35 protein-coding genes, 1 tRNA gene and 1 pseudogene are annotated in these 43644 nt (G+C 36.8%); 32 read left to right on the top strand and 5 right to left on the bottom strand.

From position 1 onward, the window contains the following. The 3 genes from J7K93_00740 to J7K93_00730 form a co-directional block, all read left to right on the top strand. On the top strand, window positions 1–285 hold a 285-nt coding region (locus tag J7K93_00740; GenBank protein ID MCD6115515.1), incomplete at its 5' end, for a hypothetical protein. Continuing rightward, window positions 275–874 (top strand): toxin-antitoxin system HicB family antitoxin, encoded by a 600-nt coding sequence (locus J7K93_00735; protein ID MCD6115514.1) that lies wholly within the window; start codon window positions 275–277, stop codon window positions 872–874. The genes J7K93_00740 and J7K93_00735, both read left to right, overlap by 11 nt. Window positions 875–896: 22 nt before the next feature. Next, on the top strand, window positions 897–1322 hold the full coding sequence (locus J7K93_00730; protein MCD6115513.1) for a protein-export chaperone SecB: 426 nt from the start codon (window positions 897–899) through the stop codon (window positions 1320–1322). Between the two features lie 625 nt (window positions 1323–1947). Here J7K93_00730 and J7K93_00725 read toward each other — a convergent pair. Further along, window positions 1948–4092 carry a carbohydrate binding family 9 domain-containing protein gene (locus J7K93_00725; protein MCD6115512.1) on the bottom strand — a complete coding sequence of 715 codons (2145 nt, stop codon included), beginning with the start codon at window positions 4090–4092 and terminating at the stop codon, window positions 1948–1950. A 203-nt stretch (window positions 4093–4295) separates the two neighbouring features. Between J7K93_00725 and J7K93_00720 the strand changes: the two genes are divergently transcribed. The 4 genes from J7K93_00720 (at window position 4296) to J7K93_00705 (ending at window position 9154) form a co-directional block, all read left to right on the top strand. Further along, window positions 4296–5312 (top strand): peptidylprolyl isomerase, encoded by a 1017-nt coding sequence (locus J7K93_00720; protein ID MCD6115511.1) that lies wholly within the window; start codon window positions 4296–4298, stop codon window positions 5310–5312. A 218-nt stretch (window positions 5313–5530) separates the two neighbouring features. Continuing rightward, window positions 5531–6628 carry an efflux RND transporter periplasmic adaptor subunit gene (locus J7K93_00715; GenBank protein ID MCD6115510.1) on the top strand — a complete coding sequence of 366 codons (1098 nt, stop codon included), beginning with the start codon at window positions 5531–5533 and terminating at the stop codon, window positions 6626–6628. Window positions 6629–6650: 22 nt separating this feature from the next. Beyond that, window positions 6651–7889: an ABC transporter permease gene (locus J7K93_00710; protein ID MCD6115509.1), complete on the top strand. Its 1239-nt coding sequence runs from the start codon at window positions 6651–6653 to the stop codon at window positions 7887–7889. 23 nt (window positions 7890–7912) lie between these two features. Further along, the gene (locus J7K93_00705; protein MCD6115508.1) at window positions 7913–9154 is read left to right on the top strand and encodes an ABC transporter permease; all 1242 of its coding nucleotides are present in this window, start codon (window positions 7913–7915) and stop codon (window positions 9152–9154) included. Between the two features lie 1647 nt (window positions 9155–10801). On the opposite strand, the pseudogene J7K93_00700 reads toward J7K93_00705, so the two are convergent. Beyond that, window positions 10802–11386 (bottom strand): annotated as a pseudogene (locus J7K93_00700) (MFS transporter). Window positions 11387–11737: 351 nt separating this feature from the next. Between J7K93_00700 and J7K93_00695 the strand changes: the two are divergent. Then, window positions 11738–12790 (top strand): tetratricopeptide repeat protein, encoded by a 1053-nt coding sequence (locus J7K93_00695; protein MCD6115507.1) that lies wholly within the window; start codon window positions 11738–11740, stop codon window positions 12788–12790. A 95-nt stretch (window positions 12791–12885) separates the two neighbouring features. Here the strand turns inward: J7K93_00695 and J7K93_00690 are convergent, their stop codons facing one another. Continuing rightward, window positions 12886–14571 carry an AMP-binding protein gene (locus J7K93_00690; protein MCD6115506.1) on the bottom strand — a complete coding sequence of 562 codons (1686 nt, stop codon included), beginning with the start codon at window positions 14569–14571 and terminating at the stop codon, window positions 12886–12888. Between the two features lie 140 nt (window positions 14572–14711). Here J7K93_00690 and J7K93_00685 point away from each other — a divergent pair, with 140 nt between their 5' ends. From J7K93_00685 to J7K93_00670, 4 genes are all read left to right on the top strand, one after another. Next, complete coding sequence (locus tag J7K93_00685; GenBank protein ID MCD6115505.1) at window positions 14712–15329, top strand: dephospho-CoA kinase; 618 nt, start codon at window positions 14712–14714, stop codon at window positions 15327–15329. A 198-nt stretch (window positions 15330–15527) separates the two neighbouring features. Continuing rightward, window positions 15528–16604 (top strand): mannose-1-phosphate guanylyltransferase, encoded by a 1077-nt coding sequence (locus J7K93_00680; GenBank protein ID MCD6115504.1) that lies wholly within the window; start codon window positions 15528–15530, stop codon window positions 16602–16604. 20 nt (window positions 16605–16624) lie between these two features. Beyond that, on the top strand, window positions 16625–17083 hold the full coding sequence (locus tag J7K93_00675) for a PTS sugar transporter subunit IIA (protein ID MCD6115503.1): 459 nt from the start codon (window positions 16625–16627) through the stop codon (window positions 17081–17083). A 4-nt stretch (window positions 17084–17087) separates the two neighbouring features. Next, on the top strand, window positions 17088–17426 hold the full coding sequence (locus J7K93_00670; protein MCD6115502.1) for a hypothetical protein: 339 nt from the start codon (window positions 17088–17090) through the stop codon (window positions 17424–17426). 432 nt (window positions 17427–17858) lie between these two features. Here J7K93_00670 and J7K93_00665 read toward each other — a convergent pair whose 3' ends face one another. After that, window positions 17859–20558 carry a carboxypeptidase-like regulatory domain-containing protein gene (locus tag J7K93_00665; GenBank protein ID MCD6115501.1) on the bottom strand — a complete coding sequence of 900 codons (2700 nt, stop codon included), beginning with the start codon at window positions 20556–20558 and terminating at the stop codon, window positions 17859–17861. A 129-nt stretch (window positions 20559–20687) separates the two neighbouring features. Here J7K93_00665 and J7K93_00660 point away from each other — a divergent pair. From J7K93_00660 to J7K93_00595, 14 genes are all read left to right on the top strand, one after another. Then, window positions 20688–20762 (top strand) — tRNA-Pro (locus J7K93_00660). A 180-nt stretch (window positions 20763–20942) separates the two neighbouring features. After that, window positions 20943–21494: a hypothetical protein gene (locus J7K93_00655; protein ID MCD6115500.1), complete on the top strand. Its 552-nt coding sequence runs from the start codon at window positions 20943–20945 to the stop codon at window positions 21492–21494. A gap of 20 nt (window positions 21495–21514) precedes the next feature. Then, entirely contained in the window at window positions 21515–22186 is a 672-nt protein-coding gene (locus J7K93_00650; GenBank protein ID MCD6115499.1) for a DUF374 domain-containing protein, read from the top strand. Between the two features lie 8 nt (window positions 22187–22194). Continuing rightward, entirely contained in the window at window positions 22195–22785 is a 591-nt protein-coding gene (locus J7K93_00645) for an RNA methyltransferase (GenBank protein ID MCD6115498.1), read from the top strand. 458 nt (window positions 22786–23243) lie between these two features. Then, entirely contained in the window at window positions 23244–24917 is a 1674-nt protein-coding gene (locus J7K93_00640) for a right-handed parallel beta-helix repeat-containing protein (GenBank protein ID MCD6115497.1), read from the top strand. A gap of 101 nt (window positions 24918–25018) precedes the next feature. Further along, window positions 25019–27730 carry a hypothetical protein gene (locus tag J7K93_00635; GenBank protein MCD6115496.1) on the top strand — a complete coding sequence of 904 codons (2712 nt, stop codon included), beginning with the start codon at window positions 25019–25021 and terminating at the stop codon, window positions 27728–27730. Window positions 27731–28272: 542 nt separating this feature from the next. Beyond that, window positions 28273–28719, top strand: coding sequence for an exo-alpha-sialidase (locus tag J7K93_00630; protein MCD6115495.1), 447 nt, complete (start codon window positions 28273–28275; stop codon window positions 28717–28719). Window positions 28720–28824: 105 nt separating this feature from the next. Next, complete coding sequence (locus J7K93_00625) at window positions 28825–30342, top strand: L-serine ammonia-lyase, iron-sulfur-dependent, subunit alpha (protein MCD6115494.1); 1518 nt, start codon at window positions 28825–28827, stop codon at window positions 30340–30342. Between the two features lie 122 nt (window positions 30343–30464). Further along, window positions 30465–31622 (top strand): 6-bladed beta-propeller, encoded by a 1158-nt coding sequence (locus J7K93_00620; protein MCD6115493.1) that lies wholly within the window; start codon window positions 30465–30467, stop codon window positions 31620–31622. Next, on the top strand, window positions 31619–32320 hold the full coding sequence (locus J7K93_00615) for an aspartate/glutamate racemase family protein (protein MCD6115492.1): 702 nt from the start codon (window positions 31619–31621) through the stop codon (window positions 32318–32320). Before J7K93_00620 ends, J7K93_00615 begins: the two co-directional genes overlap by 4 nt. 91 nt (window positions 32321–32411) lie before the next feature. Further along, complete coding sequence (locus tag J7K93_00610; GenBank protein ID MCD6115491.1) at window positions 32412–33485, top strand: hypothetical protein; 1074 nt, start codon at window positions 32412–32414, stop codon at window positions 33483–33485. Between the two features lie 51 nt (window positions 33486–33536). Beyond that, on the top strand, window positions 33537–34013 hold the full coding sequence (locus tag J7K93_00605; protein ID MCD6115490.1) for a hypothetical protein: 477 nt from the start codon (window positions 33537–33539) through the stop codon (window positions 34011–34013). 49 nt (window positions 34014–34062) lie between these two features. Next, on the top strand, window positions 34063–34947 hold the full coding sequence (locus J7K93_00600; GenBank protein ID MCD6115489.1) for a hypothetical protein: 885 nt from the start codon (window positions 34063–34065) through the stop codon (window positions 34945–34947). Window positions 34948–34971: 24 nt separating this feature from the next. Beyond that, a complete protein-coding gene (locus tag J7K93_00595) occupies window positions 34972–35145 on the top strand; it encodes a hypothetical protein (protein ID MCD6115488.1) in 174 nt (57 codons plus the stop codon). A gap of 365 nt (window positions 35146–35510) precedes the next feature. Here the strand turns inward: J7K93_00595 and J7K93_00590 are convergent, their stop codons facing one another. After that, window positions 35511–36653 (bottom strand): hypothetical protein, encoded by a 1143-nt coding sequence (locus tag J7K93_00590; GenBank protein ID MCD6115487.1) that lies wholly within the window; start codon window positions 36651–36653, stop codon window positions 35511–35513. Between the two features lie 311 nt (window positions 36654–36964). Here J7K93_00590 and J7K93_00585 point away from each other — a divergent pair, with 311 nt between their 5' ends. From J7K93_00585 to J7K93_00560, 6 genes are all read left to right on the top strand, one after another. Further along, on the top strand, window positions 36965–38500 hold the full coding sequence (locus J7K93_00585) for a TolC family protein (GenBank protein ID MCD6115486.1): 1536 nt from the start codon (window positions 36965–36967) through the stop codon (window positions 38498–38500). A 42-nt stretch (window positions 38501–38542) separates the two neighbouring features. After that, on the top strand, window positions 38543–40039 hold the full coding sequence (locus J7K93_00580; GenBank protein MCD6115485.1) for a hypothetical protein: 1497 nt from the start codon (window positions 38543–38545) through the stop codon (window positions 40037–40039). 33 nt (window positions 40040–40072) lie between these two features. Next, on the top strand, window positions 40073–40408 hold the full coding sequence (locus tag J7K93_00575) for a hypothetical protein (GenBank protein ID MCD6115484.1): 336 nt from the start codon (window positions 40073–40075) through the stop codon (window positions 40406–40408). A 39-nt stretch (window positions 40409–40447) separates the two neighbouring features. Continuing rightward, the gene (locus J7K93_00570) at window positions 40448–41848 is read left to right on the top strand and encodes an ABC transporter permease subunit (GenBank protein ID MCD6115483.1); all 1401 of its coding nucleotides are present in this window, start codon (window positions 40448–40450) and stop codon (window positions 41846–41848) included. A gap of 78 nt (window positions 41849–41926) precedes the next feature. Next, a complete protein-coding gene (locus J7K93_00565) occupies window positions 41927–42643 on the top strand; it encodes an ABC transporter ATP-binding protein (GenBank protein ID MCD6115482.1) in 717 nt (238 codons plus the stop codon). Between the two features lie 54 nt (window positions 42644–42697). Further along, window positions 42698–43644, top strand: a 947-nt coding sequence (locus tag J7K93_00560; protein MCD6115481.1) for an ABC transporter permease subunit, incomplete at its 3' end; no start/stop codon positions are given.

The raw sequence follows: 43644 nt of genomic DNA, 5'->3' as shown, positions 1-43644 counted from the left end.
TTTTCATTTTGGGAAAATCACGGAATACCATCTCAACTTGAATGGAATCAAGTAGTTAAGCTCTGTAGCTATCTGAGTGATAATTACGGATTTACTTTCAGAAAAGCAGGCAAAGGTTCTCACTGGATACTGGCACATGATTTGCTTAAAGATTATTATGAACACCTTAACTGTAATTATGCCGGTGAATATACTGTTTGCATGAAAAACAGAAAATGTAAAAAAATTTATTTAAAACACATATTTGAAGCTTACAATTTTATCAGGGAAATTTATGATGAATAAGAAAGAATTGCTGGATTATTATTTGAATCTTCATTATTCAATTAAGATTGATTATGTTAATGAGGATGAAGATAGCTATTATGTTGCATATATTCCGGAACTTGGAAGCGGTGCGTTTCTCGGAACAGGCAATACAATAAGCGAAGCAGTAGAAGAACTTGAGAATATAAAAAGAAATTATTTTGAGGATCATATAAGAAGGGGTATAAAAATACCTTTGCCAAAGGTTCATGATACTGAGAAAAATATAAATTTCAGCGGAAAATTTCTTTTAAGAATTCCGAAAATTTTGCATGCAAAATTGACTGAACAAGCAGAGGACAACGAAATAAGTTTAAATTCGTATGTCTCAAATCTTTTAAGCGGATATGCTGAAAAATATAATTTTATAAAGATAGCTAATATGTTAAGTAATAAAATGGACATGGTTCTGCTGAATACAAGACAAATAAGAACCGGTATGGAAAGATTAAATATAGAAAAGTTTGATATTAACAACGTGCCGCCTAAATACAGACGATTTACTGAAAATGTATTTACAAATGAGAATTTGCCCGGTAAAGATAGAATGAAAAAATATGCAACATGATAATAAATTATAAGGAGTAATTTTGGCTAAGAAAGTTAAAATGGAAATGGAGCCGGATCAGTATAGAAAACTATTAAAGGAATTAAGTCTTGATAGTATAAGATTAATCAAATCTGATTGCGTGTTAAATAGTACTGAAAACGTTTCAGGAATTGTTAATATCAAACATAGGGTAAAAATTACTGAAACTTTGGAAGATGTTGTTGTAATAAATCATGTATACACTTTAAATGTTAAAAGTTCGGATACTAATGAATTAATTTTTAAAGTGTCAGCTACATTTCAGTTGATGTTCAGTACTAATTTTAATTTTAATGAAGAGTTTTTTGATATTTATAAGAACATCTCTCTACCATTGACAACTTATCCTTTCTTTAGAGAATTTGTCTTTAATACTATGGCTAGAATGAATCTTCCTCCTCTGACATTACCTTTGATTATTAGATAAATTTGATAATATATTTTTAAAGAAGAATTGTTTAGTTTTTTGGTTCTTCCGAGTTTTAGTTGGAAGTATTTGGGTAATTTTCATTCAAAAACTTTTTTTAAAATACCTGCATTATTAACATTTTCGTTTATCAGTCTTATTATATTGCTGCAGGAAAAGGCCTAAACCGCTCCTTTTCTTTATTAATGTCGATCTTTGTGTTTAATATTAGGGAATAGTTTTTGTCTCAAGTTTAACCTTGTGATCTTATTGAAATTACTTGAAGGCACTTTTTTCAAAAAAAGTGCCCAAAAAACGCCGGCTGCTGGAAATTTCCTAAAAATGCTAAAAAACTCTCTGAAGGGCAAAAACTCCCCCGGCTTTACTATTATATTTTTTAATTGAATAGCCGGGCTCAAACAGTTTGCCCTTCCGGGCGTTCGTTTTTTAACATTTTTTTAACGTAAATTTCCAGATGCCGGTTTAAAAACAGATTTTGTATATTATATAACATCTTAAAAGTTTCCAACTCTTCCCCTGAAGAACCAGTTTTTTTAATTTGTTACTATTGATAGAACAAATGGGATTTTAATAGATAGAACGGGGCTGCACAGACAGTTACTCAGGTCAGGCAGCCCCTTTGAAATTACATGTAGTAGAGATATTTTAATTTAAATACAGCAGTGCGGTCCCGGATTTTAAGAATCTCTTCTGGCCTGTACTGCACCTCATTAATTGCCATGTAAATCCAGCTTTTTGGAGAAAAATTATAAGAGAACAGCAACCCTCCGATGATCTGCTCAATTCTATTACTGGAACGCAAAAGAACATTATCGAGATAGGCACGAATATTCATATTGTTCATAGGTGTAAAAGAGAGAAATGGTCTTGAATTATAAGTGACTTCTTCTACATTACCGGCCGGATTTCCCTCGATAAAGACGCTGGCAGTTGTGCCGAGCTGTAGATTTCTGTTGATCCTCCAGCTGAAAAAACCGTTTACCCATGAGTAGAATGCCAGATAATCACGAGAGAAGTTGTATGTTTTTGAATAACCTCCATTAAAATTTGCATGCCAGCGCGGATCAATATTCACCCAGCAGGAAGTATTAACAGAGAATGAATTAAAAATTTTGTCAAGTTCTTTTGATTTGGAGTAATCCGTATTAATTTCAAATCCCCAGTTGTTGCGGAACTGCATATTGAATCCAACAAGTCCGCCGTAATCCGTAAATTCATCAATTTTTTCATAGTTAAGAATCGGGCCGGCATAAAATAGAATTGCTCTGATATATCCTTTTTTAAAATACCAGCGCGGACCACCCAAACCAACAATCTGAGCTGTTCCACGCCATGGTACATAACCAACATCATCAATATCAAAATTATTGCCTATAAAGCGGCCCCGTAAACCAATGATGGCTTTGCTACTAATCATAGTGTAACCAGCAGATCCTGCAAAATCGCCTTGGTCATCCCTGTACGAGCGGGCAACCTGATATGCAAGCTGCCAGTTAGACCCCCTGAAGGCGCCATCAATATCAATAACCCCATTATCTCCAGAAGAGGTGTGTTTACCGACAAAAAGCATACCAATAGAAGAGTTGCCCATTATCTGCTTTTTTAGTCTAGCAGATCCAAAAACGCCGCGTTCTTCTATGTATGTTTCATCATCAACAGTGTATTCTTTTTCACCTGTCACAGCCATAAAACTACCGTATTCCCACTCTTTTATACGGCCGAATGTTTTTACTCCGGCCCAAAGCGGTACTTCACTGCCATCAGGTAGTTTGCGGCCAATGCGGCGTGAGTAGAATAGCTCAAGCGGCCGATAGAATCCCATATTGCGCTGTCTGCCTGAAGCTATAAAGATTTCATTTCCTTCTGTAAAGAAAGGACGCCGTTCACTGTAATAAGTCTCATAGCGGCTTATATTAAATTCAAATGGGTCAGCTTCAATTTGGGCAAAATCCGGATTAATAGTGCCTTGAAAAGTGAGTTTTGGTGAAGGATTATACATTATATCGAATCCAGCGTTAGGTTTGAAATTTTTGGAACCGTCTTCCTGCTGTTCAGCCTTTGCAATCCCTACAGGGTAGAGTTCCAGATGCATACCGCGTACAGCAGGTTTAAAGCCGTTAAAAAATAGTTTTCCGAATTTGGATATTCTAAGCCCTTCACTCTCTTTGTACGAACACCAGTAGAGGTCTTCTTTAGTGCTTGCAATGTAACGATCAAAGTCCAGCCCCCATGTTAAAAGCTGATCATTATACTGTAAAGATTTATACGGAATTTCCATTTCAACTACATAACCCCAATCATAAATGCGTGTGTCAGCAAACCAGATGCCGTCCCATGAATAGTCTCTGTTTCGGGCGTCATCAATCAAGCGGCAGTCGCTGCGTACTCCTGATGCAGATACTGCAAATTTATACCCTGTACGGCCGTTTCCGAATGTATCAAGCATCAGAGATACAATATCACCGCTGATATTATCCAGACTGCCTTTAAAAGCCTGAATATTTTTTTTGTTTTCATAACAAATCATTAAACAGTATAGACTCTCTTTTGTTGTCAGCAATTTGGCTACAGTTCTGTGACTGGGTTTTTTACCATAATATGGGCTAAGCTGAAAGAAATTTGTTGCAGAGTCTGCTTTGTCCCAACAAGCGTCAATAATACCGTCAACTACAGGTACTGTTTCAGTTTTTTGGATGTTTATAATTTTGTCATGATTTTGTGCAAGGAGTAATACAGGAAGAACTGTTAAGAATATCCAAAATATTTTCATAGAGGGCCTCCGTTTTAAATTATGCCAGCTTCTTAATTAAAGACGGATTAATGGATAAATAGTTGCATAGCAAGTACAATCAATATTTATTTCATTAAAAGTAAATTTTTATTTTGTTGCATGGGAATAAAATTTCCTTATTTTTAAATACAATTAAAGCAATTGAGAAATTTTGGACATAAATATCTATAGGGGAAAGTGCTATGAAACGATTTTTAATTTTTGCATTGATTATTTCTATGTTCACATTGTGCAGCAAAAAACCGGAACAGGTAAAACTGAAGAAAGGTACCAGAGCCTATAATCTTGCAGCAGATCTTTCGGCAATTACCCCTCAATTAAATCCCGAAGAAAATAATGTTATTATCTCAACGAATATTTTCAATATAACAACAGGAGAAATTGTCCAGGTAATAAATTACAGCCCTGATGAATTTATTAAAAAGCTGCTGAGATTCCACCGTAACAAAGTAAAAAATATTGTTGAAGGAATGGCAAAGAACCTTGCTGAGAAAAAACTTCTTGTATATTCTGCAAAAAAGAGCGGAATAGAAATTTCGGATTCTGAGGTTGATACTGCTATGTCTGAAATTTTTAAAAATTATGGCGGAGAAACAAAGTTCAATATGACGCTGAGAGAAAACGGTATGGATAAGGAATACATTGCAGAAGATGTTAAGAACAGCCTGTTTGCAGATAAATATCTGAAAAAAATTATAAATCCAAAGATTGCTGTTACTGAGAATGATATTAAAAATTATTACAACCAGGATACTACTGTTACTTTGCGCCAGATTATGGCTGCTACAGGAAACAGAGAAAAACATAGTATTGATTTGAAAAGGAGAATCATCGGAACTGTATTAAAAATGGCTAAAAAGGGTGTTGATTTTGCAGTTCTTGCAAAAAGATATTCGGAAGATGCAAACACGAGAGAGAATGGCGGCTTAATGGAAAATATCAGAAAAGGCAGTACTGAAGCATCATTTGATTCTGCAGCTTTTGCAACGCCTGTAGGTAAAATCAGCGGAGTATTTCGCACATCTTATGGATTCCATATTTTAAAGGTACTTAAGAAAAAAGCCGGATTGCAGTCTTATGATAAAGTAAAGGATACAATAAAAAGAGAAATTTATCTGAAAAGATGGCAAAAAGAAAAAGAAGCTGTTGTAGATAGCCTGAAGAAGGAATACCATTATAGATTTATTCCTCTTTATTAAAAAAACATATACTTATATAATTTTAAAAAAGTTGTATTAAAAGTCTGCTTTAGTCATTGTGTGTATTCAGCGTGATGACATAATGGCTACTTATAATGCAGCTTTTTTGATTTATTTCCTGAAAAAATAAATTTATTATAATTGTAACTATTTGTACCCTCCTGCGTATTTTAATATGAGTTCTCTTCCAACTGAAGAAAATATTGAAGGAGATAGAGATGAAATTGAGGAAAAAGAACCTTGTGGTTCTTGGTATAATTGTCATCATTATAATGATATTTGTAATTGTATTTGTATCAGGAAAAAATAAAAATAATTCTGACCGAAAAGTAGTAAAGGCTGAAATAAATACAATTACAGAAAAGGCTCTTGCAGTAGGCTCAATAGAGCCTGTGAACGAGGTGGCGGTTAAATCAAAAATGTCCGGTGTAGTAGGAAAATTGTATGTTAAAGTCGGGGATTTTGTAAAGAGCGGTTCTCCGCTTCTTGAGATAAAACCGAATCCGACACCATTGGAACTTGTCCAGGCCAAACGTAATGTTGAAATGAAAAATATTGCTCTCGGTGCATTAAAGCATGAGCTGGATCGTAATAAAGAGCTGAAAAAAGATAATTTGATTTCAGATTACGATATGGAAACCCTGCAGAAAGATTACAATGAAGCACTTTTGGATTATAAAATAGCATCTGAACAGCTGGAGCTTCTGGAAAAAGGCAAAGTTACTCTTGCAAATAAAATTATTGATTCGGTAATTAAATCTCCTATAACAGGTTTCATTCTTGAAAAAAAAGTAAATGTGGGAGACCCTGTAGTGCCTTTGACATCATATCAGGCAGGAACCGAACTTCTCAGAATGGCTGATATGACAAAACTTCTTTTCAAGGGGACTGTTGATGAAATTGATGTCGGAAAAATAAAAGAAGGGCTGAATGCCGAACTTCAAATTGGAGCACTTCCCGGAAAGAATGTAGCAGGTCATGTATCTCTTATTTCTCTAAAAGCTCACAAAGACGGCAATTCTACTGTTTTTCCGGTAGAGATTGTTATTGACAGTACTAGGGGTGCAATGTTAAGAGCAGGTTTTTCCGCAAATGCGACAATAATTATTACAAAAAAACAGAACATTCTCACACTTCCCGAGAGAGTGGTCTATTTCAGAAATGATTCAGCCTTCGTAAGAATTCCAAAAGATACAGATGGTTTTGAAGAGAGATACATTGAAACAGGTTTGAGTGATGCAATTTTAATAGAGATTAAGTCAGGTCTAATCAAGGATCAGGAAGTACTGGAAAAAGAGACAAAAGAGATTATATAAATACAAGGTAAACTGCTTAGATATGGAAAGCTTGTTAAACAATATCAAAGAGATTTTTTTCTACTTAAGACAGTACAAATCCCGAACCTTTATGACAATGTTCGGCATTATCTGGGGTACGATTACAATAATAGTTCTGTTATCTTTTGGTGTAGGTGTTAAGAAATCCATGAGCAAAAACATGCACGGAATCGGTGAAAGCATAGTACTTGTATGGCCCGGAAGAACAGCTCTGCCATACAAGGGATATGGGATAGGCCGTTCCATTCCTGTTACAGCCGACGATGTTCTTATTTTAAAAAATGTTATTTCTGAGATATCTCTTGCAAGCCCTGAATTCAGCAGGTGGGGCACATATATCAGATTTAAAGATAAAAAACAATCGGTAAACCTGACGGGGATTATACCGGAATACGGAGAAATGAGAAATGTTTTCCCCGAACCGGGAGGGAGATGGATTAATGACCCGGATTTTGAGAATAGGAGAAGGGTTGTTTTTCTTGGCAACAAACTAAAAGATTTTATTTTAGGAAAAGATGAAAATGCGGTTGGTAAATATGTATTCATCGGGAATACGCCTTTCAGAGTTATTGGGGTTCTAAAAAAGAAGACACAAAATTCATCTTACAATTCCAGAGATGAAAACAGGGCATTTATTCCCTCTTCAACATTTACGGCAATGTACGGTGAAAAAAATGTTGATGATTTTGTGTTTAAAGTAGGAACCCCGAAAGATTCGGAAAAAGCGCAGAAGAGAATTTATCAAGTTCTCGGCAAAAAGTATAAATTTAATCCTGACGATAAAGAGGCTCTTTCGATTTGGGATACAACAGAAATGGATAAATTTGTAGGATCTTTCTCCCTCGGGATGAATATTTTCCTTGGGATTATCGGAGTAATTACCCTGATTGTCGGAGGAATCGGCCTTGCAAATATTATGTATGTTGTGGTTGAAGAGAGAACAAGAGAGATTGGAATTAAAAGATCAATTGGTGCACGTAAAGTTATTATTTTAAGGCAGTTTATTCTTGAATCATTTGTAATCATTGGCGTAGGAGCTTTAATCGGGCTTGTTATTTCTCTTATAATTATCAGATTAGTGGGATTGCTGCCAATCCAGGAGTATGTCGGCACACCGGAATTCTCTCCTGCAGTGGCAATTATTTCAATAACCGTACTTGCAGCCATAGGCTTTTCAGCAGGATATTTCCCTGCACGAAGAGCTGCCAATCTTAATGTCGTTGACTGTATAAGATATTAGGGAAAAATTCTTTTGGAGTATAGATGAATTTTATCATTTTAATAAGAGAGTTTTTAATAGATGTAAAAAAACAGAAAGTCAGAGCATTCCTTACAACAATTGCCATAACATGGGGAACTCTTGCTGTTGTTCTATTAATGGCTTTCGGCAAGGGCCTGGATTTCAGGATGAGTGAAAGCCTGCTTAATGCCGGTGAGCGTACAATTAAGATTTACGGAGGCCAGACATCAAAAAAATTTAACGGGCTCCCGATTGGAAGGCCCGTAAGAATGGTAATGACCGATAAAGATTTAATTTTAAAAACTCCGGGAGTAAAATTTATAAGTGCCGATTTCGGAAAGTACATACATTTGAAATATCAAGATAAAATTGTCAGAACTTATATGGAGGGTGTTGAACCATCATTTGGAATAATGCGCAGAATGTATCCGGGCCTCGGAGGCAGATTTATTGATGCAAAAGATGTCGCAGAGAGGAGAAGAGTTGTTTTTCTGGGAAGTGTGATTGCCAAAGAAGTGCTCGGTAATAAAGAACCTCTTGGAAGAAAAATTAATATTGACGGACTGCCTTTTACAATTATAGGAATTATGCCGAAGAAATTACAATCTTCCATGAGTAATGGCCCTGATGATAGAAGAGCAATTATTCCAAATACTACATTTCAAAGCATTTATGGTAATAAATACTTAAGGAATATTTTGGTTGTAGCTAAAAATCCAAATAAATCAAAATCACTTGTAAAAGAAATCAGAAATTCTTTTGCAAGAAAATACAATTTTGACCCTGAAGACGAAAAAGCTTTGGATATATGGGACATGAATGAAGCTCTTGAAATAACTGATAAAATATTTTTGGGTTTTAATTTATTCCTTACTATTGTTGGTACCATGACTCTGATTATTGCAGGCGTAGGAGTTGCCAATATTATGCATGTTGTTGTAAGGGAGAGAACAAAAGAGATTGGGATCAAACGGGCAATAGGTGCAAAAAAAATCCATATTATGTTTCAGTTTATATTCGAATCTCTGCTGATTTCTATAACAGGGGGTACAACGGGTATATTTCTTGCAAAAGGGATTATATTTCTTATATGGAAGATACCTGCACAGGATGAGGTATCTCAGCTTCTTTTCCGGCCAATCTTATCAAATAATGTTGTTTTTGTTACTGTTATTATTCTGACTTTAATCGGGCTTCTCGCAGGTTTAAGGCCTGCGAGGCAAGCTGCAAACTTAGATCCTGTAGATGCGCTGCGTTACGAATGATGTTTTGACAGCTGTTGTGAATTTATAAAAGGGCTGTTTTATTGAGATAAAAATTTCAGTTACAGCCCTTTTAATATGTTTCCTATTTTATCTTATATTTCAATCACTCTTCGGTGCAAGAAATTTATTGTAAAGAGCGAGAGCAATAATTGTAAAAACACCGATACTGCTGAAAATAAGCCATAAAGTTCTGGGCTGGTTCAGATTATCCACAAAATGTACGTAGAGTTTTGCTCCGAGAACGCCTCCGATTGAGCTCCCGAAAACTCCGTATAGAAAAAGATATCCCATATACATAGCTTTTTTATCTTTAGGAGCAATAAGCCCTACGTAGCTGAAGAATTTAGGATGTGCTGTCATCTCTCCGATTGAAAATATGGAAATACCGGCGAGAAATATCCATATATTGGTATTTGCAGCAAGAATAAGCATCCCAATTGTTCCAAGCCCGATGCCGAACATCATTGTCGGAAGTGCTTTTGTTTTCTTGACAATGGAAGAAATGAAGAGTTGAAGAAGAATAATTGTTCCGGCATTCATAACTGTAACATGTTCAACATCAAAAAACCAGTTAATGTGAATTCCAAGCTTACCAAGAAAACCGTTTATTGCACCATTCAACGAAGATGCATCAACATAAGCCTGAACATACCAGAGTACAGAATCAAACATCTGGAAATAGACAACCCAGAAACCCGAATAAAGGAAGATCATAAGCAGAAATTTTGCATGATTTCCGAATTCTGCAGGATTGGATTTATCAATGATGAAAAGGGATGTTACAGAGGCGTAGATAACAAAAGAGATGATCCTGCTTAAAACCGACAGCCCTGGAATGAGCCATAAAAGAACGCCAATTATAAAAAACATAATAGGCGTAATTGCAGCTGATTTTTTTGATTTTCCTTTTCCGTTAAAATGTGTAACAGAAATAGCAAGAGCTGATAATATGAGAACTATTACAAAGAGAAGAAAAAACGGCCTTCTCTGTGTAGCCTGAAAAAATGAATCACAATTTTTTATTGTTAATCCTGCAAGGATAGGATATTTTAAAAGAGATGAAAATAAATCCTCACGATATTCAGCATAATTATTTTTATTATTAATTGAAACGCGAAAGTAATTGTCATTTATTTTATCAATTTGAAAATTTGCATTAATCTCATTATTGTGTGTAAAAATCAGATTAATTTTTTCATCCGACCTTGCTATCCAAGAATTCAGGTTTTTGATTGAGGTTGACTCAAATCCGTTTATTGCATGGATTTTCTGTATAATTTCGTTTCCGAACTTGTCAATGTAAGCAGGTTTGAATATTGTCAGATATGTTTTTGTTGAATCTGAAGTATCGATGGAATAGTTTTCCCGGCCAAGCATATTTCTGTCAACCTGGAAGATTAATATACTATCCTGATGTTTAATACCGATCTTATTGAGCTTAATATCAACCTGAGGCCGGTTAATATAGCTGTGTATTGAATAAGCTGCCAGGATTCCAAGGACTATGGACCAGATGACTCTTTTAATTACAGAATGCCTCATTTGATGGAATAATAGCACGATCGGAGAATATATAATTTCAAACGCATGTGCGAGCGTTTGAATTAATGACATCTGTTCCCGTTTTTCCACACGCTCTTTTAAAGTAGGGTCTTTAAAAAAGAAGATTGTGGGAATCAGCATTGAAGCAGTACAGATTGCCGATGCTATAATTACATAAGCAGGATTCAGTGCCTTAAGGTATGGTACCAGAACCAGAGGAAAGAGAAATGCGCCGATATTTATGGACCAGTAGTAGATGCCGAATCCGACAGTGCTGTTTTCTTTGTCAGTAACTTTTGCAATTACGCCGGATATCAATGGTTTGAATGTACCTGCGCCGAATCCCATTACAACAAGTGCAGTAAACACAGCGCCGTAGCTTGTTGCCTGGCTTGTAAAGAAATATCCTATTCCCAGAAGGCTGAATGCAGTCATGAAAAGTTTTCGGTAGCCAAAACGGTCTGCGAGTGCACCTGAAATAATAGGAAGAAAATATAAAAGAGGCTGAATAACTCCTTTTATAACACCCACACTCTCCTTTGGAAAGTGAAGTACATTTACAAAATAGACTGAAAGAAAACTCATTATTCCGTAGTAGGAACCACGCTCGAAGAATTCAAACATGATAACCAGCCAGAACATTGGAGAGAAAGATTTACCACCCTTCTTCTTGATTTGTTCATTTTTCATAAATTTCTCCATATTTTTTTAAGTTTTTTAAAGATAAAATAGACGGAGCAAAATATCCAGAACTATTTTTTATTTACAAATTTTGAAGCTGTTTGAAAATATGATTTGTATTATGAATCTCGCTTGATTGACGTCTGTTTTTATTGAAGTTATCATTCTTCATTCGGAGTCTATCCTGAACTTCTCGCCGAATCTGCCGAGGGGGCACGGAAGAGACAGGGATGAAGTGTTTTTAACATTTCTACAACGGGTTTCCCATTTTCCATTAATGATTAAAAAATTTTATACTTGCAAATTTTCCAAGTTTGTTTATATTTAATGTTTACAAATATATGAAAGGGAGGAGACTAAATGAAGACAACGTTAAAAGGGGCTGCTATACTTTTGTTGGTTTTGCTTTTTATGTCATGCGCTTCTACATCCAGCATTTCAATAAAAGTTTTAAAACCAGCAGCTATAAGTATGCCTGGAGTTCACAAGATTGGTGTCGTGGATTTCCATGGTGTCGGACATTCCGGGAGCCAGATTGCAACTCTAATGCAGTCAATGCTTCTTGAAACCGGGTATTATGAAATTTTAGAAAGAGAAAAAATCAGCAGAATTCTTGAAGAACAAAATATGGCAATGTCAGGTATAGTTGATGATCAGAGTGCAATCCAGGCAGGTGCTCTTTTAGGAGTGGATGCTCTTGTTTTCGGTGATGTAACTACCTATGAGATTGAACCTGATAAAAAGATTACGCGGAAAGTTAAAGAAAAGAAACATACAGGTAAATACCAGTGGGTTGAGGAAAAAGATAAAAAATCCGGCACTGTTAAAAGAGTAAAGAAAGAGATTGTCGAGGACGTATGGGTAGACAAATCTTACTGGGTACGTCGGGGTACTGTTGCTATTAATTACAGAGTTGTGAATGTGAAAACTGGACGGCTTTTAGCAGCTTACAGCGATTCCAGGAGTTATGACAGCAGTAAAGAGAAAAGATCGATCTTTTCCTCTTTTAGTAATAATAATACTTTGAAGCCGAAAGGGGAGATTTTAAACAATCTTTCCAAAGAAATTTGCAGTATTTTTGCCCATAAAATTGCACCTTATTATGTATCTGAGCGGAGGGTTATTGAATCAGGTGAAGGCAATATTGATGTTGGACGTAAATATGCTGAATCCGGTTTATGGCCTGAAGCAAAAGAAGCATGGATACAGGCAGTGAAGGATATGCCTGAAGAACCGGCTGCTTTTTATGATCTTGGTCTTGCTTTTGAAGTGGAAGGCGATCTTACAAGAGCTGAAAAAGCATTTAAAGCTGCTGTTAAACTTGAGTCTAAAAAATTGTACATGCAGGCTCTGACAAGAATTAGAAATTCGATAAAAGAGAAGGAAAAATTGAATTCCCAGCTGGGTAATTAATATTTTCGATTATTAAAAGATAAAGGCAGGGATAAATATTTTTGTTTAAACCCTGCCTTAATTTTTTACACTAAAAAATAATTGTTTGAAATAGATTAGCTTGAAATATACAAATACCGCTTTATCTTATTTGTAGGTGTCATTTTAAATGGTTCCTGGTGCTCTTTTATTTTATTGATTTTTGAGAATGAAGGTAATTGTTCATTAATATCAAGCCGGACTTGTTCCAAAATTGATTCTTTTATGGATTCTGAACTGTTTTCATTTTCTTCGGTAATTGCATTGTCAACAGCATCATAATCAGGATATACAAGTGCGTGTATTAAACCTTCTGATTCATAAACAACAGCTTGTTGTATAAATTGATTTTGAGAAAGTAATAATTCAATATTTTCAGGATAAATATTTTCTCCTGAAGGGCCTACTATAACGTTTTTTGATCTCCCCTTAATAAAAAGATAGCCATGTTTGTCAAAATAACCGATATCTCCGGTTTTCATCCAACCGTCTTCAATAAAAACTTTTTCAGTGGCTTCTTTGTTTTTATAATATCCCTTCATAACAATCGGGCTTCTTACTATAATTTCACCAATGCCTGTCTTGGGATCCGGCTTATGAATTTTCATTTCAACACCCGGTATAACCTGACCGCATGAACCCATTTTAACCTTTCCAAAGGGGTTTATAGTCATTATTGGTGATGTTTCAGTCATTCCGTATCCGGTTGAATAGCTGATATCTGCATCTCTAAGGAAAATTTCAACATCAGAATTAAGAGCAGCACCTCCGAACATAAAAAATCTTAAAGCGCCTCCAAAAGAGGTGATAAGCTGCGCCCCTGCTTTTTTGTTAATAAGTTTTCTTGTAACAGGTATTTTGTAAGCGATCCTGAGAAGAGAGCTGGATTCAATTTTGGGAAGTATTTTTTTCCTATAAATTTTATCAATTACAAGAGGTACTGTTAAAACGCCTGTAGGTTTCACAGCTTTCATTGAATCAAGCAGTTTTTGTGGAGTAGGAAGCCCTCTCATGTAATAGATTGATACTCCCATGGTAAGAGGGCAAAGCATTCCGCCGGTTGCTTCGAATGTATGAGACAGAGGGAGTATTGATAAAAATCTGTCGTTTGAAGTAAGTGGAAATTTTTTAAGGCTGTTTAAAACATCGCTAACTATGTTTTTATGGGTAAGCATAACGCCTTTTGAATTGCCAGTTGTTCCTGATGTATATATTATTGCAGCGAGATTTTCAGCATTCGGTTTTTCAGAAGCATTTACAATTTCTGCAGCAGAAGCATCTTTCCCAAGTTTTTTTGAAAGAGATTTTACAAAATCATGATAATTTGATTTGATGGGTTTATGCAGCTCGGAAACTGAAAAATCTTCAAGAGAGATTTGCGTAAATAAATTTGGAATATTTATATCCTCAATTTTGTTTGCATGCTTTTGAGAAACAAAGACAGCAACAGAATCGGAATTCCTTAGAACATGGTGAGTATCCGTATCTGTAAATCCCGGCAGAATAGGAACAGCAACAGCTCCTGTAAAAACTATTGATAAATATGAAATAACCCAATTGGGGCTGTTGTCCCCGAGTATGGCTATTTTATCTCCCTTTTTTATGCCATTTTTTAAGAGCAGGTGAGATATCTCCATAATTTTGTCCTGCAGTTCTTTATATAAAAGCGGCTCCTCTCCTGCAAATGATATTGAAGGCAGATTTTTATAAATACTAAAGCTGTTCGATAGCAGCTCCGGAATAGTATTTGCTTGATTTGTCATTTTCTATCCTCAATGTTAAGTATTTAAGTATTATTGGGAATAAAATGTCGAAAAATTTTATTAATTTCAAGGGAAATATTGATATTTTAATGTTAATTGTTTATTTTTAGTTAAATTATCGAATAAAAGGCCCGACTTAAATGTCAGATAAAAATACAATTATTGCAGGAATAACAGGCGGTACAGGTACAGGGAAAAGTCTGTTTTGTAAATTTTTACAAGATTTGGGAGCTGCTGTAATTGATGTGGATAATTTTGCAAAGCAGTTAATGAATAAATCTGATTCCATAAGAAATTCTCTGCGATCAGAATTCGGAGATAAGATATTTGATTTGTCGGGGAAAATTAACAGTAAACATCTTTCTGAAATTGTTTTAAAAGGCAATGAAAATTTTAAAAAATTAAATAAAATTGTATGGCCGGAATTAATCTGTAATTTAAAAACTTCAGTTGAAAATTTTCGGGAAAACGGGAAGGGCTTGCTTGTTGTAGATATGGCTGTTCTTTTTGAAGCAAAAGCTGCTGATTTATTTGATTTAATTATTGTGATAGACTCTCCAATCAGAACCAGGATTCATAGATTGCGAAAATACAAGGGCTGGCCAGAGGATCGTATTTCAGCAATTATTTCTGCACAGACAGAACAAACAGCAAAATTAGAGGCTGCAGATTATTCAGTCACAAATAATGGATCTTCTGATGCTTTAAAGAAGCAGGCAAATGAAATTTTTATTAAATTAATGAACGATATTAAATAATATTTATACCTTTATTGTTTATTTGTGTTTTTATTTTCAAATAATTTTAAACAACTTGATTTTGAATTAAATATTGCTTATTTTTGTGACATGAAAAGTATGGAAATTCAATTTTGCATTGTAGAATAAATGCCCTGTAAATTGCTTAAAGCAATGGAACACAGGGCTTTTTTTTGTTTTCAAACATAGAAAAAGGTAGTGCCTATGTATGGTGTAATTATGGCAGGCGGTTCAGGAACACGTTTTTGGCCGAGAAGTAGATCCAAGAAATCAAAACAATTTTTAACTATTATCGGGAAGAAGTCACTTATAAAGCAAACAATAGACCGTATTGAGCAAGTAATACCTCCTGAAAATATTTTCATTATTTCAAGAGAGGATCAACAAGAAAATTTTGCTGAAATTTGCACAAAAATTCCAGGGGAAAATAAGATTTATGAACCTGCTGGAAAAAACACTGCGCCATGTATAGGCCTTGCTGCACAATTTATAAAAAAAGAAAATCCTGATGGTGTTATGGTTGTTTCTCCTGCTGATCATCTTGTAGTAAATACTGAAAAATTTGGAAAAGTCATAAAAAAGGGAATTGAAATAGCAAGAGAAAAAGAAGGGCTTGTAACTCTGGGAATTAAACCTGATATGCCTGCAACCGGATACGGATATATCCAAATTGGCGAGGATCTGGACAATAAGGGTGTAATAAAAGCATATAATGTTAAAACTTTTGCTGAGAAACCAAATCTTGCTACTGCAAAACGTTTTTTGAAAAGCGGTGATTTTTATTGGAATAGCGGTGTTTTTATTTTCAAGGTTCAAACGATTCTGCAAGCTTTTAAGGAATTTCTTCCTGAGGTTTATGACGGACTTGAGGAGATAGGAAAATATATTGGTACTAATAAATATGATGATGTATTAAAAAGAGTTTACAAGCAAATAAAGAGTATTTCAATAGATTATGGAATCATGGAAAAAGCTGCAAATGTGTATCTTGTGGAGGGAGATTTCGGCTGGAGTGATCTTGGCAGCTGGGAGCAGGTTTATCGTTTAAGCCAAAAAGATTCCGAAGGTAATGTACGTAATGGTGATGTAGTAATTCATGATTCAAAGGATTCATATGTGTACTCATCAGATGGTGTTACTGCTGTCCTTGGTGTAGATAACTTAATTGTTGTTCGCAGTGGAGATGCTGTTCTTGTTTGCAAGAGAGATAGATCAGAAGATGTTAAGAAATTAGTCGATATTATGAAACAAAAGCGGTTTAAAAAATATGTATAGATTTTAATCATGGAGCAGATATGAATGGAGAAGAACTCTTGGAATTTTTCCGTCCTGAATGTTTTATTTTTGACCTTCAGGGGGAGACGAAAAAAGATATTTTGGAAGAACTTGTAAAGCCTCTTATTGATACCGGTAAGATCAGGAATAAGCATGTTCTTCTTGAAACACTGTTAAAAAGAGAAACACTTGGCAGTACAGGCATTGGCAAGAATGTTGCACTTCCTCACTGCAGAACGCTGGCAATATCACAAATATGCGTTGTTGTAGGTATTTCACAAAAAGGTATTGATTATAATGCTATTGATAAGAAAAAAGTAAAACTTTTCTTCTTAATAGTTGCACCGCCTCAGGAAAAGATTAATCAATATTTACCATTACTTGGCAAGATTGTTGAAATAGTAAAAGATAATAAAAACAGGAAAAACCTGCTTAAGACGGAAAATTATACTGATTTTATGGAGATTATTCAGGGGTAGCGAAATGGAGAAGAGTCAGCTTGAGCTTTTAGTATTATACCAGGACATGAATATTATGCTCAAAGAAGCAGAAGAAGAGAAAGAAAGTCTTGGATTTTCTACAAAAGGTATGCAGGAACTGAAGGATGCTTTGGAAGACCTTGCAAAAAAAATAGATAATAGATATTTGAGAGCATACGACAGATTAAGTATGAGATATAAACATTCAATTGCACCGGTTAAAAATAATACCTGTCTTGGCTGTTTTGCAAAACTGCCCACATCTTATTTAGGCCCCGGGAGAAGTGATGAGAAAATTATAACGTGTGAGCACTGTGGAAGAATTCTCTACTGGATTGATTGAAATGGTTGATAAATCTATATAATTATAGTATCATTGTAAATTACATTAAATTTAATTTCGCAATTTTATTTTCATAATAAAAAACGGTAAAGAACTGAGAGGGGGCTCGAGTTCTTTACCGCAAAAGAAAGGGGAGAGGCTGGGCAAGTTGCTTTGCTTCACATCCCGTCTGAACTTATATGTATACAATAAATATGCCAGCGAATTGTAAGATTAAATAATTTAGCTAACCTACTGTAAAACAAAGAGATACACCAAATAAAGAAAAAACAAAAAAAATCCTTTTTCGTGGATTTGTCTCAAAAAAGATACACTATTTTTTACTAAAGTACCTAATATGTTGTTAATACTGTACTTAGCGTTTATAGAAAAGTATACACATAAAAAAATACTATCATAGTAGATTTATTTTATAAAGATATTTTAGTGGAATTAACGAACAATTTGGATTTGTAGCATGGATTTTTGAATACTATTGCTATTAATATCCTGTAGGGTAACGCATAAATTATAGAATCCGGGCACAATTTTAGAAATATCAATACTGATAATTCTGTTTCCATTACTACTATAGGTTTTAAAACTTTTTTCCCCGTTTATTTTGTACTGTTTGCTGAAAAAGTTTACATTATTCTTACTCAATTCCCATGATAAATTATAATTATATAAACCGTTAAGATTTTTTTTAAGGTTTTGAAACCATACCATAAAGCGAATACCGGATAATTTAGAAATCCTTGTTGAGGGATAGATTAAGAAATGCTTTTTTGAATCAGCAAAAACAGGTTCAATATCGCTTAAAAATAGTTTGTCGTTATTCGGGATAGTAGTCAATTGTATTTTGTTATGCCATATTCTTTTTGTCGAAGTATCTTCAATCTGAATAGCAATTTTGAATTTACCATACGGCAAGGTGTCTGAAACAGAGGAGATTGCAATAGAATTAACAGGAATTAAATGATTCGAATATTTAATAGTACCATTAAATTCCTTCCTGTATAAAATATCATTATTTTCATGAAAAACTGTGTAGAAAATTTGTAAGTACGATACTTTTTCAGAGTCATCGGGTAAGATTCCAAGTTGATAACAGGGAATTCCCATGGATAGATTAATTAATGATTTATTTCCAATTGGCATTGTAAATAAATTAGAAACCACAATCAATGGTTCCGAAATGCTTTTAAACGGGGAAAATGGTAAACCTGCTTGTTTGGTAGTGACCAAACGATAAAAAGTCGAAAAATTATTAAATATTTTATGGGCTAAGTATTTGTAAATGTTTTTTTCTGTTTCCTGGTGGATTTTTGAATCATTAATATTTTTATAAATTGAAACAATGAAATTATGATAAAGTTTGCTTATACTTAATCTTGATTGGATAAAATCCATCAGGTTTTCAACACTGTTTTCATCGAAACCCGGGATTAAAGAATTTACGTTTTTAAGTAAAACATAAGTCGAACCGGATTTAATAAAATCAAATACTATTTCAGTTGTATCACGTTTGTAAACCCAGCATGAGTTTTCAGGTATCAACCCAAATTTATTGAAATTAATTAATAAATCCGGTTTGCCGAATTTAAGGTAAATAGTTTTTCTTCCATCATAAGAAAAGGTACGTCCGATCACTTTTGAAAAAGATGACATCCTGTTGACAAGCTCGCATAATGCTTCATTTACAAGAGATGCGGGTGTGGGATCAAGTTCTATCCACATCTTGAGAAGATTTTCATTCTTTTTAATTTTATTATTATCCAGATGGATATTTTTAATTAAATATGAAGATGGAATATACAGAGAATCAAAAATTTCAGATGACCCTGGATATGAAAGCCCCTGATAAAAGAGTGACGTGCCCAATTTTTTGTTCCCTGATAAAACAGCATCAATGGAATTTTTAAACAAAGAGACCGGAGGATGTGCATAGTCTGATTTATTGAATTTTCGATATTTGTTGAAGGATTTTATCTTATTGGCAGGAAACGAAACGGGTTTTAAATATTGAATGAGATTTGCAGGATCTGGAATGTAGTTGTATGGAAGAGATTCTGCAAGACGTTCCCATGCCCAATAGCCGTAGGTTTTTATCTTAAAAGGATCGTATAATGATCCGTAAATAGTATAGATAACAGGTTGATCTGTATTTAACAAAATCCATGAAGTTTGAAAAGCTTTTTTTTTCGAATACGGCATATATCGCTTAGATTCGGGCTCTTTAGTATATTCTACTTTCAAGTATTTTCGGAAGAATAGTTTTTTTTCAAAATAAGATTCGGCTTTGAAGCTGATCGAATCAGGATTGATCTGATGAGCAAGCTTATTAAGTTTAGTAAAATCAGGATGCTGTTTTATGTGATCTACGAGAAATGTTTTGAATCCCTGTTCTTTTACCCTATTATTTGCCAAACTTACGAGAAAGTGCCTTAAAGAGCCGTTATAAGCTTTTAACCGGTTTCTGATCCATATTTTGCGCTGCTGTAATTTAACAGGTTTCATTTCTATAAAACGAGAGATGCCTTTGAATTTAAAAAAACCTACTCCCTGATAAGAAAATTCTTCAATAGTCAGATAAATATCATAACCAAGAGCTTTATTTTCTATATGCAGAGGTTCCATGGTTTTTACACTAAGGGTATGGGTCGTTTTATTGTATATAATATTCAGAACATTTGTATTGATAAGCCTGCATTTATCTGCAAAAGATGACTGGCCGAGAAGTAATTCTCTGAAAACCTGAAAATTTTTCTGCCATGATTTTGGCTTGTATGCGGATACTGAAATTGTTTTTCCCTGCACAGGTTTACGGGGGAGATATATTTTAAAATTTTGGGTTTTTCTGAATCTGACAGAAATATTCAATTTTTTCAGTTCGTAACCGATCATAGATACTATGAGCTGATAGTTGCCTATGGGTACGTTATCTATACGAAACTGTCCGTTTTTGTCACTTGCTGTGCCGAGTGTTGTATTAGCAAGAAAAATATTTGTATAAAAAAGAGGTTTATTAGTTTCCGAATCTATTACTATCCCGGAAATCGAACCATGAGAAACCCCCTGCACAGTGGCATTCAAGGGTTGTGTTAAAATTATTAAAAGCGATATAAGGAACAATTTAATTGATTGTTTCATCGAATAATCCATTAAGATTTTTGATTTGTTTAATTATTATCATTATATCAGAGAATGTCAAGCATAAAAAACAATCAGAATTTTTTCTTGACAATGAATGTCTATTTTCATACTTTAACACATCTTAAGCGGGGCGTAGCGCAGCCCGGTTAGCGCGCATGACTGGGGGTCATGAGGTCCGGAGTTCAAATCTCCGCGCCCCGACAATAAAAACAAGGAGTTATGTTGATTGACATGACTCCTTGTTTGTATAAAACGAATTAAATTAACAGATATGCAAAATACTCAAACCCAAACAATAACAACCCCTGATTTAATCAGGTATTTTTAAAAATATTAATGCTTTTCCATTGACATAATTCTATTATATTCTTAACTTAAAACATGGATAAAAAAATAAATTTAAAGAAGATTTTAATTTTCTTCATTTTATTCAGTGCACATTCAATTTTTGCCTGGATAAATCCATCTGTACATGTTGGAATAGGATTACCCAAAATACCAGTTAACAGAATAAGCAGAAGAACACCTTTCTCATTTACAGCTGGTGCTGAATTGACGATTCCGATATTAAGAAGAAATATCATACAAGTTCACAGCGATGGATTATATACAATTGATTTGGGCTCTGCAATTAGCGGAACAAACAAAGATTTTAAATTCAATTTACTGTGGGCAGGTATTGATTTCGGTTATTCTGTGAGGAATAACCCAATAAACAGATCTTCTGTAATGGCAGGTATATCAAGATATTATTTATCACAAGTGTGGGAAGACAGCAGAGACAATTTATCAACTTTCGGGATGTGTTTGGGGCTGTCCTATTTAAATAAAGGCATTAAACATAACACAGTATTTGAAATAAGATGGCATTTACTCTTTAACCCGAATCCAATGCCGCAGGTGCTTACTGTTGTGTTCGGGTATGCTTTTTAAATTAAAACAAATGTGATTTCATGAGCATAAAGTTAAAAGTAAAACAATTTAGAAGATCAATAACATACTCTGAAGGCTTTATTAATTTTACAGCTTCTTTTGCCTGGTTTATAATCAAAATTTATTTTTCAACCTTAAAAATAAAATTTTATTTTGACCCTGGATTCCTAAAGCTTGACAGAAACAGGGTTTTATTCGGCTTTTGGCACGGGAGGCAATTCCTTCTTGTACCGCCATTTGGTATATGGAATATTACTTTGATGACAGATTTAAGCTGGGCCGGAGAGATTCAGAGCAGAATACTATCTAAATTCGGATACGAGATTGTAAGAGGATCCAGTAAACATAAAGGCGCTCAGGCGCTTCTTATGATGAAAAAATCCATTGAAGAAGGGCACCCCGGAGGACTTGCACTCGATGGCCCATCCGGACCGATATATAAATCAAAACCCGGAATTATTTTTCTTGCAAAAAAAATGGGGTATCCGATAATCCCAATTGTATCATCTGCTGAAAAAGCATGGATAATAAAAAATACATGGTGTAATTATCTGCTTCCCAAACCTTTTAGCAGATGTTTTGTTGCTATGTGCAGGCCTATATGGATTAATGATGATTTCTCGACAGATAATCTCGATCGTATTGTGGCAAATTTAACTAAAATAGCTGACAGGAAAGTGGGAAGAAAATAGAGTCTCAAATGGAAAAAGAGATTATAATCCGCTCTTTTGATACACATCTTGATGAAAAAGAGTGGGAGAAGATTGAGCGGTTTCCAGTTATTGCTGTGCTTGAGAATTTAAGAAGCGCATTTAATGTGGGATCAATCATAAGAACAGCTGACTCCGCTCTTTTAAGTCAAGTTATATGCTGCGGTATTACTGCACATCCGCCTCATCTGAAATTAGAAAAAACAAGTATGGGTTCCATTGATTATGTGAAATGTGACTATTCTGTTTCAGCACTGGATTCTGTTAAAAAATTAAAAAAAGAAGGTGTCAAAATTTATTCAATGGAGACAACTAATCTGAGTAAACTAATCTGGGATGTTGATTTTACACTTCCTGCTGCGCTTGTTATGGGGAATGAAGCACTCGGAGTTTCAAAAGATATCCTGGAAATTTCTGATGAAATTCTGGAAATACCAATGCTTGGATATAAAAATTCAATGAATGTTTCCGTTGCATTCGGGATTGCAGTATATGAAATACGGAAGAGATTCTGGAATAGTTTTCCAAAAGACAGCTGGATGAAAAAATTGGATGACTGGCCGAATTATATACAGGGATGATAGTTTATTCTAAAATAATAAGTCCTGCTGCTGAGTTTTAATCTGAGCTAATTATTATCAGAAGTTTGTAAATAATATATCTGAGGCTATTTTGTTGTCTGGTAGTGCTGCTGTGTGAAAAGTATATTTCTTAATCAAATAAAAATTGTTTTTAATGGAGTTAATATATCTATGGGCTATTGTTTATAATAGGCTCCCTACCTCTCCTGGAAAGTGCAGAGAGGAGGAGTGCAGTATAAATGAGTAAATATGTAAAATAGACATATTTGCACCGTATAAAACCAGCCGGTAAAGAAAAATATTTGACTTTAACTCCTTAATTTATTAATATTATCTACCATTCCTTTTGTTTTCGAAATACTGCTTAAAAGCTTTTCAGGCAGCGTAATTAATCGGGAAAGACTACAACCCAGTCTGAAGAGAAAATTATTTATTATTTCATATTAAAGGAGGCAGTTATGAACAGTGGTAATAATAAGATTCCCATGCTCATTTTTATTGTTTTGGTTTCATTTTTTCTCAGAGCGGAAGCAGATGAATACACTGTCACCAACACCAATGACTCAGGCAGTGGTTCTCTGCGCCAGTCCATAACAGATGCCAATAATCATGCAGGCCCGGATAATATAGTTTTTCATATTCCTGATTCTGACCCGAATTACGACGGATCACGCGGAGTGTGGGTAATAACGCCTTCCACAGAGCTGCCGCATATAACTGACGGAGAGCTGACTATAGACGGAGGAACCCAATCAGCCTTTATCGGGTCAGATGCAAATCCTGACGGGCCCGAGATAGTAATTGACGGTTCCAATAATACATGGGGCCACGGGATTTATTCAATTGCAAATGGTATTGTAATCGGAGAGCTTGTAATAAATAATTTCAGCAACGGAGGAGGAATCTTTTTTAAAAAAGTTGAAGGCGGTATGATTTACGGCTGTTATATCGGGCTTGATGCCAGTGGTATGAATGTAAAACCTAATTTTTCAGGTATCAGTATGTATTCTCATACGAACAATGTTACAATTGGCGAGCAAAACGGCAAGGCAAATATTATCTCAGGCTGCACCGGCGTGGGGATTTCTATTTCTGATACATGTAAACATAACAGTATAATCGGAAACATCATAGGACTCAACCGTACAAAGAGCGATACTCTCGGAAACGGATCATACGGTAATTACGGAGGAATATACATAGAAGCAATGTCAGACAGTAATAAAATCTTTGATAATTACATCGGCGGCAACAATTCTACAGGTATCTATGTATATCAATCCAGCTGGAATACAATAGAAAATAATTTTATCGGAACAAATAACGACTACACAGTAAATCTTGCAAACAGACATTATGGAATTATAATAGGATCAGATTATACAAATCCCGAACCTGCACAGTACAATAAGATTCTTTCAAACACCATAGGTTATAATAAAGTCTCCGGCATCAGGGTAATGGAAGCCGGCAGTATATACAACACTATTTCAATGAACTCTATTTCATTTAACGGCCCGTACGGAGGAATCTTTCTTTCGGCAAACGGGAATGAATGGAAAACTTCCCCTGTTATCCAGTCCGTGTCTTCTGCTGAGGTGACAGGCACATCCGAATCCGGGGATATTGTTGAGGTTTTCTGTGATGATAAAAGCGAAGGAAGTATCTATCTCGGCACAGCTAATGCAGATGCTTCGGGCAATTTTACCCTGTCTCTTTCCCAGCCCGTACCTCTTGATAACGTAACAGCAACTGCAACAGATGCAAAAGGGAACACTTCTTATTTCAGCAGTCCTTTTAATAAGAATACTTTCGTAGAAGCTGAGACTGCAATTCCGGAACGGTTCTCTTTTTCACAAAATTTCCCGAACCCGTTTAATCCGTCAACAACTTTATCTTATAATCTGCCGGCAGCATCCGAGGTTGAGTTAACGGTTTTTGATGTTAACGGAAGGCAGATAAAGATGCTGGAAAAAGGCATGCGTTCGGCAGGAAATCATGAAGTAAGATGGGAAGGTAAGGATGATAATCAAAACCCTGTTCCTTCGGGAATTTATATGGCCCGGTTACGCTGCAAATCAGAAGGGAAAAAATCAGTAATTATGAGCCGTAAACTGATGCTGATAAAATAAGGAGAAGATACGGGAAAATGAGAAAAACTATTGTCTTTATTGCGCTTGCAGCAGCCTTTTTTACAGGTTGTAATGAAAATCATACAAATTCGCTGTGGATGATTTCCGCTCCTGCAGGCAAAAAGTATACAAAAATAAATAAATCCGGAAGAACAGTTATACCTAACGGCAGATTTATCACACCTGCGGGAAGGTGCATTGTAACTGCCCCTCATCCTTTCGGACTGACATTGAGTCCTGACGGAAATACGGCAGTTACTGCTAATTCCGGAACATCGCCTTTGTCAATTACCATTATACGGAAAATTCTGTCGAAACATCCCGAAGTACAGCAGGTGCCTCCGGGGGCTTCAACTGACAGGGGAGTGCTGGCTTCGGTTTTTATGGGGCTTGCCGTATCACCTGATAACAAGACAATTTACGCGGCAGGGGGCCAGGAGAATAAAATTTATCTCTTTGATGTTAAGACAGGGAACAAAACAGGAGAGATCGACTGTGCTTCCGTATCAGGAAAAAACGACTATTCACACGGATATATCGGTGATCTTACTCTGACAAGAGACGGCAGTATACTTTACGCTGTTGACCAGATCGGGTTCAGAATGGTTGTTGTTGATACGGATCAAAAAAGGGTGGTTCATTCCGTGCCTGTAGGACGCTACCCCTTTGGAATTGCACTCTCTCCCTATGAAAAAAAGGTGTATGTGGCAAATGTGGGGATGTTTCAATATTCCCCCATAAAAACAGGCGACAGGACAAAAATAAAACCAATTTATTTTCCTGCTTTTGCTTTCGGATCAAAGGAGATGATAAAAGGTGTGAAAAACGATACAATTTCAATATCCGGACTGGGAGATCCGAACGCAATTGAAGCGTTTTCCGTATTTGCTGTTGATGTGAGCAATCCTGATTTTCCCCGAGTATATGCAAAAATCAAGACTGGGCATCTCGTGGGATCAATGGTTGAAGGGATTCCTGCTGTGGGAGGATCCAGCCCCAATTCCATTGTGGTAACTGATAAATATGTGTTTGTGAGTAACGGTAACAACGATAATATCTCTGTTATTTCAACAGAAAAAGATACAGTTGTGCATACAATTTCTCTTAAACCCGATCCGAGAATCCGCCAGTTCAGAGGAATAATACCTTTTGGCCTTGCAGTCAGCCCCGATCAAAAAAGGTTGTATGTTGCAGAGCCAGGGATTAATGCTGTTGGTGTGATTGATACCAAAAGCCTTAAAGTTCTGGGCCATATTCCTGCCGGCTGGTTCCCGTCAAAAGTTAAAGTAACTCCGGACGGTAAAAAACTGGCTATTGCTAATGCCAAGGGTTTTGGCAGCGGGCCCAACGGAGGAAAAAATTTTAAAATAGGAAAAGAAGGCAGCTACATCGGAGCATTGATGAAAGGAACCCTGCAGATTGTGGATATTCCTTCTGATGCACAGCTAAGAAAAATGACACAAAAGGTTATTAAAAATAATTTCAGGTTTAAGATATCCGATGACTCCCATTTCAATAAGAGAAAAAATAATCCCGTGCCGTTATATCCTGGACAAAAAAAGAGCCCTATAAAGCACATTGTTTTTATCTCCAAGGAAAACCGGACTTTTGACGAAATTTTCGGACAGGTTAAAAAAGCAGACGGGGATCCTTCTCTTGCCAGGTACGGTAAAGGGGTGACTTTCTTTAACAGGAGCAGAAAAGATTCAGTGGTAAACGCAACAGTAATGCCTAACCATCTTGCACTTGCACATCAGTTTGCCATATCTGATAATTTTTACGTAGACTCTGATGTTTCTGCAGACGGCCACCGCTGGCTTGTTAACACCTATCCTAATGAGTGGTGTGAAACATGCACACCTGCAAGTTACGGCGGGAACAGGAACTTTAAGCCAGGTTCAAAAGCACCCGGTGTTTATGCAATGAACGGGGCTGCAGGAGCTGTTTATCCCGAGGATTATAATGAAGCGGGATCAATGTGGGATCATCTTGAGCGGAATAAGGCAAGTTTTTATAATTTCGGTTTCAGCGTCATGTTTGAACCTGCTTTATATAAGCAGGAATATAAATATACGGGAATAAAGCAGTACATTAATTATCCCATGCCTCAGCCACTTTATTCCCGAACGTCTCATGTGTATCCAACTTTTAACATGGCTATTCCGGATCAATTCCGGATTGATCAGTTTATAAAGGAATTTAACAGGAAATGGATACACGGAAAAGAACAGATGCCGCATCTCCTGACAGTCATAATTCCAAATGATCACGGAGCAGGAGAACGCCCCAAAGCAGGATACCCTTTCAAAGAAAGCTATATGGCAGACAATGATCTTGCAGTGGGAAGGATTGTGGAATTTCTTTCCCATACTCCTTATTGGAAAAACATGCTGATTGTTATTACAGAAGACGATGCGCAGAACGGAGTTGACCACATTGATGCACACAGAAGTGTGCTTATGCTGATTTCTCCCTGGGTGAAAAGAGATTATGTGAGCCGTATTCATTACAGTTTCGGAAGTATATTCAAGACATTCTGGAATATCCTGGGACTGCCCTATCTCAATCAGTACGATGCAGGAGCTTCGGATCTGGCGGATTTCTTCACGGAAAACCCTGATTACAAACCATATACAGCTTTTGAAGTTGATAAAAGAATTTTTGATCCGCAAAAAGCTCTTGATCCTCTTGACGAGAAATTTGAATGGAAAGCTGTCAAAGAATCTCCGCAGCTTGATAATGTGGAAGATATGATCCGCGACAGTAAAGAGCAAGATAAATGGAGAAAGGAGCAAAGAAAGAAGAATCAATAGGGATATATTTATTTATTCATTATGGAGGATGACATGGAACACGCTTTATCGGCAGTTCAATTGTTGTTTTATCTTTTAAGCGGTTTAGGAATGTTTTTCCTGGGGATTGGAGTGCTTTGGTTTGTATCGGTTTACAAGGAAAAGAATAAGTAGTGTTACGCGCTCTATGCGTGGTTTTGATCGATACTGTTAGTAAATAGAAATGGACATGCCGATTACATTCGATTCCGAATATGATAGATTTATAAGATGTGCCATGGCAGGTGTATGAAGATAATTAATAAAAGGAAAGGGTGTGCATAATGGGAGACAAAGGCGGCAAGAAGGATAAAAACAAGAGTAAGAGACAGAAACAAAGTAAACAGGAACAAAAGGCAAAAAAAAAGTTCGATAAGCAGCCGAGGAGAACCCCGTAATCGGAAGCAGCTTGCAAAAATGTAAAGATTGCAATTCTTAAGCAAACTCGATTCCGGATAATAAAGGCAATAAGCAGTAACGGGTTTGATTTTACTATTGAAGATGGAATTCGTATAGACATAGGAGTGGCTAATGTTACACCGAACCTTTCCTTTGCAGGACACGGCAGAACCTGGATGCAGTTAGATGGCACATGGGCCATGCTGTTTTCAGGAAGCATGACAGGTGTGCCCAGACCAAGCAGGATTATGCTGGCAACTTCTTCAGACGGTTTAACCTGGCAGGTGGTGAACATTAATGTTTATGAAAAAGGACATGATCCTACTGTGATCAGGCTTAAAGACGGCCGCATTGCTGTTATTTTTGCATATCTTTTTGAATCTCTACAGGCCGGCTTTTCAGATGATGGCCTTACATGGACAGAGCCGGAAACGCTTACATTGCTTGATGAAAACGGCATTACACTGACAAGAATATACGGAGATGTTGCCTTAATGAGGCTGATGGACGGAAGTTTCAGGTTAATGGCAAATGATACTGATGGTATTGTGAGTTTTGCTCCGCAAATGTAGGGAAGAGTCTTTTGAGATGGAATTTCATCGTATTATCTTTTAATTTTAAAAATGGAAGGATTTGTGACCTATTCCAGCATATTTAATGATGTTATCGGCCCGGTGATGCGCGGGCCGTCAAGTTCACACAGTGCAGCTGCATGCCGAATTGGGCTTCTTGCACGAGATCTGATTGCCGGTAAAATAGAAAATGTTGTAATTGATTATGACCCCAACGGTTCACTTGTTACCACTCATGAGAGCCAGGGAACTGATATGGGACTTTACAGCGGCTTGCTTGGGTGGAATCCTGATGATGAGAAAATGAAGGATTTTAGGCAGGGAATAAAAGAAGCCGGAATAAACATAAAGGTCAATTACACAAGTTACGGTGCTAAGCATCCGAATACATACAAAATTAAAATATCAAATTCACAAATTTCTCATACAATGACTGCAATATCAACCGGCGGCGGAGCTGTTGAAATTACAGAAATTAACGGTGCTGAAGTTTCTATCAGCGGAGATTATTATGAACTGATTGTTTATTATGACAATTTCGAAAATGTAAAATCTTCTATTTCTTCCTCAATTAATTTTGATTTTCTGGAATACAAGAAGGGCGCAAAAAATTTCATAGAGATAAAAAGTCATGTTCAGTTTTCCAGTTCCGATATCGAAAAAGTTAAAGCAGTACCCGGTGTTAAAAATGTGAGTTATTTAAAACCGGTATTACCTGTGCTTTCACGTAAAAATGTAAAAGTCCCTTTCTTGTACTGCTCGGAAATGATGGAATACTCAAAGCAAAAAAAAATAAATATCTGGCAGGCTGCAGTTGATTATGAAAGTTACCGGGGAGAAATCACAGAAAAAGAAGTGTTTGAAAAGATGCGTAAAATTGTCCATGTAATGGGTCAATCAATTAAAATAGGGTTAAAAGGCACGTATTATGAGGATAGAATTTTACAATGCCAGTCTGCAGGATTTAAAGAGAAGATGGATAAGAAGGCCTTACTTAACGGAGGAATGTTGAATACAATTGTTCTTTATGTAACTGCTGTAATGGAAGTAAAAAGTTCCATGGGTGTTATTGTGGCAGCTCCAACAGCAGGTTCATGCGGAACAATTCCCGGCTCAATCCTGGGAGCAGCTCATTTAATGAATAAAGATGAAGATGAAATTGTTAAAGCTATGCTGGCGGCTGGAATAATGGGAGTTTTTATTTCCGAGCATTCAACTTTTTCCGCAGAACTTGGCGGGTGCCAGGCTGAATGCGGAGCAGCATCTTCTATGGCTGCTGCAGGCCTTGTTTATCTTGCAGGAGGCACATTTAAGCAGAGTACTGCAGCTGCATCTATGGCACTTCAGAATTCCCTTGGAATGATATGTGACCCGGTTGCAAATCGCGTAGAAGTGCCATGTCTTGGTAAAAATGTAATGGCAGCATCTAATGCTGTATCATGTGCAAATATGGCTCTGGCAAATTTTGATCAGGTTGTGCCTTTTGATGAGGTTGTGGACACTATGTTTGATGTCGGCATGAGCCTTCCACGCGAACTCCGATGTACTGCTTTGGGAGGACTCTCAGTTACGCCTACTGCAAAAGCTCTGGAAAAAAGACTTCAAAAATTTAAATCGTGCTGAAATGAACTACTATATGATACATAAATTCACTGGTATTAATATTAGGTAAAAAAAGACAGGGTATACAGAAATCTGCTTATTTAAAAGGGAATAGTCTGAGCAAACTACTCACAGGAGGAAAAATGAAACGGATTTTAAGCTGCTTTGTAATTATTACATTGTTATCAGGAATATCATGCATAAAAAAAAGTAACCAACCTGTAGTTGTTATAAAAGATGGAGTAGAAATTGTGCAGAACAGAAGAGTCCCGCTCTACCCTGAAAAAACTGTACAGTTTATTGAAGATCTTAAAATCGGCGGAGAAAATGAAAACGGGAAAATTAAACTTTTTCAGCCCCGCCATATTGCTGTAGACAAAAATGGAAGTATTTTTGTCAGCGATGTTTCGGATAAATCCATAAAAGTGTTTGATAAGAATGGAAAATATTTGGGTACAATTGGTCGTAAAGGAAGCGGTCCTGGTGAGTTCCAGAGTATAGGTGTTATGAGATTTTTGCCAAATGACAATCTAATTGTAATGGATTGGCGAATGAGAAGAGTTAGTTTCTTTACTATAAGTGGAAAGTTTTTACAAAGTTTTCAGATGAAAAACAACTTGAGTGGAATTTACCTGACAACAGATTCAACAATTACATGTAGGGAAAATATTTACTCGGAAGAGAAAAAACTTTATATTAAAAGTTTTGACCTGAACGGAAATGAAAAGCTTTTATGGGGGCAGTTTAAACCTGAAGAATTTAAAATGCTGAGAAGCGGGAATACCACATTCGGAATTAATGTACCGTACCTGCCGTGCTCAATATTTACAGGAGATGAAAAGAACGGATGGCTTTACCACTGTCTAAACAGTAAGTATCTGATAGAAGTTTATAATAAAAAAGGGGACTTATTCAGAAAAATCGAAAGGTTATATAAACCCGTACCTGTTACATCTGCAGAGAAAGAAGAATATGTTAAAAGTTTTGAAGATAATCCCAATAAAGTTTTTGTAAAGATGGCAAGAGAAGTAAAACTCCCCAAGGTGAAAACAATTACAGAGTATATGATTGTTGATGAAAAAGGGAATCTGTGGGTAGAGACAATGGAAACAAAGAAGAAAGACGACAAGGAGTTTTATGCATACGATATTTTTAATGATAAAGGATTTTATACAATGAAAGTTTGGTTGAGTATAACGCCGAAAGTATTTGCAGGAGGCTATATGCACAGCATAGTAAGAGATTCATCTGGAATAGCATCAGTCAAAAGATATAGAATTATAGAAAGAGATCGTAAATGAAAACAATAGGAATGATAGGGGGAATGAGCTGGGAATCTACTCTAACATATTACCAGCTTATCAACGAGGGAATTAAAAAATCCATGGGTGGGCTTCATTCTGCCAAAATCTGTTTATACAGCGTGGATTTTGATGAAATAGAAAAACTCCAGCATAAGGGAGACTGGAAAGAAGCAGCAAAAGTACTTTCCGATGCAGCGGTTAAAATAGAGGCCTGTGGAGCGGATTTTCTTGTTATCTGTACAAATACTATGCATAAACTCGCTCCTGAAATTGAATCGAGTATTTCTATCCCGGTTCTGCATATTGCTGATGCTACAGGTGAACAGTTGAAAAAAGACAGAGTTACAAAAGCCGGCCTGCTTGGCACCATGTTTACAATGGAACAGGATTTTTACAGGGAAAGGCTTAAACAAAAGCATGGAATAGAGGTACTTGTTCCGAAAGAGCAGGACAGGGACATTGTGCATAAAGTCATTTATAAAGAGTTGTGCCTCGGCAGCATTGTTGAAAGTTCCAGAAATGAATTTATCCGTATAATAAATAATCTGAAAAAAAGAGGAGCAGAGGGAGTGATTCTTGGCTGTACTGAAATCCCTCTGCTTATAAAACAGGAACATACGAGTGTCCCGCTTTATGATACAACAAAGATACATGCGGAGGCAGCTGTTAGGCTCGCTGTCGATACTGATATTTAAAATAAGACGGCGGCCTTGCCTTAGCAAAGCCGCCCTTTAAAACTGTTTGGACTATCTGTCTATTTTTCCATAAAAATTACGGACTCCCGCTATGAGAAAAAATTCCATTCTCAAATTATCAGCTTTTATAGTGCTGGTATTTATTTTATTTCTCTGTTCTCATGGAACTAAAGATAATGAAAATATAATCAATCTAAGCCAGGTTAATCCTGCAAGACTGCCTTACGGGTTTACAAAAGAACTTTTTTCTGAGGGTGAGTCCAATTTTAACTTTATTGATATAAACGGAGACGGGATTGATGAAGTACTCTGGGTTGCAATATCCAATGACACTTTCAACCTGACTATGAATCAAGCAATTTTATACAATTCCGAAAAACAAACCATTGATGTAAAATCATTTACAGGTATTATATATATATCAGATAAACAGTATGATATTGATAATGACGGATATAAAGAGATATTTATTTCCGAGCAATTGGGAGATACCCTGTTTCTTCATATCTGGTCTCCTGCGGAAAAGAAGATGGTGAGTAATGTTCTGGCTTGTAATACTCATCAGTCTGATCGTAAATGGCAATGTGAAGATAAACTGCTGGGTGCGAAAGATATTAACGGCGACGGATTTGCCGAATTATTTATTGCTGTAGTAACGGATTTTGCCTATCAGCCGAGGTATATATGTGCATACGATGCGGTTCATAAAAATAAAGTCTGGCAATATGATATGGGCGGTGCAGTTGCAAATGCTGTAATCTACGATTATGACCATGATGGAGAGGATGAAATTATCTGCGGCACCAGCTCCCCTGATAACGGGAAGGATGCTGTAGGCAAAAATTATATAGTAAACGGAATAAGTGATGAATATACGTATTTTATTATACTTAATCTCTTAGATGGAAATTCTGAAAAAGTTGTACCTGTCGGCGGTGCTTATGAACATTTGAATGTGGGGATTTATGATTGGAAAGGTGACGGCACCTCTGATGCACTCGTGTTGAATACAGGCCAGGGAAGGACATTGTGTTTTATTGCACCCTTTGACGTTGAAAGAGATTCTCTTTACCCACAAATAACATTTGCAGGAGACATACCGGAATTATTTATAAATTTTGATGCCGGCAGCAGGGACGGAATTGATGAATTACTTACTGTATGAAGGAGCGGCTGTTTAAGACTCTATGATTCGAATCTCGAATTTCTGCAATCCATGCATTTTCCTGACTTAACTATTACTGATATATTCAGTTATGATGTTCCGGGGAACTCTGAAAAGGAAATCGTTCTCATAGGTAAATATTCGGGGAAGAGCATTGTATTAATTCTGGGCAGGAATTTAAAAGTGCTGGCTTATGAGGATGAAATCAGGGCATATACCCGATTTTTTAACAGCAAGCTTCAGGTTAAACCGTATTTGACAGGAATGTCAGATAATAATTTTTACCTTCTCGGTTTTAAAAAGCAACCCTTACATTTCTTGCCATTTGCAGGTGCGTGGAAAGAATTCGGCATGGGCGTTCTGTTTACAATCCTCGGTATTGTTCTGCTTCTGCTTGTTTTACGGCCAAGATACAGGCTGAATGACATGAAAAGTATTTTTAATACATTGTACCATAACGAGGCAACAGGATATTTTCTTGTTGATATGAAAGGCATGTTTAAAACCGTTAATTATCTTGTTCCTTAAGTGGATATCTAAGAAATCTGATGCTGTAAATCATAAGCAGTATCATGATGTGCTTGAGAAGACAGAATTTTTCTGGCTTTCCGAACGTCTCGACAAATTTATTCATGAAAATGAATATTTTATTACTTTTGAATACCAAAGCCATAACAGCAGATATTATGTTGTTAAAATGATTCAGATTCCTTTTCCAGTGCTGTTTTCAAATATGAGTATAATCATTGTTCAGGATGTTACTGCTTTTGTTCAGTCTAAGCGTGCTGTTGCATGGGCAAGTATGGCACAGAAGCTTGCACATGAAATTAAAACACCTTTATCAACTGTGCTGCTGTCTGCACAGCAGATTGAAGCAAAGTCGTCAACAAAAAAATATGTTCGTCATATTCTTGAACAGGTAGAGCGGCTTCAGACACTGACTGATGATATGCTCAAATTCGCCCATATTGAAAAAATCAGGATGGAAACGGTTTTAATCAATGACCTTATTCTGGAAACACTTAAAGCGCTTAAAATTCAGATAGGTTCCTCTGTAAAAGTAAAAACAAAACTTGAAGAAAACCATCCCTCTCTGAAGGGCGATAGACAGCAGCTTTCAATTGTTATTAAAAATTGTATGTGCAACAGTTTAAATGCCATGCAGGGCAAAGGGATTCTTTATATAAGTACAAAGCTGATAGAACATAAGCAGGCTTCTTCTCAAAAAGAAAGAATGCACTGGATTAAAATTGAAATTAAAGATACCGGAAAGGGCATGACAAAAAAAGAACTGAGCATGCTTTTTCAGCCTTTTTTTACAAAATCTGGCAATGGTACGGGTTTGGGCATGGTAATTGTAAAGAAAATTGTTGATGATCACCGCGGTACAATTGAAGTAGAGAGTAAAAAGGGCATTGGGACTAATGTAAAAATTACATTGCCCGGAAACCTCCCGTTGTAAATTTACAGTCCGGAGAAAAAATATATGAGTAAAGGATCGACAATCCTTATTGTTGATGATGATGCTTCTTTTTGTGATGTACTTACTGACATTCTGGAAGAAGCAGGTTACTCTGTTCTGTCTTGTCCTGAAATAGGTTGTCACTTTTTCCTTTTATTTTTTTTGTCAGGAGAGATAATGTCACCCTTTCAGGGTTAAAAATATTTTATATTAAACAAATTCTACAATCCTTACACCCCTTCGGGGTTGAAGATAAAATGTATTGAAATTTCCGGTTGGAAATTTTCAGATGCCGGAGAAAAAATCTCAATCCTGTCATGCCCGCGCAAGCGGGCATCCAGAGGGGAGGTGGTAGAGAGTAACATACATACCCAACCCCAGGCCCCTGGATTCCCAATAAAAGATTTTGGGAATGACGCCCCGGAGCACAGTTGGGGCGGAGATTTTCAGATGCGGGAGAGATGTTTCAGTGGTATCCCTTTATACCATTAACCGCATACTTCCAAATAGAACTCGGAAGAACCAAAATTCATAATTGAGGAGGATTGCAACAGCTTATACTGCTACTTTAATTCAATTTTAAATCTATCATTGTCAATGTAAATTTTCCCATCATCTGTTTTATCCAATACCTGAAACATAACAGAGGTGTTTGTATATTTTTCAAATTCTTTATTGGCTATTTTTCTATTTTTTAAATCAATCAATAAATACTGTTCTTCCTCGCGTGAACCTTCTCCCACTGCATTGTTCGGTACTGAATGTAAAATAGCCCAGCCGGCATTCTCAGGCCAATCTACATAAGTAAAGACAGAAGAGGTGTCTTTGTAAATTACAACTCCTTTTTTACCAGTGATATCTGCCAGCAGTGTATTATCATTCTTTATATAGACATTTGATATTTGAAAATATTTATCAGGATAAGGTGTAATAAATCTGTTATTAAAAAATATTTCGGAAATACAAACATCGTCATATTTTATACCTGGATAAGAGTCTGTAATTTTAAGTTTTATAATAAAAGAAGGAGAGAAAGATCGGGGAAGGCTGCCTCCTGCAAGTTTTTTATATTGCGGGCCGGAAAATTTCTTTGCCTGTTCCAATGCTTGTTTTTGAAATTCAAGCAATGCTTTCTCATTAAAATTCAATGGAAATGATTGTATGCCGAATGTGTCAGTAAGGTTAATTGTTTTATTAATCCCGTATTCTTTCAAGATATAGAAACTGGCAACTTCAGTGCTGAATCCATCAGGATAAAATGCTGCAAATAAGCATAAGTTGATTTTTTTTGGGCGGGCATTGGCGTAAAATAATTTTTTACTCTTTCCGTATCCAGAAAAAATATTGAGAATTATTTTATCAAGATTAATCTTATCAGGCAAACGGATATAAATGGCATTATTTTTATTTGTTTTTGAAGAACCTGATACCCAGCATGTTTTTAAATAACCGTCAAACAAATTTGAAGATGGATATGGATTCCCCGCTGAGGGATGAAACATGTCTTTGATATCTTCAGAAAAAAATTCAACATAGGGGTTAAAATCATTCTTATCCAACAGAAAAATTGTACTTAAATTATTATTCCCCTGTGCCGAAATACCTTTGGGCAGACAAAACAGAAAAAACAATACAGCAATAAACAGGCTGTAATAAACATTTAAGTTCCGTAACCATTTCTGCATGGTATTTTTCTTAGTTTTCATTCTTGTATTTATCCTCACTGTTGTTCATCAGTAAATCTCGTATATTGTAATGATTGATTTTTCAAAAGTCAAGCAGAACAATAAATTTTAATAGCCTGCAATCTGAGTAATTGGTTTTACAGCAGATGGGTAATCAGTTACACGAATTGCCTGGCGAAGCTTGTTGCCCGTGTAAGAATGTCTCAATATAAATCAAATAGAAACAGTATGATATTAACTGTTGTGAATAAAGATAAAATTGATGGCACAGCCCTTGCATATACATATCAGAAATGTAAAAAAGACGAGTCCTGATTACGGAGGTTTAGTTAATGCAAAGAAACAACAAGCTTATGTTAATTTTTCTGCTGACATGTTTGACTGTATCGCGTCTTTATGGCCTTGGACAAAGAATTTTATCTTATGACGATGCCGTTCAGATTGCACTGCACCGGAGTTATACGGTCAAGTCATATCAGGAAGAGAAGAACGCAATGCAGTTCTATTTTAATTTTTACAAGGCCATGTTTAAACCTCGTATGGATTTGAGTGTGTTTGCTCCAAGCTGGAAGGAGAATGTGATTAGAGTGCAGAGGCCGGACGGCTTGCCGGTATATAATTCCTTTGGTACAATGCAGTTCGGTGCAGATATTACCTTTACTTATATGCTTCCCACAGGCGGTAATTTTGCACTGCATTCTCTCATGTACAGAGATAACCAGGTTACTACTTTACCGCTTCAGAATTATGCAGTGCTGAGAACGAATCAGGCTTATTCGAGTTTGAGCCTCAGCTTTACACAACCTGTTTTTACACGCAATACTCTGAAAGAGAATCTGATAGAAGCAAAATATGAACTTGAGCGTTCAACCAGTGTTTTCACAAGGCAGCAGATGAATATAATCTATAATGTTACTGCAGCTTATTACAATATATACAGACTGACACGTAATGTTGAGATTGCACAGGAGCGGCTCAAAAATTCGGAAGAGTCTCTGCGTATTGCACAGCTTAAAGCAAAAACCGGGCGTATTCCAATAGGCGATGTTCTTATCAGCAAGGTCGATGTAGCAACGAACAAGGGGAATTTGTCGGAAGCAGTCGCTTCTCTGCAGCGCAGCAAGGATGATTTCAAGCAGCTGATAGGTTTGAGGCTTGATGACGATTTCCAAATCCTGACAGACTTAAAGTATGATACTTTTGAAGTTGATGAGGAAAAGGCTGTATCAGAAGCATTGAAACACCGTATGGAGCTGAAAGAGACAGAATTAAACTATAATCTGCAGGAGATAAGATTAGACAGAGCAAGACGGGTAAGAGAGCTGAGCGGTAAAATTTCGGCATATTATGATATTACAGGTGTTAGCACCATCGGTGCAGGCACAACCGGGGAGTTGTTTGAATCTTCTTTTAAAAATTTTACCGACCGGCCGCCGAACAGAGGAGTCACTTTTACACTCTTGTATCCGATTTTTGACTGGGGGCGCGGTTCATCAAGAGTTCAGCAGGAAAAAGCAAATTTAAACCGCAGACAGCTTGACATTGATAATATGAAAGTAACAATTGTAAAACAGGTTAGGGACATAATCCGCAGTCTGCACGAAGCGGAAAACAGGCTGGATATATTAGAGCAGAATCAGAAAGTATCAGAGCGCAGTTATAAAATAAGCCGTATCAGGTTTGAGAACGGTGATCTTTCAAGCCAGGATTTGTCCCGTGAGCAGGAACGGCTTGCGCAGTCCCGGCTTGATTATCTTAATGCATTTATTACATATCAGCTTACAATTGCAGATTTGAAGCGGAAAACACTCTGGGATTTTAAAAATAACCGCAGTTATCTGAAAGAAGATTATTTCTCGGAAAAATAGTTATATGAATAAAAGAAACAATCCCGATTAAGGAGTACAGATATGAGGATAAATAAAACGAGAGCTGTAAAAATTATTCTGGCATTGATGTTGTCTGCCGGAAGTTTGTATGCCCAAAAATCCGGAACTGATCAGGCTGCGCTGCTGCTGGATCTGAAGAAAGCCAGAATAAATTATGAGGCGGCAAAAAAGCATTTTGAAAATGACAAACGTTTGTTCAGCCAGGATGCAATCTCAAAGAATGAATTTGAACATTCAAAAAATAGTATGCTTGGCAGCCAGGTGGAGTATCAGAAATTAATTCTTCGTGTAATTTCAGAACAATCTTACATTGTAATTGAGCGTGCGGTAAAGTATCAGACACGTTCCAGACAGCGTAAGGTAAGGGTTGTTTTAAAGAGTACTGCCAGCGGAAATGAAGAGTACCTTAAATTTTTCAAGCAGAACAATGATGTTTTTACTTCCGAAATGCGGCCTGATAAAGTTTACAATATTTTTGTGTCTCTGCTGAATCTTAAAGATAAAACAATTATAGGCGATCCGTACGAAGCTCATATCCCGTCAATTAAACTTGGCGGCAGAGCTGTGGTCAACTTTACGCTTCTGCGGGATGTGGAAAGCTTGCAGATTCTTCTGAATTACGGAGACCGCTCCGAAACCAGGAATGTATATCTTCAGCAGGATGCCAGCGCAGACATTATTGATATTGTTTCCGTGCAGTTTTCACAAGAGGCAAATCTCGGTGCCCGTGCAACGTATGATTTAAATCTTGAGAGGTTTTCCAGCGGTAATGATATTTATAAGCTTGAGATAGCAAATCTTCCGAGGCAGGTTTCCTATGAATTTATAGACCCTTCAACTAATGCGCGTCTTTCTCAGGTTAGTTTCCCTCAGGGTGTAACGTCAAAAAGGCTCTCTCTTATTGTTTACCTGCCTGACCGAACTGATGATAAGGTTGTTATTGACAGTCCTATTGAATTTTATTCATTAGTACTTCCGCAGACAGAACTGGCAAAACTGAATGAGATGAAATTAAATAATATGGTCTCAGCTGATGATTTGAGAAAAATCAATGCAGGAAAGGTTAAACTGGAATTGATTCCGCGCGGTGTGGGAAAGATTGAAGTCAGTGTTCCGACACTTTATCATGAAATTAAAACAGGCCAGCACGTTGAAATAACTGCCACAATAAAAAATACAGGAACGCGCCGCCTTGATAACATCAAGATAAAAGCTGATATTCCGCCTTCGTGGAAAGCAGAAGTTGAGCCCAGCCTGATTTCCAGCCTTGGTGTAGAGGATGAAGTTCACGTAAAACTTATTCTTACTCCTCCTGAGGATGTGGGAGTAGGAGCACAGGAAGTAAAAATTAAAACAGAGGCTGTGGCTGACAACAGGGCAGTGCAAACAGAGGATAAAACTGTGCGTATACAGATTTCCGCAAAAGCACCGCTGCTCGGAAGCCTGATCCTTATTTTTCTTCTGATCGGACTGGTTGTAGGGATAGTTGTTTTTGGCATAAAACTGTCAAAAAGGTAGATTTAGATAATTATTGTCACAGGGAGCATGAAAATGTTTGTTACATTATTATTAAAAGAGATACATAACGGATTATTCAGCCTTAAATTTATGGTTGCTTTGATTCCCTGTCTAATATTGATTCCGCTGGGTATGTATATTAAACTCAAGGATTATCAAAGACGGCTTTATAGCTATGAGCAGTCTGTTAGTATCTATCAGCAGGAACATCCTGGTGAAAGGAGCATTGTCAGGGGGGGCAAAGCGTTCAGGAAGCCGTCAGATTTAAGTATTGTCTCAATCGGTCCGGACTTAATACTGTTTTTATTATTTAACATCCTTTTGTTCGCGGGGACTTATATGTCATTTTTAAGATATGATGTCCGATAAAAATATTTGAAATTGTCAACAGGAAAGGAAGGTCTACTGATGCTGAAAACTTTAATCAAGAAAGAATTAATGGAGAATATGTTGAGTTTCAGGTTTTTAATCACATTATTGCTTTGTGTGGTATTAATTCCTCTCGGAATTTTTGTGAGCAGTAAACAGTATGAAAACAGCAGGAACGACTATCAGCAGTCTTTGACGCTTTATCAACAGAGCATGCAGGGCATGAAAAACGCAGTTAATGTAGAAGCAAAGGGAATGCGGCCTCCGTCGCCTTTCAGTATTTTTGCCGGAGGTTTGGATAAATCTCTGCCTAATGAGATTGTATCTTCAAGAACAAAAGGGCTGCTTCTGAACAATAACAGAACAATGGATTCGCCGCTTTCCACTCTGTTCGGAAGAATGGATTTTCTTTTCAGTATCAGTGTTGTAATGAGCCTTCTCGCTATTATGTTCACTTTTGATGCTGTGACGCGTGAAAAAGAGGAAGGAACTCTCAGACTGGCTCTATCAAATGAAATTCCGAGATATAATATTATTATTGCCAAGTATATAGGGAATTTTATTACATTTCTGATCCCCTTTATAGCGGCCATGTTAATCAGTATTATCATACTCAGCCTGTCCGGAGTTATTCCGGTATTCCAATCAGGGAATATGGCGAGGCTGCTGTTAATCATGGGCGTTTCCCTGTTGTTCATATCTGCATTTTTTAATCTGGGGTTAATGGTTTCTTCTCTGACTCAGCGCTCCCTGACTTCTCAGATAACTCTTCTTTTCCTATGGGTTCTTCTCGTGTTTGCCATGCCGAGAGCAAGCGGTATGATCGCAGGAATTATTAAGCCGGTAAAGACCCTGCAGACAATAAATCTTGAGAAGTCCCTGATCAGAAAAAATATCGATGATGAGAAGGCCACTGCCCTGCAGAATGCTTTCAGGAAATCTTTATCGGAAAATCCAAATAAATCTGCTCCCGGTTATGATGAAGTGCGTACTCCCATTGTGGCTGATCTGAGAAAAAAAGAGCAAAAGCTGCTTGCTGCTGTAGATAATGATTATCAGAACAGAAAAAATTCTCAATTAAAGATTGCTTCTGTCTTAGCCCGAATCTCTCCTCTGGCATCTTTAACATTTGCTGTGACCGAGCTGACAAATACCGGCCTGCTGCAGATGGATAATCTGTTTAATTCATCGCAGGAATTCCATAATGCCGCTGTCAGGGAAGTCCATTCGAAGGGATATCAGGATAATATCCCCGGTGTCGGGATGCGTATGAGTATGGGATGGATTTCAGCAAAGGATATCCCACAGTATCATTTTCAGCCTACTTCCTTAAGCAGAGACCTGCAGGCGAGCTGGTTGGATATTTTCCTGCTTGTTATGTTTAATGTGCTGTTTTTTACAGCAGCTTATGTAGGATTTTTAAAATATGATGTAAGGTGAAAGGTTATTGTTCACTGTTTATCATGAACAGAAAAAATAAAAAAATATTAAATAGTAAACGAAATCGGAGGGCCAGCAATGTTACAGGCAATTGATTTAACCAAGCGTTACGAAGACGGTATTCTTGCTTTGGATCATGTTAATTTCGAAGTCAAGGCTGGTGAGATTTTCTGCATGCTTGGTGCAAACGGAGCAGGTAAAACAACAACTATTAACCTGTTTTTAAATTTTATCGAACCTACAGACGGGAAAACCCTTATTAACGGAATTGATTCGGCAAAAGAACCGCTCAAAGCAAAAAAGTACGTTGCTTATGTATCGGAAAATGTGATGCTCTACAGCAATTTCACAGCTCGCCAGAATCTTGATTTTTTTGCCAAACTGGGCGGAAAGACTGATCTAACAAAAGAGGATTATTACCAGGTTATGCGTCAGGTCGGCCTTCAGGAAAAGGCATTTGAAGCCAAACTGAAAACATTTTCAAAAGGTATGCGCCAGAAACTGGGAATTTCAATTGCAATAATCAAAGATGCACCTGCTATCCTTCTCGATGAACCAACTTCCGGCCTTGATCCTAAAGCATCCGCTGAATTTCAGAAAATTCTGCTTGACCTGAAGGAAAAAGGCAAGTCCATTTTCATGTCAACTCACGATATCTTCCGCGCGAAAACTGTTGCTGACCGGGTGGGTATCATGAAAGAAGGGCGTCTTGTGATGATGAGAACGCGGGAAGAGTTTCTCGAAGAGAATCTGGAAAAACTCTATCTTGATTATATGCAGGAAAAAACAGCGTAATTTGAAAAGTTTAATATAGTAATTTTGAATCCAGTATTAAGGAGCAAAAAATCAATGCTTTTTACAATTGCAAAACGCAGGTTTCTGGCCAATATTTTAACTTCCCGTTTCATAGTGGCTGCTGTTTTAATAGAAATTCTTTTTATTTCAAGCACTGCTGTTTTGATAAGGGGGTATGCTAGGAGGCAGCAGCAATTCCATACGGAAGTGCAGAAACATGATAAAGAGATGAGCAATGCAGATGTGTATGCTCAGCTTTCCGTGCGCCTGGACAGACCTCCCGAGCCTTTGAGCATTTTCAGTGCAGGTGCGGACCGCAGAATTGCCGGAAGTGTATCAGTGGCACATAATGCGGCACCGGTGATGATCGGCGGTGCTGAGGAAGATAATCCTTTGCTTTCCGTGTTTTCCAGTCTTGACATGATAACCATTATTCAAATTATTTTAAGCCTGACAGTGCTGCTATTTTCCTATAATGTGGTTTCTGAAGAGAAAGAAAAGGGCACTCTGCGCCTGGTATTTTCCAATGATCTTCCCCGGCATACATTTCTTGCAGGGAATATTCTCGGCGGATTGCTCAGTCTTTTTCTGCCTCTTCTCGTGGGCTTTTTATCTGCATTTCTGCTGGCTTATCTGCACCCGGCCATTCAGCTGAACGGCACAGATATGCTCCGTCTGATTCTTGTTATTCTGGCGGCAATGCTGTTCTTATCTGTTTTTTATTCTCTCGGAGTCCTTTTTTCAATTTTGATGAAACGTTCTTCAACATCTCTTGTTTTTCTGCTTTTTATCTGGGTTTTTCTCGTCATTCTTCTGCCGCCGGGAATAATCTCCATTGTGAGGCAGATTAAGCCGGTTGAGAGCCAGTCTATTATTGATCAGCAGGCCGAAGCATTGCGGAAAGAGTGGAATAAAAAATTATGGGATTACACGGATAATCATCCCCGGCCGGAATTTATCAGGGAGTTTATAAGAGACCGTTATGTCAAAACAGGTTATTT

This window comes from bacterium (assembly GCA_021158245.1).
Classification (GTDB): domain Bacteria; phylum Zhuqueibacterota; class QNDG01; order QNDG01; family QNDG01; genus QNDG01.
The sequence above is the reverse complement of the archived record's forward strand: the minus strand, read 5'-3'. Positions and strand labels throughout refer to the sequence as shown.

Bases quoted from the DNA above. Each gene is read 5' to 3' on its own strand.
- J7K93_00735 (MCD6115514.1), top strand. From the start codon at position 275: ATGATGAATAAGAAAGAATTGCTGGATTATTATTTGAATCTTCATTAT.
- J7K93_00725 (MCD6115512.1), bottom strand. From the start codon at position 4,092: ATGAAAATATTTTGGATATTCTTAACAGTTCTTCCTGTATTACTCCTT.
- J7K93_00720 (MCD6115511.1), top strand. From the start codon at position 4,296: ATGAAACGATTTTTAATTTTTGCATTGATTATTTCTATGTTCACATTG.
- J7K93_00715 (MCD6115510.1), top strand. From the start codon at position 5,531: ATGAAATTGAGGAAAAAGAACCTTGTGGTTCTTGGTATAATTGTCATC.
- J7K93_00710 (MCD6115509.1), top strand. From the start codon at position 6,651: ATGGAAAGCTTGTTAAACAATATCAAAGAGATTTTTTTCTACTTAAGA.
- J7K93_00705 (MCD6115508.1), top strand. From the start codon at position 7,913: ATGAATTTTATCATTTTAATAAGAGAGTTTTTAATAGATGTAAAAAAA.
- J7K93_00695 (MCD6115507.1), top strand. From the start codon at position 11,738: ATGAAGACAACGTTAAAAGGGGCTGCTATACTTTTGTTGGTTTTGCTT.
- J7K93_00690 (MCD6115506.1), bottom strand. From the start codon at position 14,571: ATGACAAATCAAGCAAATACTATTCCGGAGCTGCTATCGAACAGCTTT.
- J7K93_00685 (MCD6115505.1), top strand. From the start codon at position 14,712: ATGTCAGATAAAAATACAATTATTGCAGGAATAACAGGCGGTACAGGT.
- J7K93_00675 (MCD6115503.1), top strand. From the start codon at position 16,625: ATGAATGGAGAAGAACTCTTGGAATTTTTCCGTCCTGAATGTTTTATT.
- J7K93_00670 (MCD6115502.1), top strand. From the start codon at position 17,088: ATGGAGAAGAGTCAGCTTGAGCTTTTAGTATTATACCAGGACATGAAT.
- J7K93_00665 (MCD6115501.1), bottom strand. From the start codon at position 20,558: ATGAAACAATCAATTAAATTGTTCCTTATATCGCTTTTAATAATTTTA.
- J7K93_00655 (MCD6115500.1), top strand. From the start codon at position 20,943: ATGGATAAAAAAATAAATTTAAAGAAGATTTTAATTTTCTTCATTTTA.
- J7K93_00650 (MCD6115499.1), top strand. From the start codon at position 21,515: ATGAGCATAAAGTTAAAAGTAAAACAATTTAGAAGATCAATAACATAC.
- J7K93_00645 (MCD6115498.1), top strand. From the start codon at position 22,195: ATGGAAAAAGAGATTATAATCCGCTCTTTTGATACACATCTTGATGAA.
- J7K93_00640 (MCD6115497.1), top strand. From the start codon at position 23,244: ATGAACAGTGGTAATAATAAGATTCCCATGCTCATTTTTATTGTTTTG.
- J7K93_00625 (MCD6115494.1), top strand. From the start codon at position 28,825: ATGCGCGGGCCGTCAAGTTCACACAGTGCAGCTGCATGCCGAATTGGG.
- J7K93_00620 (MCD6115493.1), top strand. From the start codon at position 30,465: ATGAAACGGATTTTAAGCTGCTTTGTAATTATTACATTGTTATCAGGA.
- J7K93_00615 (MCD6115492.1), top strand. From the start codon at position 31,619: ATGAAAACAATAGGAATGATAGGGGGAATGAGCTGGGAATCTACTCTA.
- J7K93_00610 (MCD6115491.1), top strand. From the start codon at position 32,412: ATGAGAAAAAATTCCATTCTCAAATTATCAGCTTTTATAGTGCTGGTA.
- J7K93_00605 (MCD6115490.1), top strand. From the start codon at position 33,537: ATGCATTTTCCTGACTTAACTATTACTGATATATTCAGTTATGATGTT.
- J7K93_00595 (MCD6115488.1), top strand. From the start codon at position 34,972: ATGAGTAAAGGATCGACAATCCTTATTGTTGATGATGATGCTTCTTTT.
- J7K93_00590 (MCD6115487.1), bottom strand. From the start codon at position 36,653: ATGAAAACTAAGAAAAATACCATGCAGAAATGGTTACGGAACTTAAAT.
- J7K93_00585 (MCD6115486.1), top strand. From the start codon at position 36,965: ATGCAAAGAAACAACAAGCTTATGTTAATTTTTCTGCTGACATGTTTG.
- J7K93_00580 (MCD6115485.1), top strand. From the start codon at position 38,543: ATGAGGATAAATAAAACGAGAGCTGTAAAAATTATTCTGGCATTGATG.
- J7K93_00575 (MCD6115484.1), top strand. From the start codon at position 40,073: ATGTTTGTTACATTATTATTAAAAGAGATACATAACGGATTATTCAGC.
- J7K93_00570 (MCD6115483.1), top strand. From the start codon at position 40,448: ATGCTGAAAACTTTAATCAAGAAAGAATTAATGGAGAATATGTTGAGT.
- J7K93_00565 (MCD6115482.1), top strand. From the start codon at position 41,927: ATGTTACAGGCAATTGATTTAACCAAGCGTTACGAAGACGGTATTCTT.